At 44.1% G+C, this 57,671-nt stretch carries 50 protein-coding genes and 1 tRNA gene (2 of these 51 cut by a window edge); 23 read left to right on the top strand and 28 right to left on the bottom strand.

The annotated features are described in order from the left end of the window. The 3 genes in view from EAI83_RS05015 to EAI83_RS05005 are tightly spaced (each overlapping or abutting the next) and all read left to right on the top strand, a layout consistent with a single transcriptional unit that may run on beyond the window. On the top strand, nt 1–759 hold the end of the coding sequence (locus EAI83_RS05015; RefSeq protein WP_129899830.1) for a recombinase family protein. Its footprint begins 870 nt before the window's first position; the window shows 759 of its 1,629 coding nt (coding positions 871–1,629); its start codon lies off the left edge, out of view; its stop codon occupies nt 757–759. After that, nucleotides 760–2,409 (top strand): recombinase family protein, encoded by a 1,650-nt coding sequence (locus EAI83_RS05010; protein ID WP_129899831.1) that lies wholly within the window; start codon nt 760–762, stop codon nt 2,407–2,409. Beyond that, nucleotides 2,394–3,935, top strand: a complete 1,542-nt coding sequence (locus tag EAI83_RS05005) for a recombinase family protein (RefSeq protein ID WP_129899832.1) — start codon at nt 2,394–2,396, stop codon at nt 3,933–3,935. Before EAI83_RS05010 ends, EAI83_RS05005 begins: the two co-directional genes overlap by 16 nt. A 33-nt stretch (nt 3,936–3,968) precedes the next feature. On the opposite strand, the gene EAI83_RS05000 is transcribed toward EAI83_RS05005, so the two are convergent. Both EAI83_RS05000 and EAI83_RS04995 read right to left on the bottom strand, forming a co-directional pair. After that, nucleotides 3,969–4,925, bottom strand: coding sequence for a site-specific integrase (locus EAI83_RS05000; RefSeq protein ID WP_129974712.1), 957 nt, complete (start codon nt 4,923–4,925; stop codon nt 3,969–3,971). Nucleotides 4,926–4,943: 18 nt separating this feature from the next. Further along, on the bottom strand, nt 4,944–5,138 hold the full coding sequence (locus tag EAI83_RS04995) for an ICEBs1 excisionase (protein WP_100053403.1): 195 nt from the start codon (nt 5,136–5,138) through the stop codon (nt 4,944–4,946). Nucleotides 5,139–5,304: 166 nt separating this feature from the next. On the opposite strand from EAI83_RS04995, the gene EAI83_RS04990 reads away from it, so the two are divergent. Both EAI83_RS04990 and EAI83_RS04985 read left to right on the top strand, forming a co-directional pair. After that, on the top strand, nt 5,305–5,847 hold the full coding sequence (locus EAI83_RS04990; RefSeq protein ID WP_129974711.1) for a helix-turn-helix domain-containing protein: 543 nt from the start codon (nt 5,305–5,307) through the stop codon (nt 5,845–5,847). 117 nt (nt 5,848–5,964) lie between these two features. After that, nucleotides 5,965–6,843: a MerR family transcriptional regulator gene (locus EAI83_RS04985; RefSeq protein WP_129974710.1), complete on the top strand. Its 879-nt coding sequence runs from the start codon at nt 5,965–5,967 to the stop codon at nt 6,841–6,843. A gap of 75 nt (nt 6,844–6,918) precedes the next feature. Here the strand turns inward: EAI83_RS04985 and guaA are convergent, their stop codons facing one another. From guaA to trmB, 6 genes are all read right to left on the bottom strand, one after another. Then, nucleotides 6,919–8,496, bottom strand: coding sequence for a glutamine-hydrolyzing GMP synthase (guaA, locus tag EAI83_RS04980; RefSeq protein ID WP_129974709.1), 1,578 nt, complete (start codon nt 8,494–8,496; stop codon nt 6,919–6,921). A 120-nt stretch (nt 8,497–8,616) separates the two neighbouring features. After that, nucleotides 8,617–10,158, bottom strand: coding sequence for an alanine/glycine:cation symporter family protein (locus EAI83_RS04975; protein WP_129974708.1), 1,542 nt, complete (start codon nt 10,156–10,158; stop codon nt 8,617–8,619). A 738-nt stretch (nt 10,159–10,896) separates the two neighbouring features. Further along, nucleotides 10,897–10,969 (bottom strand) — tRNA-Lys (locus EAI83_RS04970). An 87-nt stretch (nt 10,970–11,056) separates the two neighbouring features. After that, on the bottom strand, nt 11,057–11,230 hold the full coding sequence (locus tag EAI83_RS17190) for a hypothetical protein (RefSeq protein ID WP_161206342.1): 174 nt from the start codon (nt 11,228–11,230) through the stop codon (nt 11,057–11,059). 208 nt (nt 11,231–11,438) lie between these two features. After that, complete coding sequence (locus EAI83_RS04965) at nt 11,439–12,767, bottom strand: MATE family efflux transporter (RefSeq protein WP_129974707.1); 1,329 nt, start codon at nt 12,765–12,767, stop codon at nt 11,439–11,441. 10 nt (nt 12,768–12,777) lie between these two features. Next, nucleotides 12,778–13,434, bottom strand: a complete 657-nt coding sequence (trmB, locus tag EAI83_RS04960) for a tRNA (guanosine(46)-N7)-methyltransferase TrmB (protein WP_021976327.1) — start codon at nt 13,432–13,434, stop codon at nt 12,778–12,780. A 616-nt stretch (nt 13,435–14,050) separates the two neighbouring features. Here trmB and EAI83_RS04955 point away from each other — a divergent pair. The 15 genes from EAI83_RS04955 (at nt 14,051) to EAI83_RS04885 (ending at nt 30,426) form a co-directional block, all read left to right on the top strand. Further along, nucleotides 14,051–14,371 (top strand): hypothetical protein, encoded by a 321-nt coding sequence (locus EAI83_RS04955; protein ID WP_129974706.1) that lies wholly within the window; start codon nt 14,051–14,053, stop codon nt 14,369–14,371. A 19-nt stretch (nt 14,372–14,390) separates the two neighbouring features. Further along, a complete protein-coding gene (locus EAI83_RS04950) occupies nt 14,391–15,434 on the top strand; it encodes a V0D/AC39 family V-type ATPase subunit (protein ID WP_021653135.1) in 1,044 nt (347 codons plus the stop codon). 18 nt (nt 15,435–15,452) lie between these two features. Further along, nucleotides 15,453–17,393, top strand: a complete 1,941-nt coding sequence (locus tag EAI83_RS04945) for a V-type ATP synthase subunit I (protein WP_021976331.1) — start codon at nt 15,453–15,455, stop codon at nt 17,391–17,393. A gap of 67 nt (nt 17,394–17,460) precedes the next feature. Next, nucleotides 17,461–17,892, top strand: a complete 432-nt coding sequence (locus EAI83_RS04940; protein ID WP_015525392.1) for an ATP synthase subunit C — start codon at nt 17,461–17,463, stop codon at nt 17,890–17,892. 1 nt (nt 17,893) lies between these two features. Further along, complete coding sequence (locus EAI83_RS04935) at nt 17,894–18,202, top strand: V-type ATP synthase subunit F (protein WP_021653137.1); 309 nt, start codon at nt 17,894–17,896, stop codon at nt 18,200–18,202. A gap of 12 nt (nt 18,203–18,214) precedes the next feature. After that, nucleotides 18,215–18,802, top strand: coding sequence for a V-type ATP synthase subunit E (locus EAI83_RS04930; protein WP_021976333.1), 588 nt, complete (start codon nt 18,215–18,217; stop codon nt 18,800–18,802). Continuing rightward, nucleotides 18,795–20,564 (top strand): V-type ATP synthase subunit A, encoded by a 1,770-nt coding sequence (locus tag EAI83_RS04925; protein WP_129974705.1) that lies wholly within the window; start codon nt 18,795–18,797, stop codon nt 20,562–20,564. Before EAI83_RS04930 ends, EAI83_RS04925 begins: the two co-directional genes overlap by 8 nt. A gap of 15 nt (nt 20,565–20,579) precedes the next feature. Beyond that, nucleotides 20,580–21,962: a V-type ATP synthase subunit B gene (locus tag EAI83_RS04920; protein WP_015525388.1), complete on the top strand. Its 1,383-nt coding sequence runs from the start codon at nt 20,580–20,582 to the stop codon at nt 21,960–21,962. 12 nt (nt 21,963–21,974) lie between these two features. Continuing rightward, entirely contained in the window at nt 21,975–22,598 is a 624-nt protein-coding gene (locus EAI83_RS04915; protein WP_118062566.1) for a V-type ATP synthase subunit D, read from the top strand. 306 nt (nt 22,599–22,904) lie between these two features. Next, on the top strand, nt 22,905–24,926 hold the full coding sequence (locus EAI83_RS04910; RefSeq protein ID WP_161206341.1) for a response regulator transcription factor: 2,022 nt from the start codon (nt 22,905–22,907) through the stop codon (nt 24,924–24,926). 284 nt (nt 24,927–25,210) lie between these two features. Continuing rightward, nucleotides 25,211–26,512 carry an ABC transporter substrate-binding protein gene (locus tag EAI83_RS04905; protein ID WP_161206340.1) on the top strand — a complete coding sequence of 434 codons (1,302 nt, stop codon included), beginning with the start codon at nt 25,211–25,213 and terminating at the stop codon, nt 26,510–26,512. Nucleotides 26,513–26,564: 52 nt separating this feature from the next. Next, complete coding sequence (locus EAI83_RS04900; protein ID WP_161206339.1) at nt 26,565–27,470, top strand: carbohydrate ABC transporter permease; 906 nt, start codon at nt 26,565–26,567, stop codon at nt 27,468–27,470. Beyond that, nucleotides 27,470–28,324, top strand: coding sequence for a carbohydrate ABC transporter permease (locus tag EAI83_RS04895; protein ID WP_118062562.1), 855 nt, complete (start codon nt 27,470–27,472; stop codon nt 28,322–28,324). Before EAI83_RS04900 ends, EAI83_RS04895 begins: the two co-directional genes overlap by 1 nt. 44 nt (nt 28,325–28,368) lie before the next feature. After that, complete coding sequence (locus EAI83_RS04890; RefSeq protein ID WP_118062561.1) at nt 28,369–29,460, top strand: Gfo/Idh/MocA family protein; 1,092 nt, start codon at nt 28,369–28,371, stop codon at nt 29,458–29,460. A 24-nt stretch (nt 29,461–29,484) separates the two neighbouring features. Beyond that, nucleotides 29,485–30,426, top strand: coding sequence for a sugar phosphate isomerase/epimerase family protein (locus EAI83_RS04885; protein WP_129974703.1), 942 nt, complete (start codon nt 29,485–29,487; stop codon nt 30,424–30,426). A gap of 1,050 nt (nt 30,427–31,476) precedes the next feature. Here the strand turns inward: EAI83_RS04885 and nagB are convergent. The 6 genes from nagB to EAI83_RS04855 form a co-directional block, all read right to left on the bottom strand. After that, complete coding sequence (gene nagB, locus EAI83_RS04880) at nt 31,477–32,220, bottom strand: glucosamine-6-phosphate deaminase (protein ID WP_015525385.1); 744 nt, start codon at nt 32,218–32,220, stop codon at nt 31,477–31,479. Nucleotides 32,221–32,322: 102 nt separating this feature from the next. After that, on the bottom strand, nt 32,323–33,633 hold the full coding sequence (locus tag EAI83_RS04875; RefSeq protein ID WP_021653144.1) for an alpha-L-fucosidase: 1,311 nt from the start codon (nt 33,631–33,633) through the stop codon (nt 32,323–32,325). Nucleotides 33,634–33,663: 30 nt separating this feature from the next. After that, nucleotides 33,664–34,509, bottom strand: coding sequence for a carbohydrate ABC transporter permease (locus tag EAI83_RS04870; protein ID WP_021653145.1), 846 nt, complete (start codon nt 34,507–34,509; stop codon nt 33,664–33,666). Between the two features lie 20 nt (nt 34,510–34,529). Further along, nucleotides 34,530–35,450 (bottom strand): carbohydrate ABC transporter permease, encoded by a 921-nt coding sequence (locus tag EAI83_RS04865; RefSeq protein ID WP_044962507.1) that lies wholly within the window; start codon nt 35,448–35,450, stop codon nt 34,530–34,532. 90 nt (nt 35,451–35,540) lie between these two features. After that, complete coding sequence (locus EAI83_RS04860; protein ID WP_059086268.1) at nt 35,541–36,896, bottom strand: ABC transporter substrate-binding protein; 1,356 nt, start codon at nt 36,894–36,896, stop codon at nt 35,541–35,543. Nucleotides 36,897–36,960: 64 nt separating this feature from the next. Beyond that, a complete protein-coding gene (locus EAI83_RS04855; protein ID WP_276505119.1) occupies nt 36,961–38,325 on the bottom strand; it encodes an alpha-L-fucosidase in 1,365 nt (454 codons plus the stop codon). Nucleotides 38,326–38,568: 243 nt separating this feature from the next. On the opposite strand from EAI83_RS04855, the gene EAI83_RS04850 reads away from it, so the two are divergent. Beyond that, the gene (locus EAI83_RS04850) at nt 38,569–39,633 is read left to right on the top strand and encodes a LacI family DNA-binding transcriptional regulator (protein ID WP_015525384.1); all 1,065 of its coding nucleotides are present in this window, start codon (nt 38,569–38,571) and stop codon (nt 39,631–39,633) included. A 3-nt stretch (nt 39,634–39,636) separates the two neighbouring features. Next, the gene (locus EAI83_RS04845) at nt 39,637–40,653 is read left to right on the top strand and encodes a LacI family DNA-binding transcriptional regulator (protein WP_015525383.1); all 1,017 of its coding nucleotides are present in this window, start codon (nt 39,637–39,639) and stop codon (nt 40,651–40,653) included. Nucleotides 40,654–40,838: 185 nt separating this feature from the next. Here EAI83_RS04845 and EAI83_RS04840 read toward each other — a convergent pair whose 3' ends face one another. The 14 genes from EAI83_RS04840 to trxB form a co-directional block, all read right to left on the bottom strand. Continuing rightward, nucleotides 40,839–43,322 (bottom strand): transglutaminase domain-containing protein, encoded by a 2,484-nt coding sequence (locus EAI83_RS04840; RefSeq protein WP_129974702.1) that lies wholly within the window; start codon nt 43,320–43,322, stop codon nt 40,839–40,841. Continuing rightward, nucleotides 43,322–44,068 carry a copper homeostasis protein CutC gene (locus EAI83_RS04835; RefSeq protein ID WP_015525380.1) on the bottom strand — a complete coding sequence of 249 codons (747 nt, stop codon included), beginning with the start codon at nt 44,066–44,068 and terminating at the stop codon, nt 43,322–43,324. The genes EAI83_RS04840 and EAI83_RS04835 overlap by 1 nt, the downstream gene beginning before the upstream one ends. Nucleotides 44,069–44,096: 28 nt before the next feature. Next, nucleotides 44,097–44,858 (bottom strand): DeoR/GlpR family DNA-binding transcription regulator, encoded by a 762-nt coding sequence (locus EAI83_RS04830; protein WP_129974701.1) that lies wholly within the window; start codon nt 44,856–44,858, stop codon nt 44,097–44,099. Nucleotides 44,859–45,278: 420 nt separating this feature from the next. Beyond that, entirely contained in the window at nt 45,279–46,592 is a 1,314-nt protein-coding gene (locus EAI83_RS04825) for a M28 family metallopeptidase (protein WP_129974700.1), read from the bottom strand. Nucleotides 46,593–46,798: 206 nt separating this feature from the next. Then, nucleotides 46,799–47,488 (bottom strand): C40 family peptidase, encoded by a 690-nt coding sequence (locus EAI83_RS04820; RefSeq protein WP_129974699.1) that lies wholly within the window; start codon nt 47,486–47,488, stop codon nt 46,799–46,801. A 732-nt stretch (nt 47,489–48,220) separates the two neighbouring features. Further along, nucleotides 48,221–49,078: a YitT family protein gene (locus tag EAI83_RS04815; protein ID WP_129974698.1), complete on the bottom strand. Its 858-nt coding sequence runs from the start codon at nt 49,076–49,078 to the stop codon at nt 48,221–48,223. A gap of 178 nt (nt 49,079–49,256) precedes the next feature. After that, nucleotides 49,257–50,099, bottom strand: a complete 843-nt coding sequence (locus EAI83_RS04810; RefSeq protein WP_021651179.1) for a Cof-type HAD-IIB family hydrolase — start codon at nt 50,097–50,099, stop codon at nt 49,257–49,259. Between the two features lie 160 nt (nt 50,100–50,259). Beyond that, nucleotides 50,260–51,939 (bottom strand): glycoside hydrolase family 13 protein, encoded by a 1,680-nt coding sequence (locus EAI83_RS04805; protein ID WP_129974697.1) that lies wholly within the window; start codon nt 51,937–51,939, stop codon nt 50,260–50,262. 191 nt (nt 51,940–52,130) lie between these two features. Next, nucleotides 52,131–52,961, bottom strand: coding sequence for a PTS system mannose/fructose/sorbose family transporter subunit IID (locus EAI83_RS04800; protein ID WP_021651182.1), 831 nt, complete (start codon nt 52,959–52,961; stop codon nt 52,131–52,133). Continuing rightward, nucleotides 52,958–53,773, bottom strand: a complete 816-nt coding sequence (locus EAI83_RS04795) for a PTS mannose/fructose/sorbose/N-acetylgalactosamine transporter subunit IIC (protein WP_129974696.1) — start codon at nt 53,771–53,773, stop codon at nt 52,958–52,960. Before EAI83_RS04795 ends, EAI83_RS04800 begins: the two co-directional genes overlap by 4 nt. A 50-nt stretch (nt 53,774–53,823) precedes the next feature. Continuing rightward, on the bottom strand, nt 53,824–54,855 hold the full coding sequence (locus tag EAI83_RS04790) for a PTS mannose/fructose/sorbose transporter subunit IIAB (RefSeq protein ID WP_114001922.1): 1,032 nt from the start codon (nt 54,853–54,855) through the stop codon (nt 53,824–53,826). Between the two features lie 434 nt (nt 54,856–55,289). Continuing rightward, nucleotides 55,290–56,024, bottom strand: a complete 735-nt coding sequence (locus EAI83_RS04785; RefSeq protein WP_243113445.1) for a substrate-binding domain-containing protein — start codon at nt 56,022–56,024, stop codon at nt 55,290–55,292. 18 nt (nt 56,025–56,042) lie between these two features. Further along, entirely contained in the window at nt 56,043–56,327 is a 285-nt protein-coding gene (locus EAI83_RS17480; protein ID WP_243113444.1) for a LacI family DNA-binding transcriptional regulator, read from the bottom strand. Further along, nucleotides 56,314–57,252 carry a thioredoxin-disulfide reductase gene (gene trxB, locus EAI83_RS04780; RefSeq protein ID WP_129974695.1) on the bottom strand — a complete coding sequence of 313 codons (939 nt, stop codon included), beginning with the start codon at nt 57,250–57,252 and terminating at the stop codon, nt 56,314–56,316. The genes EAI83_RS17480 and trxB overlap by 14 nt, the downstream gene beginning before the upstream one ends. Before the next feature lie 168 nt (nt 57,253–57,420). On the opposite strand from trxB, the gene EAI83_RS04775 reads away from it, so the two are divergent. After that, nucleotides 57,421–57,671, top strand: partial view of a DUF885 domain-containing protein gene (locus EAI83_RS04775; RefSeq protein ID WP_242981938.1) — the 5' end (the start) only. Its footprint extends 1,522 nt past the window's final position; the window shows 251 of its 1,773 coding nt (coding positions 1–251); it begins with the start codon at nt 57,421–57,423; its stop codon lies beyond the right edge, outside the window.

Raw genomic sequence — 57,671 nt, 5'->3', positions numbered from 1 at the left:
ATACAAAAGCACGATTTTGATCTGGTGCAACGACTCCGCAGGATTGACACAAGGACTTCTCCCAAATCGGATAAGGTTTACCTGTTTTCCGGTATTTTGATCTGCGGCTGCTGTGGCTGCCGTATGACCCGCAAGACGAACCGCTATAAAGATAAAGAGTATCACTATTATTACTGCCCGACCGGCAAAAAGAATGGCTGCACATCGTCGGTCATGCTGAAAGAGTCGGATCTGATTGAATGTGTGCAGGACAGTTTGAAAGGACATATTGAAAATGTTGCTTCTCTGGATGCCCTGCTGTCCAGTATCAGTCAGGAACGGATCAACCGGGAATTGGCGCAGGAATATGCCGCACAGATCAGAGTAAATGAAAAGCGTGTGGCACAGACCGAGGGCTTTAAGGCAAAACTCTATGAAAATCTGGTGAGTGGAATTCTGACAAAGGAAGAATTTCTCTCTTATAAGCGAAAATACAATGCAGATATTGAACTGTTCCAAAAGGCAATCGTTGAATGGAACGATAAACTTACAGATGTATTGGAAAACCGAAGCGAACGAAACCGTTGGATCAACCATTTTATGAAATTTTCTACTATGGAGGATATTGACCGCCGGGCAGTCATGCAGCTTATCCGAAGCATACGGGTAATGGGTAAAGATGAACTGCATATTGAATTTAATTACCAGGATGAATATCAGAAAGCAATCTCTTTGGCGGAACAGATTGCTACAAAAAAAGAAGAAAGGATGGTGGGCTAAATGGCAAGAAAAAGCAGAAAACAGACGGCGGCACCTATGCCGGCACCATCTTTGTATGTACATGTGGCTCTGTATATCCGTCTTTCTGTGGAGGATAACAAAAAGCGAGGCTGCTCAGTAGAAAACCAAAAGCTGGTACTGAATGACTTTCTTTCAGATAAACCGGACTTCGTTGTGTATGATACCTATATCGACAACGGAGCGACAGGGACAAATTTTCACCGCCCTGGATTTCAGCAAATGCTATCTGATATTGAAGCAGGCCACATTAACTGTGTGATTGTTAAGGATCTTTCCCGATTAGGGCGAAATTCTATTGACACAGGTTATTATATCGAACAGTATTTCCATGCACATAATGTTCGCTTCATTGCTGTTACGGATCAGTTTGACACAGCGGATTCCGGAAATCTTCATGGCGGTATCATGCTGCCTTTGAAAAATATGATCAATGAAGCCTATGCTCTGGACATTGGACGAAAAATCAAAGCACAAGCGCGGCAGGCTATGAAAGATGGCGACTATATTGGTGCACGGGCACCTTACGGTTACAGGAAAGACCCTGATAATTGTCATAAACTTCTGATTGATGAAAATACTGCCCCTGTGGTAAAACAGATTTTTGAATGGGCACACGAGCATGTGTCGCTAAACCGGATTGTCCGTAATCTAAATGAGATGGGGATTCCGGCACCGAGCCATTATAAAAAGACCACTGGCGAGATTACCAGTCCGGGCCTGATCGGAAGCGGCAAATGGCAGACCCGTACAGTGATGAAAATTTTAGAAAGCGAAGTCTATACAGGTGATCTGGTGCAAGGAAAAACAAAGATTGTAGATCATCAGCAGGTCAAGGCTGGAGAAGATAATCTGATTATTGCCAAATGCACCCATGAACCGATCATTAGCTATGAATTGTTTAATGCAGTTCAGGAATACAGAAAACAGATCTGTGAAGAAAGCAAAGCAACTCCAAAACGCCCCTACACGCCAAACATTTTCAAAGGCAAAGTGTTCTGTGCTGATTGTGGCAGAAGCCTTCACCGGCAACGTGCCGAGCGCCGGAAAGGCCCCGATACTTATTGGTTCCACTGCCTTACAAACAGCCGGGTAGAAAAAGATAGCTGCAAAGGCGCAACGATGCAGGAAAAGGAACTGATTTCTACTGTTACGGCTATTCTTGAAAAAGAGCTGACAGTTGCGCTGGGAATGTCGCTGCCACTCTTTCAGTTAGAGGCAAGACAAAAACAGGAAAAAGATAAGCTGAAAATTCAGATGTCGGCCAAACGGCAGGAAATTGAAAAAACACGCCGGCTGATCCGTGGTCTATATGAAAATTTTGTGCAGGGTATTTTGACAAATGATGAATACTTTGAATTGAAGGCGGATTATGAATATGCTATCAATGCTCTGTCTGGTGAGATTGAAGTATTTGAAAAATCTATGGACTCCCTGGACAACCAGCTTGCCCGATACCGTGCAATGGAAAAGGATGCAAAAACACTGGCACAGGATCATGTGCTGACTGCAGAACTGATTGAACGGCTCATTGAACGAATTGAGATCGACCACGAGCGGAATATTCATGTAACCTTCCGTTTCAAAAATGAATTTCAGGGAAAGGCGGTGGAACCGTGCGCAACTATGTGATTGCCCTTTATATCCGTCTTTCTGTGGAAGATTTCAAAACCGAAAGTTTGAGCATACCAAATCAAAAATTGATTCTTCGTGAAAAAGCTATGTCTCTGCCGGAATGGGATAACAGTGAGATTTTGGAATTTATTGACAACGGTCATACAGGGACAAACTTTGAGCGTCCGGCGGTGCAGGAACTTTTAACAATGGTTCGGGCTGGAAAGATCAACTGTATTATTGTAAAAGACCTTTCCCGATTTGGACGTAACAGCATTGAAACCGGCTATTTTATTGAGCGGGTCTTTCCTCTTTACCACACCCGTTTTATTTCCGTCAGTGATGATTTTGACACAGCTAATTTCAAAGGTGATACCGGAGGGATTGATATTGCTTTCAAGTATCTTATTAGCGAGTGTTATAGCCGGGATATGTCCATGAAAACCAAAAGTGCAAAATACGCAAAGATGCGTCGTGGGGAATATCAGAGTGTCATCTGTCCTTACGGCTATCGCAAGAGTGCAGACGGACGTATGGAACCGGACGAGGATGTTGCCCCGAATGTGCAGATGATATTTCAATGGGCGTCTGAAGGCAACACCGCAGCCGAGATCACAAGAAAACTGTATGCCATGAATATCCCCACCCCTGGGGAATATCGCAAACTTAAGGGCAAGGACTATTACAATGTTTCCCGAACAAACGGCGTTTGGAGTACATCAACGGTCCTGCGTATTTTAGAAGATCAAAGATATATCGGTACCTATGTAATTGGCAAGAGAAAGGTAAAAGAGATTGGCAGCCGACATACACAGTTAAAGGATGAAAGTGAGTGGTTCAAAATACCGAACCATCATCCGGCTATTGTAAGTGTGGATCTATTTGAGAAAGCCAATGCTTCAATTAAGCGTTTCTCTCTGTCAAATAAAAAGCCGCGTGATTATCTGCTCCGTGGTAAGGTGTTCTGTGGATGCTGCGATCATGCAATGTCTCTACGAAATGGTGCGTGGTTTTATTGCCGTCATTCCGAGGTGGCTGAAACGCTTCCTTGTCATGGTGTGCGCATAAAGATGGCAGATCTGGAGCAGGTTGTATTTGAAACAATTCGGGCTCAAATGTGTCCGGCATTGGGAATTGATAGCAATAAGGATAAATTGGATTTGCAGACAGTCCAGCAGGCCGAACATGAAGAAAAACTCCGTTCTATTCAAGACAGCAAGCGGCATCTTTATGAGCAGTATGCACTCGGAGAGATTGATTTGGAAACCTATCGAACACGAAAAGCGGTTTATGACACGGAGCTGGTACAAGCCAAAAATGTTCATGCTGTCATTACTGCACAGACAAAGCAGATAAAAAGTGATTATGAGATTAAGCTGAAACAACAGGAAATTGTTCAGGAAGTCGGAAACGCCAACATGCTGACAAAAGCTCTGATTGACCGGCTTATCAACAAAGTTTACGTCTTTCCAGGAGATCGGATTGAGATTGAATATGCAACACAGGATTTCTTAGAAACTAAGGAATCCGAAAAGGAGGTATAACCGTGAACACCCATTTGAAACAGCTATGGGCAGCTATGAAGCTGCCCGAAAAACTTCAAAAAAAGTTATAAATTTTTTTGTCGTGGGCTTGACATACGGGTGCCTCAAATCATGCAGGCGAATACGCCTAACACCTGTTTCTTTTATCCCCCGAACCATTTCATGTTCCATAAATGATTTTGTAAATCGAAACATTCTTTCATTTGCCGTTATTCCATACAACATACTACAATATTCTTTTAATTCCTCTACTAAAAATGGTGGAATAGATATTTTCCGATTGCTTTTCGGTGTCTTAGGTGGCGTGATCATATCTTTACCATTCAAACGCTGGTATGACTTGTTAATCGTGATACACCGCTTCTCTAAGTCTATATCTTCATAAGTTAAAGCGAGTAATTCTCCGATTCTCATACCAGTCCAATATAAAAGCAAAAACGCCATTCTTGCTTCCGGCTTACTGTCCATAGAGGGTAAAAACTCTTTGAACTCCTGTTTTGTCCAAAAATCCATTTCATCAGCTTTACTCTTTCCGATACTTCCCGCTTTTCTGCAAGGATTATCTCGCAAATCATAATAGCGTACAGCATAATTAAAAAGCGCTGCCAACTGATTGTTAATGCTTTTCAAATAAGTTGGAGCATATCCTTTTTTAATCAACTCATTTTGCCATGCTCTGATATCTGAAGTTTGAATTTCACACATTTTCTTGTGTTTGAAATACGGAGTTACTTTCAAATCAAACACATATCGCTTATTAATAATCGTGCTTTCTCGCAATCGGTTCTCCATATCTGCAAAATAAATTTCTACGAAGTTTTCAAAACTGATATCCAGATTCTTCTGCTGTTGCTGGAGAAAATTTCTTTCCCATTCATCCGCTTCTCCTTTTGTTTTAAAACCTCGTTTGTTCTTTTTTCGGCGTACTCCCTGCCAATCCTTATAATAAAACTGACTGCGCCATAATTTCCCGTCTCTTGTTGCCGGCATATCATCATCCCCTTTCTTCTAAACTACCATTCCATAAAATTTTTCCTGAAAATACTTTCTTGGCACTTTTCCCGAAATCACTCGAAATCCCTTTGCTTTCAACTCATCATTCAGTCCTCGAATAACTTTATAGGCATACCCTCTGGATACTCCGAGTAATTCAGCAACTTCATCTGCGGTAATATACATTTTCATCGTATTCTCCATATTCATTTCTCCTTTCCTTTTTAATTTTGGTACACTTTTGTGTTCCTTGTAATTCGCATTATATAGTACACATTTGTGTTCGTCAAGTATTTTTCATAAATTTTTATACACAAATGTGTCCCAATGTGCTAAACTATCACTATACACACAAAACACAAAAAGGAGAAACGCTATGACTGTCGGAGAAAAAATCAAATATTATCGGAATATCCGTGGAATATCACAGGAAATGTTGGGAAATCTTTCCGGCATAAATCCGGCTACTATCAAGAAGTATGAATATGGTATTCGTAATCCAAAGCCAAATCAATTACTGAAAATCACAAACGCCCTTGGTATTAGCATTAACCTGTTCATGGACTTTAATATAGAAACTGTATCGGATGTGCTTTCTTTACTGTTTAAACTGGATGAGCAAGTAGATATGAAATTTGAAGTGGAAAAAGATGATAATGGAGAATTTATCCCTTCTACTGTAAAATTATCTTTTCAGAATGCTGCAATCAATCAGAAACTTTGTACCTATCTGAAAGCAAAGCAAATAAAAGAAAATCTGGAAACCTCTAAAGAGAAGTTGAGCACCAAAGATGATTATATAGAAACTATAAATGAGATTGAGCAGAACATAGAAGATATTAAAAATCATCTTGTAGACGATAATATGGTAGTTAAAAAAGGCACTGACGGAATTACTGTAAAATTATTTCCGCAATAATCCCTAAAACCTATTGACTCCAACGTAACGTGATACTGTATGCTATCCTTGTGAAGCAAAGTAGATATATGCCGGCATTTTCCATCTTGCTTCTCTATCATTAAAGGAGCTGATAAAATGAAAACCATAAGTCAAGTTGCAAAATTAACAGGAGTAAGCATACGCACTCTGCAATATTATGATGAGATTGGGTTATTAAAGCCCAGCGAACTTACTCCTGCAGGCTATCGTCTATACGATGAACACGCATTGCAAACCCTACAGCAAATCCTCTTTTTTCGGGAACTAGATTTTCCGTTAAAAGACATTATCAAAATTATGCAAAACCCTGACTTTGACAGGATTTCCGCTTTCAAAAAGCAAAAGGAACTGCTTTTTCTAAAGCGTAATCGAACAGACAGACTTATACAGCTTCTTGAACGACTTGAGAAAGGAGAAGAATGTATGAGTTTCAAAGAATTTGATTTATCAGAGTATATCCACGCATTAGAAGATTTTAAGGTTAATCAAACAGACACAATTATTAAACATTGGGGAAGTATCGACAATTTTGATATGTTCATTCAAAAAATTAAAGACGATGAGGAAAACGTAGCCAAACTCGCCATTCAACATTTTGGAAGTATTGAAAAATATACAGAAGAAATGAAATATAATCTGGAACACTTTTCAGAAATTATGGATAAAGAATGGAATGAAGATGCAGAGAAAATCGCCGCTCAATCAGATCTGCTGTACGGAAAACTAACAGCCAATTTGGCCTGCGATGTATCCTCTCCCAAAATACAGGAAATCGTTTATGAGATACTGGAATTTATCAAAAAGCAGAGTTCTTCTGTGACTCTTGATAAACCTCTCATAGATATACTGATCGACTCCTATTCCAATGATTATGTCAAAAACATAACCGATAAAAAATATGGTGACGGCGCTTCTGACTATATTGTAAAAGCCTTTCGATATTACTCCGAAAATAATACTCCATCAAAGAAATAGAGCCAAAGTAGAGCCAACAGACATAAAGAAACCTCGGAAACCCTTGTAAAATGGGCATCCGAGGTTTTCTGTCCGTTATTCAAACTCAATCGTACCAGGCGGCTTACTAGTAAGATCATAGAATACGCGGTTTACGCCCTTAACCTCATTAATAATACGGTTCATCACCTTATTAAGTACTGCATAAGGAATCTCTGCGGACTCGGCAGTCATGAAGTCAATAGTCTTGACAGCACGGAGTGCTACTGCGTAATCGTAGGTTCTGAAGTCTCCCATTACGCCTACGCTTCGCATATTTGTCAGGGCTGCGAAGTACTGGTTTGGCATCCAGGATGGGTCTTCTCCGTGTTCTTTTTTGTAGTCGGCGGCTGCTTTGTCGACTTCTTCACGGTAGATGTAGTCTGCATCCTGTACGATGCGTACTTTTTCTTCGGTGACTTCTCCGATGATACGGATTCCAAGTCCCGGACCTGGGAATGGCTGACGGAATACCAGTCTTTCCGGAATTCCAAGTTCAAGACCAGCTTTACGTACCTCGTCTTTGAACAGGTCACGGAGTGGCTCGATGATTTCTTTGAAATCAACGAAATCCGGAAGTCCTCCTACGTTGTGGTGAGATTTGATCACTGCGGATTCTCCACCGAGACCGCTCTCTACAACGTCCGGATAAATAGTTCCCTGTGCAAGGAAATCTACAGCACCGATCTTCTTGGCTTCTTCCTCAAAGATACGGATAAATTCTTCACCGATGATCTTACGTTTTGCCTCAGGCTCTGTAACGCCTGCAAGCTTGTCGTAATATCTCTGCTGTGCGTTTACACGGATAAAGTTCAGGTCAAACTGACCGTTCGGTCCGAATACGCCTTCAACCTCATCACCCTCATCTTTACGGAGAAGGCCATGATCTACGAATACACAGGTAAGCTGCTTGCCGATCGCTCTGGAAAGAAGACCTGCTGCTACGGAGGAATCTACACCACCGGACAGAGCAAGAAGAACTTTTCCATCGCCGACTTTCTCACGGATCTCTTTGATCGTGTGTTCAACAAAGGCATCCATCTTCCAGTCTCCGGCACATTCACAGACACCAAGTACGAAGTTGGAAAGCATTGTCTTTCCTTCTACTGTGTGCAGTACCTCCGGATGGAACTGGATTGCATACAGTTTCTTCTCTTCATTCTGTGCAGTTGCTACCGGACAGTCTGCAGTATGTGCAGCGATCTCAAATCCCGGTGCAGTCTGGGAAATATAGTCTGTATGGCTCATCCAGCAGATTGTTTTGTCGGATACGTTTTTGAAGATCTTGGAATCTTTTTTATCGATGAGAAGCTCTGTCTTGCCGTACTCGCTGACATCTGCTTTCTCAACTTTTCCGCCAAGGACATGCATCATGAGCTGTGCTCCGTAGCAAAGTCCAAGTACCGGAATACCAAGCTCGAATAATTCTTTCTGGTAAGTCGGTGAATCTGCCTCATAGCAGCTGTTTGGTCCGCCGGTAAGGATGATTCCCTTCGGATTCATCGCTTTAATCTTCTCAAGATCTGTCTTGTAAGAATAGATTTCGCAATATACATTGCATTCTCTGACACGTCTTGCAACCAGCTGATTGTACTGACCGCCAAAATCAATGACAATAACTAATTCTCTTTTCAAGGCTTTCCTCCTGTTGTTTATAACATCTTTAGAATCTGTTACTCATTATAAATGAGTGTATGCACTTTTACAATGCTAATTTTATCTCACGCCGGAATTTTTATTTTCTGCAAAAAAATTTCACTGTTTTTTCGCCCGCTCATCCCAGTAGACACAGTCATTTCTTCCAATTACTTCTGATGTAAACGGAGTGCCGTCATTCTTTTTGTAATGTTTTGTGGCACGGAAAACATATTTTGCGCCGACATAAACGATCGGTACGTTAAAGAACACGATCAGAATATTTCCAAGGTCAGAAAACGCCCAGAGATTTCCAAGTTCCAGTCCTGCAATATTGCAGAGGATTCCAAATGCGGCAACAAAAAGGCCGATACAACGTACAATATTGATGCAGATCTTATCCTTGCGGATACGATTTGCCGCGATTTCCGAAAAACTGATCATTCCCAGAAGGCAGGTAAACGCAAAGAGACAGAAACACAATGTCACAAGAAATGTAACGATTCCGTTCATTGCAGTTCCCGGAGTCAGCACAGCGATAGATTCCGTATATTTCGGAAGTTTATCAAGAGCCTGCCAGTTTTCCGAATCCGCACCGGTCCAGCAATGAGCCATAACTACCACAAATCCGGTAAGTGTGCAGATCACAATGGTATCCAGAAAAACTCCCAGGGAGGCGATCACACCCTGCTCACATGGGTGTTTTGCATCTGCTGCCGCCGCTGACATTGTAATAGTTCCCTGACCTGCCTCATTGGACATCAGGCCTCGTTTTACCCCCTGTGCAAGAACCGTTCCAAAAACACCGCCAAAGAATGCGTCCGGCTTAAATGCTCCTGCAAAAACGCTTCCGAAGAAATATGGAATGCGGGTAAAGTTTAATATTATAAGAAGTAATACTACTACCATATAGAGCACCGCCATCACCGGCACCATCATATCTGTCCATTTGGAAACTTTTTTGATTCCGCCAAATGCGATGGCTGCTGTGAGAACTACGATCAGTGCTCCTACTATATAATAGAAGGCAGATCCGCTTGCGATGGTTGTTCCGGTTACAATCTCTGCCATACGTCCCACTGAGGAAACAACATTAAATCCCTGTGCAGGCAGACAGCAAAGGGCGTACAGAATATACAATACGGAAAGAAAAACTCCGATCCAAACTTTGTTTCCCAGAAGTTTTCTTCCATAGAAAGGAAGACCTCCTACAAATTCGTCGTCTTTTTTTTCTTTAAAAATCTGGGCAAGGACACCTTCCATATATGCCACTGCCATTCCGAAAAATGCGGAAATCCACATCCAGAACAAAGCTCCCGGGCCGCCCACTGCAATAGCACCTGTTACACCCAGAATATTTCCCGGTCCTACACGCATGGCCGAACTTAAGAAAAACGATGCCAGCGGTGAAATTCCTGTTTCAACGACACGTTTCTCGGTCATAGTCCGGATTCCTTTTTTAAAATAGGTCACCTGCATGAACCCAATCCTGAAACTGAAAAAAATTCCGGATCCAAGAAGCAGTATGATCGCAAAGGATATGTTTCCCAGAATGGGAATGCTGCTGTACCAGTCAAAATTTGTAGGAAAATCCCACAGAAAATCAGACAGTGGACCGATAAAGCTGAACACTCCGTTGATCGCCTCAAACACTCTCTCCATAGCTATTTCCTCCCTTTTTATCTGAAGGTCTCAGAATTGAATACAGACAGGCATTCCCATCCGTCACCTTTCATTTCCGCTTCAGATTTTTATGCTATGGTTTATTATACCGTATCGCCTTGCAAAAGTCCTCTTAATTTTTAGTATTTTTGAGTAAATTCCAGAATTTTCCATCCTTATGGCCTTTTTCACATCCGCTTGCAGATTAGTCTGAACAAACAGTCGAGAAGTTTCGCAGGATTTTATAAGACTTTATGAGATATTTAGATTTTAATCACAGATTTTTAAAATGCTTCTCACAGTTCCATCACATTTTGACGGTATATTATTAAGCAAATAAAGCACAAAGCTTTTTCATCTTATAGATCATTACTTATTTTTCTTTTCATACTCTGCCGGGTCCGTTCCAAGACCCGGCCCTCCTTTTTTTCTGAGATATTCTCCCATACATTCCGCTCCTGATCATCCTTCCTTTTTATCTTCTTACAAACTCCCATCGTATACCATCCTTTCTTTATTCAAAAGGATCTATACCTATAATCATGGTGTCTAAATCGGACACTCTGATCACATCTGATGATCGGCATTTTACTGTTTCCCGATTTTACCCCGATTTCGTTTCATTTCACTCCGTCCAGACAAAACCTCAAAAATTCCGTAACACGCATAAACACTGATTTTAAGCACAAAAAAACACCGTCCCCGCAGCTCCCATGTCTGCAAAAACAGTGCTTTTAGTGCGTCTTCAGGGGTTCGAACCCTGGACACCCTGATTAAGAGTCAGGTGCTCTACCAACTGAGCTAAAAACGCATATTTAATTGTTTGTCTTTCGTTTGTTTCGTTCCTCAAGACATGTTGTATTATACGTTATGGTTCGGTGAAAGTCAACACCTTTTTTTAATTTTTTTTATTTTTATCTTTTTTATTTTTTGTATCTTCATTTGATGCAATTTTGTTCAGTGTTTTTTCTATTTCTGACAGCGAATTTCTGATCTGGGCTGCCTGATTGTTGATGCTGCGGTTTACACTGTTGAGATTTCGTCGGAATGAACCGGATTTTCTTTTTTTCAAGTTTTCTTTCTCCCCTTTCCCATATTCGGCAGATTCCTGGTAAGATCATGAGCCTGCGCCTGAACAAACCAAACATTTACATACCACTTTACGTTCCTCTTTTCCTTATTTATTATATGAAAACAGGCCGATCAGTTTCCCGATCAGCCTGAAAAAAATCTTATTCACAATAAATGTCGCAACCCCGCAGGGGACTTACTTGATTTGGTTAAAACTCCACAGACTTCCACCATCGGACAACCAACACCACTGCAAGCAGTGCAGTCAACAGATCGGAAACCGCCTGAGACGCAAGCACCCCCTGATATCCGGCAACCCGAAGCGCCACATTCAGCACAATGGCAAAGATCACACCCTGTCTGCTGACGGACAGGAGAAACGCTCCCACTGCCTGTCCTGCTGACTGGAAAGTACAGGTACTGATCAGCACAATTCCCATAAACACCATACCCGCCAGCTGCAGGCGAAGCATCAGTGCGCCGTTTTCCACAACCGAAGGATCACTCATAAAGATCCGCACCAGCTGCGGGGCAAAAAATCCAAGTACAGCCATCAGGACAAGAGCCAGCCCGCCCTCAAACAGATAGGCAAATTTCAGCGTTCCCTTCAGTCTCTCGCGGTTTTTCGCACCATAATTGTACCCGATCAGCGGCTGCCCGCCAAAAGCAAAGCCAACAAGCACCAGCGCCGCGATCATATTGATCTTCATGACGATACCCATAGCCGCAACTTTATCATCACCGAATCCCAACAACGCACGGTTGGTAAGAGCAATCCCGATACTCTGCATCAGATTTGTCACCGACGCCGGAATCCCAATTGCAAAAACCGCTCCGATTTCCGCCCCTGAAATATGAAATCCCTTAGGGTTCACAGAGAGATTTCTGCTCTTCTTAATAAGAAACCACACGAAAAAAATATCCGTACATACATTTCCGATCACCGTAGCTGTGGCAGCACCTGCCGCACCCCAGCCAAGCCCGAAGATCATCACCGGGTCCAGAATGATATTCACAACCGCACCAAGCACAGAACCGATCATAGATGCTGTGGCAAAACCCTCTGTACGCAGCTGATTGGACGGCGCCAACGCCACAATGATAAACGGAGCGCCCAGTGCGATACAGGTATAATACTGAGAAGCATACTCCCAGGTTGCCTCACTTGCACCCAGCAACCCCAGAATAGGGCTTCGCAAAAGCATCAGAACAACGGTAACCACCACACCGCAGACAATGGCCCCATAAAAACTGAACACACTGATCCTCTTCGCATCCTCGAATTTCTTTTCCCCGAAAAGCCTGGAAATAAAAGAACTTCCGCCCAGGCCAAAAATATCTCCAAGGGCGATCATCAGCGTAAAGATCGGTGTACCCAGAGCAACACCCGCCACCAGATCCGTATTCCCGGTTCCCGCAATAAAATAAGTATCTACCATATTATAGATCAGCGAAATCACCATACTGAACACAACCGGAAGCGCCAGCTTAAAATACGCCTTCGGAATCGGATACTTTTCAAAAATCTCTTCCTGCATTTTATCGCCTCTATTTCTGTCTGATCACCATCTTGCAGATCGGATTACCCATGGAAGAAAACTTCTCCTCATACTCTGTCATCACATTTCCCTTAACCAGTTCCTCATCATGATGCAGATCAAATGTACAAACCTCCAGATTCCAGTCGGACTCCTTCACCTCTTCCAGAGAAAACTCAAATAACCCACGGTTATCCGTCTTAAATTCCACAGCCCCCTCTTTCTTCAGGACCTGCTCATATCTCTTCAGAAACTCCCTGGAAGTCAGCCTTCTCTTGGCATGACGGGCCTTAGGCCACGGGTCGGAAAAATTCAGATAAATCCCGTCAACCTCATCCTTCTCAAAAATCTCCGGTAAGAGCCTTGCATCCACACGGATAAACACAAGATTGGAAAACTTTTCCCCGGCTTCCTCAAGCTCCTCCCTCTTCTGCAGTGCCCGGAGCAGCACGCTGTCATACATCTCAATTCCAACAAAATTCCTCTCAGGATGCAGGCGCGCCATATCCATCAGAAAACGCCCTTTTCCCATGCCAACCTCAAGAAAAAGCGGTCTCTTCTCCCCAAAAACACTCTCCCACTTCCCCTTAAACCTCTCCGGCTCATCAATCACCCAGTCACACTCCAAAATAGCATCCTTCGCCCCGGGAATATTACGCAATCTCATAAACAACCTCCAATTAATCTTCTTATAATATACAACTCAAATCATAACTTTCCGCAGCCAGCAATCCCAGTCAGACACATCTATCCACCCTCTCACCAACCGCATAAACCAGAACGCCCTCATAAATATGATAAACTTTCTCATTTACCATCATTCCCAAAAATACTCATTCACAAGACGTCCCAATACTCAACTATACATGCAATTTGCCTGCTATCGCAAGCAAAAAATAAAAAAATTTATCAACCCTCAATCCAGGCAACAGCAAAACGCCTCGCCGTCCCCTTACCACCCTATCGGCACAACCTCCCACATCCCAACACCGCAGAATACAGCCACAAGTCAACAACCTCCCGTCACCACAACCAAGAACTCCTTTAAAAAAAAGCCCGAGGGGTGTGCAGAGGGGCCGTGGCTTTACGGCCCCTTTGCGGTTTTCATTTTTCCCCAAAAAAGAATATATCGTCTAATAAACAAATATTCTTTTCCCGTCTTTTTTTGAACACATTTATTCAAACTTTGCAAAAAATTTAACAACTTTTTAGTTGTTTTTACCATAAAAAAGGTGTATCATATAAAAATCAATTATAAACAATAACCAAACAAGGAGGGCACTATGGAACAAATCCTAAATAAGCTTTCGGAAATCGAAGCCACAGCCAATGCCATCATGCAGGACGCTGCGCGACAAAAAAAGGCTCTCTCGGAAGAAGCAGAAAAACAGACCAGGGAATTCGATGCCGCACTTGAAAAAGAAACCGGCACTGAGATCCAGAAGATCCGTGAAGATCTGGCACGCGAGAAAAACGCCCGGATCAATGAGCTTCGCACAGAAACCGAAGACCAGCTGTCCAGGCTGGACGCCTATTACGAAGCCAATCACGAAAGTCTTTGCAGTGAGCTGTTTCAGAAAATAACAGGCATCACCGAAACCTGAAGGGAAAGGAAGTGATTCAATGGGCTCTGTCCTCTCATACAGCGGACTCTCCACCAAGATCCGCGCCATGCAGAGCAGGCTTGTGACAGATGAGCAGCTGGAAGAAATCGTTCAGCTTCCCAATGTCCCCCAGGTAACAGCCTACCTGAAACGGACTCCCGAATATCAGAATATCTGGTCCGGTCTCGATGAAAATGATCTTCACCGCGGACAGATAGAAAAACTCCTGAAGAAATCCATCTTCCTGAATTTTTCAAGGCTTTACCACTTTGCAAATCAGGAACAGCGAACGTTCCTGTCGCTTTACTCGAAGCGTTATGAGATCCGCGTCCTGAAAGAAATCATGACGAATCTCTTTGACCACCGGGACACCGATCCCGTAGATATTTCTCCCTACCGCGATTTTTTCAGACATCATTCCAAGCTGGACATTGACAGGCTTACCGCCTGCACCAATATGGATGAATTCATTGCGGCACTGAAGGGAAATGATTTTTTTATTCCGCTGTCTCAGGTCAACGAACGTGGAAATGCCACGCTTTTTGACTTCGGCATGGCACTTGACCTTTCGTATTTTTCACAGATCTGGAATGTGCGGAAGAAGCTTTTCAAAGGTAACGATCTGAAACAGATCACCAAGGCTTACGGTGAAAAATTCGATATGCTGAACCTGCAGTTCATCCAGCGCTCCAAACGCTGCTTTCAGATGGAACCGGCTGCTATTTACGCATTGCTGGTCCCCATGAACTACAAGCTCCGCAAAGAGGAGATCACCACCCTTGTGGAGGCCCCTACACCAGAAGAGTTCCGTCGTATCTTCAATGGAACTTATTATGGTAAGAAATACGAACAGCTGACCGTTGCCAGTCTGGAAGAATTTTATAACTATATTCTTCGTAGCATACTGGAACAGGAAGCACGCAAGGATCCCTATTCCGTAGCAGTCATCTATTCCTATTTATATCACAAAGAACATGAAGTCAACCGTCTGACCATTGCCCTTGAATGCGTGCGCTATGGCGTGGACCCAGAACAATCCCTGCGTTATATACGCAACGGTTAATAACCAGGAGGTAGCAACGTGATTGAAAAAATGAATTTTCTAAGCATCACCGGTCCGAAGGCAGATATCGACCGGGTTGTAAACACCTACCTGTGCAAGTACGAAATTCATCTGGAGAACGCACTCTCTGAACTGACCACAGTAGAAAACCTGACACCTTTTCTTGAGGTCAACCCTTACAGAGATGCGCTGAATTCCATCAATGCCATTTATGAAGAGCTGAAAAGCCCTCCTGCCGCTTCCGGCGAAAGTCCTGGTATTGAAAAAGCACTTTCCACAGTAAAGGAGATCCGCTCTCAGGCGGATCAGCTCCAGCAAGAACAGGCAGAATTGGAAGAGAAATGTTCTTCACTGGAAGAATCTCTGCGTATCATACGTCCATTCCGAAATATCAATTATGATATTTCCTCTATCCTGCATCTGAAATATATTCATTTTCATTTCGGACGTATCGAAAAACAGTATTATGAGAAATTCAAGAAATATATTTACGACAATCTGAACACCATCTTCCTCAAATGCGATGAAGACGATCAGTATGTCTGGGGCGTCTACTTTGTGCCGAAGCATGAGGCTCGTAAGATCGATGCAGCTTACGCTTCCATGCATTTTGAGAAGATTTTTGTGCCGGATAATTACACCGGAACAGCGCATCAGGCTTTTTCCACCGTGAGCAGCCAATACGAAGAAGCCATGAAACACCTGGAAACACAGAAGCAAAAATACCAGCGATTTCTCTCAGATAAAGCTGAAACCATTGTTTCTGTCAGAAATACACTTCGACAGTTTTCCAGAAACTTCGATGTACGAAAAGCTGCTGCATGTACCGGAAAACATGAGAATTTTTACATTCTCTGCGGTTGGATGACAGAAGCCGACACGAGGGCTTTTCAGGCGGACATCGCTTCTGATGAGAGGATCTTCTGTCTGGTTGACGGAGAAGATACCTCCACACTGGAACATGACCCAAGCCATCAGCCGCCAACCAAACTGAAAAATCCAAAACTTTTCAAACCATTTGAAATGTACGTAAAAATGTACGGACTTCCTGCTTACGGCGAGATGGACCCCACCTGGTTTGTTGCCATCACCTACTCCTTTATTTTCGGAGCCATGTTCGGTGATGCAGGACAGGGGCTCCTGCTCTTTATCGGAGGATTGTTCCTGTATAAACGGAAACATATCGATCTTGCCGGAATCATCAGCTGCGCCGGAGTCTTTTCCACATTCTTCGGCCTGATGTTCGGAAGTGTCTTTGGATTTGAGGATCTCATACCTGCTTTGTGGCTGCGGCCCGTAGACAGTATGACGACCATACCTTTTATCGGAAAACTGAATACCGTATTTATCGTTGCCATCGGCTTCGGCATGGGAATCATCCTCCTGTGCATGGTTTTCAACATCATCAATTCCTTTAAGATGCACGATGTTGAAAAAACCTGGTTCGACACCAACGCAGTGGCAGGACTTGTATTTTATGGTTCCGCAGTTCTCTGCATCGGACTTTTTGTATCCGGGCATGCAGTTCCTGGCGGTGCAGTTCTTGCCATTATGTTCGGTTTACCGCTGCTTCTTATTTTCTTCAAGGAGCCACTCACAAACCTGGTAGAGAAAAAAGCCGAGGTTATGCCAAAAGAAAAAGGCATGTTTATCGTACAGGGTATCTTTGAACTGTTTGAGGTTATCCTGAGCTACTTTTCCAATACACTCTCCTTCGTGCGTATCGGCGCTTTTGCAGTCAGCCACGCAGCCATGATGGAAGTTGTACTTATGCTTGCGGGTGCGGAGAACGGCAGTCCAAACTGGATCGTCATCATTCTCGGAAACCTGTTTGTATGCGCCATGGAGGGCCTGATCGTAGGTATCCAGGTACTCCGTCTGGAATATTACGAAATGTTCAGCCGTTTTTACAAAGGCAGCGGCCGGAAATTCGAGCCGTTCTGCTCCAAAAACAAATAAAATACCAGAGTCAGAACTCCTTCTGATCCAGGCAGCCAATTAAACGAATATTAAGGAGGTCATCATCATGACAGTCATTACACAGATCACAATCGCAGTTGCACTTGTACTCAGCATCATTCTTCCATTTGGTTATTATCTTCTCGGCGAAAAAAGCCGTGGCCGCTACAAAACAGCACTTGGTGTCAATGCCTTTTTCTTCTTCGGTATCATGCTTGTCGCCATTGCCGTAACATTTGCAGGCGGAGCTTCCGTACAGGCTGCTACAGGCGCTGACGCAGGCCTTGCAACAGGTATGGGTTACATCGCAGCAGCACTCGTTACCGGACTTTCCTGTATCGGTGGTGGTATTGCCGTTGCCAGTGCGGCAAGCGCAGCCCTTGGAGCAATCAGTGAGGATCAGAGCATCCTTGGTAAATCTCTTATCTTCGTAGGTCTTGCCGAAGGTGTTGCTCTTTATGGACTGATCATCTCCTTCATGATCCTGGGTAAACTTTGATATGAAAATGTATCTGATCAGTGACAATATTGATACTCTGACAGGAATGAGACTGGCCGGTGTAGAAGGTGTGATCGTCCATGAACACGACGAGCTGAAAGAAGCCCTGGAACGCACCATCGCAGACAAAGAGATTGGAATCATACTCCTGACCGAAAAATTCGGCCGGGAGTTTCCTGAGATCATCGATGATGTCAAACTTCATCATAAAACACCTCTCATCATTGAAATTCCTGACAGACATGGTACCGGCCGCAGGCCCGATTTCATTACTTCTTATGTAAACGAGGCCATCGGATTAAAATTATAGGCAGGTGATATTATGACAATTGAAGAGAAGCTTACGCACTTCTATGACACCTCCGTGGAAGAAGCCCGCCGTCAGGCGGAAAAAGATGTACAGGAGCACAAAGACTCCCTGGATGCCGCACTGGAGGAACATAAAAAAATGTCTCTGGAAAACGCCGCCAGCTCCCGCAAAGCCGAGATTGCAAACGCAAAGCGCGAGATCAACAAGGCACTTTCCGCAGAGCAGCTTCACATCCGGCGTGACTGGACTGCCAGACAGAGCCGCTTAAAAGAAAAACTTTTTGCTGAAGTCCGGGAACAGATCCTGAAATTCATGGAATCTTCCCGTTATGAAGAATATCTTTGTACAAAAATTGAAGAAGCTGTCTGCTTCGCGGAACACGATGAGATCCAGATCTATCTTTCAAAAGAAGATGAACCTCGTCTGAAATCTCTCACTGTAAAAACCGGCTTTCCGCTGAAGCTTTCCGACGAGTCCTTTATCGGCGGAATCAAGGCGATCATCCCTGAAAAAAACATCCTCATAGACAATTCCTTTGAGGAAGGTTACCAGGCAGCTTACAGAGAATTCAAATTTGACGGAGGTCCAGCACATGAGTAAAACAGGTATTATCTACGGTGTTAACGGTCCTGTTATCTACTTAAAGGGCGACACCGGATTCAAGATCTCCGAGATGGTCTATGTAGGCCCTGAAAAACTGGTAGGCGAAGTCATCGGTCTTAAGAAACATATGACCACCGTACAGGTTTTTGAGGAAACTACCGGACTGAAACCCGGAGAAACCGTGATCGGAACAGGAGACGCCATTTCCGTTCTCCTTGGTCCGGGAATCATCCACAATATTTTTGATGGTATCCAGAGACCTCTGGCAGAGATTGCACAGGCCTCTGGAAAATATATTTCCCGTGGTGTCAGCGTTGACTCTCTTGACACCGAAAAAAAATGGGAAACACACATTACAGTAAAAGAAGGCGATGTCATCGGCGCAGGTACGGTTATCGCCGAGACACAGGAAACCGCTTCTATCCTTCACAAGTCCATGGTTCCGCCGACGATCACACACGGAACTGTTATCCATGCCGTTCCTGACGGAGCTTATACGGTTCTGGAACCCATCGTTGCCGTTCGTCTTGATGACGGAACTGAAAAAGAACTGGCACTTGCACAGAAATGGCCGATCCGTGTGCCGAGACCGACCTACAAACGTTTCCCGGCAAGCGTTCCGCTTCTTACCGGCCAGCGTATCCTGGATACTCTTTTCCCGATTGCCAAGGGCGGCACTGCTGCTGTTCCGGGAGGATTCGGAACCGGAAAAACCATGACCCAGCACCAGATCGCCAAGTGGTCTGACGCAGATATCATCATCTACATCGGCTGTGGTGAGCGTGGAAACGAGATGACACAGGTTCTTGAGGATTTCAGCAAACTGATCGACCCGAAATCCGGAAACCTGATGATGGACAGAACCACCCTGATCGCCAACACTTCCAACATGCCGGTTGCAGCCCGTGAGGCTTCCATCTACACCGGCGTTACCCTTGCAGAATATTACCGTGATATGGGTTACGACGTAGCGATCATGGCAGACTCCACATCCCGATGGGCTGAGGCTCTCCGTGAGCTTTCTGGACGTCTGGAGGAAATGCCTGCAGAGGAAGGTTTCCCTGCATATCTGGCAAGCAAACTTTCCGCCTTCTATGAGCGTGCGGGAATGATGCAGAACCTGAACGGAACAGAAGGTTCCGTCTCCATTATCGGTGCGGTTTCCCCTCAGGGCGGTGACTTCTCCGAACCTGTCACTCAGAATACCAAGCGTTTTGTCCGCTGCTTCTGGGGACTGGACAAGGCCCTCGCCTATGCCCGTCACTTCCCTGCGATCCAGTGGCTGACCAGTTACAGCGAATATCTGGAGGATCTGACTCCCTGGTACAGAGAGCATGTTTCCCCGAAATTTGTCTACGACAGAAACCAGATCATGGCGATCCTCAATCAGGAAAGTTCTCTTATGGAAATCGTAAAACTGATCGGAAGCGACGTTCTTCCGGATGACCAGAAACTGACACTGGAGATTGCCAGAGTCATCCGTCTGGGCTTCCTGCAGCAGAACGCTTTTCACCAGGAGGACACCAGTGTCCCAATGGAAAAACAGTTCCTGATGATGGAAACCATCCTTTATCTCTACGAGAAATGCCGTGCCCTTGTAAACCGTGGCATGCCGGTTTCCGTACTGAAAGAGGATAATATCTTCGAACGTATCATCGCCATCAAATACGAAGTTCCAAACAAAGAACTGGAACGTTTTGATGAGTATCATAAAGATATCGACCGCTTCTACGACAACGTACTGGAAAGAAACGGTTAAAGGAGGGATCAGTTTATGGCAATCGAATATCTTGGCCTGAGTGAAATAAACGGCCCTCTTGTTGTCCTTGAGGGTGTCAAAAACGCATCTTACGAGGAGATTGTGGAATTCCACATGGAAGACGGCACACAGAAGATCGGCCGTATCGTGGAAATCTATGAAGACAAGGCTGTTATCCAGGTTTTTGAGGGAACTGATAATATGTCCCTCGGCAATACACACACACGTCTTACCGGACATCCTATGGAGATCGGGCTTTCCCCGGAGATCCTGGGACGTACCTTTAACGGTATCGGCCAGCCCATTGACGGACTTGGCGAGATCACACCGGAAGTCAGCCTGAATATCAACGGACTTCCGCTGAACCCGGTAACCCGTGAATATCCGCGAAACTATATCAACACCGGCATCTCCGCCATCGACGGACTGACCACCCTGATCCGCGGCCAGAAGCTGCCGATCTTTTCCGGAAACGGTCTTCCTCATGACAAGCTGGCTGCACAGATCGTTCAGCAGGCTTCCCTTGGCGCAGACTCCGATGAGAAATTCGCTATTGTTTTTGCAGCAATGGGCGTTAAATACGACGTAGCCGAATTCTTCCGCAGGACCTTCGAGGAAAGCGGTGCTTCCGACCACGTTGTAATGTTTCTGAACCTTGCCAACGACCCGGTTGTAGAGCGTCTTCTGACACCGAAGATTGCCCTCACTGCTGCTGAATATCTTGCTTTTGAAAAAGGCATGCACATCCTGGTTATCCTGACTGACATCACCTCCTTCTGCGAGGCTATGCGAGAGGTTTCCTCCTCCAAAGGTGAGATTCCTTCCCGAAAAGGTTATCCGGGATATCTGTACAGTGAACTGGCAACTCTTTACGAGCGTGCTGGAATCGTCCGTGGAGGCACCGGTTCTGTAACCCAGATCCCGATCCTGACCATGCCAAACGACGACATCACCCACCCGATTCCTGACCTTACCGGATATATCACCGAGGGCCAGATCGTACTGGACCGTCAGCTTCATGGACAGGCGATCTACCCGCCGATCAACGTTCTGCCGTCCCTGTCCCGTCTGATGAAGGACGGTATCGGTGAAGGCTTCACACGTGCCGACCATCAGGATGTTGCCAACCAGCTCTTCTCCTGCTACGCAAAAGTAGGCGATGCAAGAGCCCTGGCATCGGTTATCGGCGAAGACGAGCTTTCTCCGCTGGATAAGCAGTACCTTGTATTTGGAAAAGCTTTTGAGGCAGAGTTTGTGGGACAGTCTGAGACAGAAAACCGAAGCATCATTGAAACTCTGGATAAAGGCTGGGAACTTCTGGGACTTCTCCCAAGAGAAGAACTCGACCGTATCGATACCAAAGTTCTGGATCAGTATTACAGAGAAACCGTCCGTTAGTGAGGTGATTTTATGGATCCGAATACCTTTCCCACCAAGGGAAATCTCATACTTGCAAAAAATTCTCTAGCCCTTTCTAGACAGGGCTATGAGCTTATGGACAAAAAGCGTAATATCCTGATCCGTGAAATGATGGAGCTGATCGACCAGGCAAAGGATATCCAGACCCAGATCGATGAGACTTTCCGCACTGCCTACGCTGCTTTGCAGAAAGCAAACATGGAGATCGGAATCGCTTTTGTAGATCAGATCTCCCATACCGTTCCTGTAGAAAATTCCATCCGGATCAAGACCAGGAGTGTCATGGGAACTGAGATCCCGCTTGTGGAATACGATAAAAAAGCCGGCAATACTCCTACCTACGCCTACTACAGCACCAAGCTGTCCCTGGACGAGGCCAAAGCCGCCTTCGAGCGTGTAAAGGAGCTGTCTATCCAGCTCTCCATGATCGAAAATGCCGCCATCCGTCTTGCCACCAACATCAAGAAAACTCAGAAGCGTGCCAATGCGCTGAAGAACATCACCATCCCCAGATATGAAACCCTCACCAGAGATATCACTAATGCTCTGGAGGAAAAAGAGCGCGAAGAGTTTACACGTCTGAAGGTGATCAAACGTATGAAACAAAACAGTTAATTACAATTATCTCCTGTAATAAAGTGAATACTACACATTACAGGAGGTTTTTTATCAGGCATCAGTTTTATTTTTCTATTTTTTCAGGAAGGATACCATTTTATGATTCTAAAGAAAAAACTTTTTAAAACTTTTCTTTTTGAGTTATTGGTAATGGCATTTATTCCTATCATTCTGTTTACTGCTTATGTACATCACAGTATATTCAAAAAGTTTAATAATAACTTGAATGAATTACAAAAAAGTTATTTTTTCACAGCCAGTTCAAATTTCAAAAAAACTCTGGATAATGCCGTGGAAACCGCAATGTTCATAAGCGAAGATAACCGGGTACGAAATTACATTACCTGGCAAAGTCAGAATGCCATTACCTCTACAGAATTCATGCAAACAGAATATGATATAAAAAAACAGCTAAACACTTTTATGGGGACAAACAGTGCCATTGATTCCATTTATATTTATAACGAAAATGCCGGCAAAATTCTTAATTCTGGAATTGGCACCATTGATGTCAAACATTTTCATGACACATCGTGGCTGGAAGATTATAAAAGTATCCATGATTCATTAGGAGTTCATATTCTCCCGGAACGAACTCCCTGTGAGCCAGAGTATTCTTATATCCCGGACGATTTTCCTACTATTATTTCCGTTGCTGTCCCGATCACAATCAACAGCCACCCAAAATGTAATGCTTTGGTTCTCATTAATATAAAAAAAGAAAATCTTCTGGACACAAGCAATACCCAAGACTATTCCTATATTATTTATACAGCTGAAAAGAACATTATCGCTTCCTACTACACCTCTCCTGAAGATGCCAAACTTTACAAAAAAATTATGGATGAAAAACAATCTGAAAGCTCTTTTCAGCTCTTTCAGAGTTCACCTGTTTATTATGCCAGCTATAAAACCCTTGCAAATCTCCATATTACATACAGCCTTTTTACCACCGACGACCAATTGTCCCGGTCTTTACGTTCTATGGAGTACTTTATTCTGATATTACTGAGTATTTCCATTTTGCTCTGTATATTTATGGCTTATCGGCTCGCACTGAAATATTGCGTTCCGATTATAACCATTTCCAATGATATACAGGAATTTATTCCTATGGAAAAAAGCAACGGTAACATAAAAGATATCTCCACTGCAGTAACTACTCTCACTCATAAATATCATGAATTAAAAGAGAAAAACATTTCTTCTCTTGACACACTTTTTCAGCCGTTCCTTTCAGGTGACCCGCAAGAAAATAACCGTTTCTTCTGTGTTGTTGCTTCCATCGATGACTACATAAAAGTATCCTCGAAAAAAACACCTTCCGAGATCAATGCTTTCAAAAAAGGACTCATCCAGGCAACCTCTACAGAATTCTCCGAAAAAGTGCTTCAATGTAAAGGACTTATTTTTGATAATGACCGATTTGTTCTGGCATATCTCTGTCAGCAGAAAATTACCTCTTCCGAGATTATTACACTGGTTAATACTATGAATCGCCAAACCGATTCCGGAATTACCATCTCTGCAGGCGTTGGAAATATTTATGATATGCCTAAAGATCTTCTTCAATCTTATATTGAAGCGAATGAGGCAGTCAATTATCGTTTTTCTCTTGGAAAAAAATGCGTAGCATTTTATGATGAGGTTGTATCCAAAAGAGAACGATGCAAGATAAAAATCCCCAAAATTTCAAAAATGTATCCCGAGCTCACTATGGAAGAAATTACAGAACAGTTTCAAAATTATTTTGAGCAGCTCAGTTCCAAACTCCTGATTGATGAAAACACAGAGCTGGAATATATTTTTCCTGTGATCAGTGACCTGTCACTGTTTTTATCCAACAACGGACTCTCCATTAATGACATTACACACAGTGAAGAACCTGTTTATATTTCGGTATCAAAATTCGACACATTTGACGAGATCTGTCAATACTTATGTAATATCTGTTCAGAATTTTCTAATGCTTTAAAAAATCTGAATAACGATACCAATAGATATATCTCTCAGATCAACGAACTTATCCAAACCGATTATGCCAATCCTCAGCTCGACATCGCCATGGCCGCTGAAAAAATAGGAATCAGCTATTCCTATATATGTAAGATTGTAAAAGAAAGCAAGCAATCTTCCTTCACGATCCTTTTGAATCATTACCGCATCGAAACTTCAAAAAAACTGCTTCTCACTACCAACCACTCTATCAAGCAGATTGCCGAAGAAGTAGGTTATATAAATGACCAGAGTTATTCCCGATATTTCAAAAAATTTGAAAATATGACTCCCGGGAAATACCGAACACTAAATCTTCTAAATAAATAACGTCATACAAAAAAGGGCCTAAACGCCCTTTTTTGTTGCATTAATCACATTTCCACTATTTGACGCTTTATTATAGAAATTAATTGTTTTATATATATTGCACATTTTTTCTATATTTTCATTGTATCTTTTGTATGCATTGCTCGTTATGATTGTTTTTTCTCCAAAACAATTGTATCTTTTTGCTCAATGCAATGCTATTCTTGTTTCATAAACAAACGAAAACGCCAAAGATCGATCAGGTGTAAGAAACAAGACAACTATTTATAATGGAGGGTTATTACATGAGAAGAAAAAACACATTCTACAAAGCAACTGCATTAGCTATGACATCTGTTCTTACATTAGGAGCTCCCGTAATTGCACATGCCGAAAACACAGAAGGAACTGATCTTTCCGATGAAGGATACCCGGAAATTAATCCCGAAATCGCAACTCTGGAAAACCAGGAACTTGAAATATGGCTTCCTGCCGATCAGGGACAGGATCCTAATTTTCAGACTGTAAAAGAAAAATTCGAGGAAAGTTATCCAAACATTACTATCAATTATAATACTTCCATTCCATGGGAAGAAATGCCATCCAAAGTAAAACTTGCAGTAAATAGCGGTGCTGCTCCAGATCTTGCATTGCATCATTCCTTCGTTGCAGGTGCACAGGGATTTGCAGAGCCACTTGATGATCTCTGGGAAAAATGGGGTGCGGAAGATGAATTCATGGAAAGTTCTCTTCAGGACTGTACCTGGAACAATGTAAAATATGGTGTTCCGTTCAATATTACTTCTGTTTGTCTCTTATATAACGAAGATATGTATAAAGAAGCCGGCATTACAGAAGCTCCGACAACACTGGAAGAGCTCCGTGAAGTGTCCAAAAAACTTACCGATTCTTCAAAAGGTCAGTATGGTTTTACATGCTACGCAAATCCATGGGGATTATTCGGAGTTGTTGCTGCAGAAGGCTACAATTTAATTGATGAAAATAACAATCCTACAGTAAATGATAAAGGTGTTGTAGACACTTTGCAGACTTATATCGACATCGCAACCGTTGACAGTTCTTCTATCATTCCTCCGGCACAGGAATCACAGGCTGAAACTGCAACTGCTATGTATGGCTCCGGACGTGCCGCACAGATTCTTACAGGTGCGTGGGACATTGCCGCTTTGAAAAATCAATATCCAGATGTTTTTGCTAAAACCAAAGTCGCTCCAATGCCAGGAAGCAACCATAGTGGTGTAGCCGGTGGTGGAAGTCTCTTTATCCCTCTCGGAGCCCAGCATAAAGAAGCTGCTTTTGAACTTATGAAATGGTTAACTTCTGACGCATTTATTATTCCTTTCAGTCACAGTTTTGGACAGTTTCCATGTAAAGAATCCCAGCTGTCTTCTTTCTCAGACGAAATGCTTGATCCGTTCCTTGAAGCCCTTCCAAACGCAAAACCATACGTATTCGAAGCATTCCCTGAATCCGCAGATGCTTTTGAACAGGCTATCCGTGCCGGTTTTGATGGCGGCGACTTCGCAGCTATGATGGACAGCGCACAGCAGATCGCTGAGGGCGAGTTTCAGGAAGTTTTAAATTAGTTTTTAATGCAGCAGGGTCTCATACCACCCTGCTGCTATAGGAGATATGACCATGAAAAAAACATCTTCAAAAAAGCCACTTTCCAGAAGTGTTCTCCGCGGATACTGTACATCTTATTTATTTATTCTTCCTGCAATGATTTATTTTGCTATTTTTTCATTTGCCCCCATTATTTATATGGTGTATCTCAGTTTTACAGAATATAAATTTCCGGGAACTCCACATTTTAACGGACTGGCAAACTTTATCAAAGCATCCAAAGATACTCTTTACTGGCAAAGTGTATGGAATACTCTTGTATTTACATTTTTTGCGACTATATTCACTGTAGTTTTTGCACTTATAATCGCTGTATTTATGAACAGAAAATTCAAGGGAAAACGTGTTTTCCGCGTTATCTATTACCTTCCGGCTGTTGTGTCTGAAGTTGTAAACGCAATTCTGTTCCTCTGGCTGTTCAACGCCCAGTTCGGAGTTATCAATACCACCTTGATGAAAATTGGTATAAAAAATCCGATAGCATGGCTCCAGACTTCTCCATATGCAATGATCGTAATCATTCTGGTGGCTGTATGGCGTGGCGGATGTTGGAATGCACCTATTTTCTTGTCTGCACTCGAAGGAATCTCCAAATCTATTTATGAGTCAGCAGAAATCGATGGTGCCAACGGATGGGTAAAATTCTGGAAAATCAGCCTTCCTTCTTTAAATGATACCATGGTGTACGTTGTAATCATGACTATCATCGCAGGCTTTCAGGTTATCGCATACTGCGATGTCCTCACAAACGGTGCTCCATTTAACACAACCCTTGTATCCATCAAATATATCTGGAAACAGGCATTTGAATTCAACAACATGGGATATGCATCTACCCTGTCTCTGATCTTATTCCCGGCACTAATGGTTGTTACTTATTTCCAGGTAAGAGGGTCCGATAAGCGAGGTGATAACTGATGAAAAATAAACGAACTCCTTTAAACTCCTTCATCATCGCTGTTATTGCGATTCTTCTGACGATTCTGATCGCCGGACCATTTGTTTTTATGATACTGACAACCTTCAAACAGATTGGAGAAGTCATGCGCTTTCCGCCTAAACTGCTCCCTGATTCCTTTTATCTGCAAAATTATGTAAAAGCTCTGCATTCCTATATTCCAAGAGCTTTCCTGAACAGTCTTTTTGTAAGTGCAATGTCTGTTATCGTTACCTTACTGTTATCTCTGCCGGCAGCGTACGCCTTTTCCAGACTTAACTTTCCGGGACGTAACTTTTTCTTTATGCTTACACTTTCAACCATGATGATTCCTCAGGGACTTCTGGTTGTACCAATGTTTAACATTATGAAAAATATGCCACTGGTCTCTTCTGAATACGGCTGGATCGATACTTTTCCAGGATTGATTTTCCCATTTTTGTCCATCGGCTTTATTACATTTTATGTACGTCAATATTTCCTTGGCATTCCCAGAAGTCTGGATGAAGCAGCTCGTATCGATGGAGCCAATAAACTGCAGGTATTTTTTATGGTCATACTTCCATTGGCAAAACCAGCTTTATCTCTGGCTGTTATTTTCTCTTTTATGAATAAATGGAACGACTACTTATGGCCTATGGCAATCATACGATCGGAAAACCATTATACCATTCAGATTGCAATCAAAATGTTCCAGGGACAGTTCAATACAGACTGGCCTATGATGCTCACCGGTGCAACCGTATCCGTTATTCCAATCCTTATCCTTTACGTTGCTTTTCAAAAAGGCTTTGAGCAGGGTCTGTCCGGCGCCAGTGCAGGTATGAAAGAATAACATATACATATTAATTATTTTAAATCAAAAAAAGAGGTGCTCCTATGAAAAAAATAAAAGCAGGCGTTATTGGCGGCGGAAATATTGCAGAATTTCATCTTAACGATATGGTAAAAAACGAAAACATTATTCCTTATGCATTATGCGATGTAAATCAGGAAAGCCTGGATAAAACAGGTGACCGTTACAATATTCCGAAAGAAAATCGTTATACAGACTATAAAGAACTTCTCGCACGTTCGGATATTGATATGGTTTCCATATGCACGCCTAATGTAACTCACTTTTCCATTGCAATGGATACTGTAAAAAGCGGAAAAGCCTATGTATTGGAAAAACCAGTAGCAATGACATTAGCCGAAGCAAAAGAGCTTTATCTGGCAACAAAAAACACCGGTCTTACAAACGCCGTCGGTTTTTCCTACCGTTATCTCCCGGCGGTTCAGAAAGCCAAAGAAATTATTTCTTCCGGCGCTCTTGGCAAAATCCATCATGTCTACGCACAGTATATTGAAGGAAAAGATGATAATGAAAATATTCCTCTGCTGTGGCGTTATCAGAAAGAACTGGCCGGAAGCGGCAGCCTTGGCGATCTGGGTTCACATATGCTGGATATGATGCGTTACCTTGTAGGCGATTTCAATGAAGTCATCGGAACTTCCGGAATCATCATACCAAAACGACAGAAACTTGACGGAAGCGGACTTGGCGATGTCACAACCGAAGATTATTTCCATGCCATGGCTACTATGGAAAATGATATCAGTGCTACCATGTGCTTTACCAAATTTGCATGGGGAAGAAAAAATTCACAGCGTCTGGAAATCTACGGAAGCCGTGGTGGTCTGATCTACACTCTGGAAAATGGTCTCAGAGGTTCTGATCATCTCAAAGTCTGCCTTGGAAACGAACTTGCTTTAACCGGTGATTGGGTTGATATGAATCTCAAAGGTTTTGATGGTGTTTATAATACCAAGAGTCAGATGGATTGTTTTGCAGAAAAAATGCTTGGAATTAAAAATACAATACCGGCAGATATTGAAGATGGTTACTATGTTCAGGGAATCATTGAAGCTATGATGAATTCCACTCAAAGCCGCACCTGGCATAAAGTCAGTGATTATATTATCAAATAATTTTCTCTCAAACGGAGGTCTGCTATGAAACTTGGATTATATACAGAATGTTTTGGAAATCGTTCTTTTGAAGAAATGCTCTCTTTATCCCAATCTATGGGAATCAAATATCTGGAGATCGGAACCGGAAACTGGTCTAAACCAGCTCATATGGATCTGAACCTTCTTTTATCCAGTTCAGATGCCCGGGATGAATATCTGGGAAAAATAAATGAAAAAGGACTTTATCTGGAAGCTTTAAACTGTTCCGGAAATCAGCTGGAACCATCTGATACTGGTCGTGAGCACGAAGCTGTTGTATACAAAACTTTTCAGCTTGCTGAGCTTTTAGGCGTAAAAAAAATAGTCATGATGAGCGGTCTTCCCGGCGGCGGCCCCGATTCTCCTTACCCTGTATGGGTAACAAATACCTGGCCACACAATTTTACAGACATGCTTAACTATCAGTGGGATTCCATAGCTATCCCGTGGTGGAAAGAAGCTGCCAAAAAAGCCTCTTCTCATGGAATAGAACAAATTGCTATTGAAAACCATCCTAACAATCTTGTTTACAATGTAAGCACAATCCGCCGTCTCCATGAAGAAGCTGGAGAAATCATCGGTCTTAATCTTGATCCCAGCCATTCTTTTTATATGGGCGGTGATCCAATAATCATGGCAAAAAAACTTGCGACAGACGGCCTTATATATCATGTACACGGAAAAGATACCAGAATCGAAAAAGATATCGCTGACACAGAAATGCTGTTTGAAACCTGCGACCATATGGCTCCTCAGAATATCCGCCCCTGGAATTATGTAGCCGTAGGTTATGGACACGACCAGCTCTGGTGGAAAACCTTTATTGCAGCGCTGAAAATGAATGGCTATGATGGTGTTGTAAGTATTGAAGTTGGTGACACCTTGATGGATGATATCACTGCAATATCAAAATCCGCCGAATTCCTGAAAAAGGTTCTGATTTAAAAAAGTTATTCACAGATCCTCCTTCACCTGCTTTACTTATCCACACCTTAAAATGACTTTTCAACACCTTACAGTGCCCGTTTTGTCCGGGCACTGTTCTTTTTTTGCAGACGTTTCCATACATCAGATTCTTCTGATTGTGAATAGCTTAGTCTTATGAAAATTCATCTATTATTTTCTGACTTCTTAACTATATTCTTTTAAATTATGTCTTTTGCGCAAAACATTTAATGATATTTAGAATTTAAAAATGTCAATGGTTTTACAGTTTTTTTTTATTCGTTTTGCAAATTTATCATTTTACACAAAACATATGTTTAAATTTATTTATGTAAATCAGCTCATCCACATGGTTATCCTTGTGGATAATGTGGATAAATTTGTGCATAACTTGATTATTGGCGGATTTTCGGATTTTTGTCATGTGGAAAACTTTTTGCAAAGTTTTTCACTTATCCACCATAGTTCGACAGGTTTTGTGCATATTGCCAGAACGACCTTTTCAGGGCTGATATTGCCCGTATCCGCACGCACCTGTCTAACGTTGCCAATCCTCTCCGATGTTTATATCAAGCCTTTCTTTTTGCAGCTTTTTATGATGTTTCTCCTGCGTGCAGTCTTGACATCATTTCTGTTTTTTTGTTAAGGTGAATACACTAAAACAACGTGTGGATTTTTCAGTTCCGGATTTTTTCCGAAGCTGGGTATCCGGGGCGCAGCTCTGGCTACTGGCATCGGCGTTCCAGCGATCCTGAACCTGGCGCTGCCATCGTTCCTGTCATGGTTTATCACAACACGTTGAAAAAAGCCTGAGAATGCAAATGTCCGGCCCACCGACCTGTTTGCAGCCACCTGCAGTTTTACGTCCCGAAAACACAAAAAGCTTCGATCCACTCTCTGAGCACATCGCTCATCGATGAGAGTTGAATCAAAGCTTTCTTTTTTAACCAAATCAGGAAAATCCCATGAGTGATCGCTGATATCCGCCTGGCTCAAACGGATATCCATGATCTGCGTTCATTTAATTCGCGGAAATTTCCTCTGTATCTCTTACAGCAGTCCCTTCTCACGGATCAGCTTTAAAGCGCCTTCATCGGCCACTACCGTCACATCCGGGTGAAGCTGCAGGATAGATGCCGGCACGTTGGGCGTAATCGGTCCGTAGAGAGATTTGTAAAGAGCATCTGCCTTTGCCTCTCCGGTAGCGACCAGAAGGATTTTCTTTGCAGTCATGATGTTTTTGATACCCATGGTATATGCCTGCTTCGGCACATCATCCATAGTCTCAAAGAATCGTGCATTTGCCTTGATGGTGCTCTCCGTAAGGTCTACGCAGTGAGTCTCCTTCTCAAATGCTGCACCCGGCTCGTTGAAGCCGATGTGGCCATTTCCGCCGATTCCAAGCAGCTGCATATCGATACCACCCACGCTGCGGATGATCTCATTGTAATCCGCGCAGGCTTTCTCACTGTCCTCTTCCAGTCCGTTTGGCACATAGGTTCTTGCCTTATCGATATTTACATGGTCAAACAGATTTGTGTTCATAAAATAACGATAGCTCTGATCGTTATCTCCGGAAAGTCCTTTGTATTCATCAAGATTTACGGATGTGATCTGCGAAAAGTCCAGATCTCCTTTTTTGTACCACTCGATCAGCTGCTTGTACATTCCCACCGGTGTGGAGCCTGTAGCAAGTCCGAGAACAGCATTTGGCTTCATGATGATCTGTGCAGACATGATGTTTGCCGCTTTTCTGCTTACGTCATAGTAATCTTTTCCTGTATAAATAATCATAATCTTTTCCTTCTCCTTATGGTAAAAAAGAACAACCGGATAACTGAGATTCACATATCTCCTGCTTTTCCTGTTGTTCTTTTTTATTATTGATTCGTTTTTTTACTCAGCCATCTCTACTTCAAGAACATAGTCTACCGGGTCAGGAAGTACCGGGTCAGGTCCCAGATCAACGAATGCGATATCCGGGTAATCGCTGTGCATCCATGCGTTGGAGATCGGCACCTCATGTCCGTCATCCAGCGCACGCACCTTCACAATCTTATCCTTATCGAATCCCAGAAGCGGAAGTGGTCCCAGTGTATTCTCATAAATATGCACATAGTATTTGTTTCCGTTTCTGGTGATACGTCCGTAATCCGGCTTCGGAATGTTTTCAGCCGGTACACAGCCGTAGATACTGTCATGATTCTTATCCATCCAGCGACCGATCTCAGCCAGGATCGCAGAAGATTCCTTCGGGAATTTACCTTTGGCATCCGGTCCTACGTTCAGGATCATATTTCCACCCTTGGAAACGCACTCTACCAGCTTCTTGATCAGCATGGAAGCCGGTTTGTAATAATGGTCATTTGCACAGTATCCCCAGTTGTTGTTCATGGTGAAGCATGCTTCCCAGACCATCGGATTGCCTTCCTTATCGCAGATTCCTTCCGGCGGGATGATCTGCTCAGGGCTTACAAAATCGCCATGGTACGGTGTCGGATCACACTCATACAGGGATCCTCTTCCCTCTCCGCTGGCTTCCAGACGGTTATCGATGATAACCTGCGGCTGTAAGCTGCGCACCATGTTGATCAGCTTGGTTGCGCCCCATTTTTCCCCTCTCATATCGTCGTAGGAGAAATCAAACCAGATGATATCGATCTGTCCGTAGTTTGTACAGATCTCTTCTACCTGATTATACAGATATTCTGTATAACGTGAGAAATCACGGTTCTCATTTCCGCACTCTTTGTGGTTTCTCATCGGATGGATACGGTCTCCGTAATGCGGATAATCCGGATGATGCCAGTCAAGTAGTGTGAAATAGATTCCAACCTTAAGGCCTTCCTCACGAAGTGCCTCTACATACTCCTTGATCAGGTCTCTTCCTGCCGGTGTGTTTGTTACCTTGTAGTCTGTGTATTTGCTGTCAAAGAGGCAGAATCCGTCGTGATGTTTTGCTGTCAGGACTACATATTTCATACCTGCAGCCTTGGCCTCTTTTGCCCACTGCTTCGGGTTGTAGTCTCTTGCATCAAATTCTTTCATAAACGGAAGATATTCTTCCTCAGGTATTTCCTCTACGCTTCGTACCCACTCGCCTCTTGCAGGGATAGAATATAATCCCCAGTGGATAAACATTCCAAAACGGGCATCCTGGTACCACTCCATACGTTTTTCATATTCTTTTCTGTCAAACTGATACATGATTTTTTCCTCCTGTTTAGATTAAAAGCATCAGCCTTTGATAGCTCCGGAAAGCATACCTTTTTCAATCTGTTTATGGAACACGATGTAAATGATAAGCATCGGAATTACGGACATTACTACATATGCAAACTGACTTCCGATCTCCTGTGTATGTGCAGAAGAGAAGTTCAGCATCGCACGTGAAACTGTGAAATATTTGGTATCTGTCATCAGGATCATGGAGAATACAAGTTCACTGTATCCATAGATGAATACGAAGATCGCCTCTGTTGCGATGATCGGCTTGCAGACAGGGAAAAGGATCTTCCACAGCAGCTGCCAGTTGTTACATCCATCAATGATCGCCGCCTCATCCAGGTTCCTGGAGATTCCATCCATGAATCCTGTATAAAGGAATATCGCCTGGGACATACCAAACGCAACATAGATCAGGATCAGGAAGAACAGGTTGTTCTTTGCATTTAATGCTGTTGCAATGTTGTTGATCGGGATCAGTGTACAGTGAACCGGAACCATTACTCCGATCATGAAGAATACATATACCCATTTCAGGAATTTGTAATCTTTTCTTGATAAGATGTATGCTGCCATCATTCCGACTACAGTATTAAATACAGTTGTCAGAGTCGCTACAACCAGGGAGTTCTTGATGGTATTCAATGCATCCGCTGTTTTGTTTGCGCTGATATAGTTCTGGAACATAATCTTCTTAGGGAAGCTTAACAGGTTCAGGTAAATCTCTGAGTTTGTTTTGAAGGAAGCCATTACGGTCACTACTACCGGAAACAGTGTAACAACTGTCCACAGGATCGCGATAATGTACAGCGCTATCTTTCCTCCATGCATTTTCTGTTTATTAGCTGTTTTTTCCATATCGTCTCTTCTCCTTCCGCCTACATTGCAAGATCTTTATCTTCACGGAACAAATGATTGGTCACAAGACTCAGCACAACACCCAGCACTAACAGAATAACGCCGTATGCACTGCTTCGTCCGAACAGCTTATAGGAGAATCCCTGTGTATAAAGCATGATTGAAGGTGTGGAGCTGATATCGTTCGGGCCTCCTCTTGTCATTGCCCAGATGATATCGAATACTTTCAGACATCCTGTAATACACAAAATAGAGAATACCTTGAAGGAGTTTTTCATCAGAGGAAGGATGATATAGCGGATCCTCTGCCATCCTGTAGCACCATCCAGCGCTGCAGCCTCATTTAACTCATCAGGGATCGCCACCAGACCAGCTGCAAAGATCAGCATGTTATATCCGGCATACATCCATTCGTTTACCAGAACAACGATCCAGACGTTTACAGTCTTTATCGTCAGCACATCAGGGATCGTACCATGAAGGCCGAAAATATTTTCAATGGTATTAAAGATACCAAAGTTCGGATTTAACATAAATGTCCACATCAGGGCTACTGCTGTTGTTCCTAACATATTCGGAAGGAAGTAGCAGGTTCTGAAGAATCCGGTTCCCTTGATCTTTGCAGTTACCAGCATTGCGAGACCAAATGAAAGCGGCATCAGGATAACGAAACCACCGATCATAAAGTACACACTGTTGAGCATTGCATTCCAGAACAGCTTATCTGAAAAAATCTTCTGATAGTTCTCAAGTCCTACCCATTGCTTTGCCGCACCAAACATACCGTTCCATTTACGGAATGATAAGCCTACGGTATCAAAAACAGGGTAGATGACAAAAATAACAGTTATTAAAATTGCCGGAAGAAGGAACGCTAAAGAAAGCGTAAGATCTTTTTTATCCAGCTTCTGTTTTACCTTTGGTACAGATTTACCTGCCATATGTATACCTCCGTAATAAACAAGGGGAAGCAGATGATGCTTCCCCCTGTTTCTCTTATCCACACATCATGCGTTCAGTCAAAATTCTCTTTATTCGTAAGCAGACATTTTGTCAACGATATCGTCTCCAACTTCCTGTGCACTTGCGCCTGTCGCTAATGCCTGAAGAGAATTACGGATTGTATCCATAGCTGCTGTGTTGCTGTCATATGTAGGAATCTCAAGTTTAGACTCTGTATTCTCAGCCATGATCGCATTTACATCGTCAAGCAGATAGTTACCTGTATCAATCGTAACCTTCTCAGCATATGTTGTCGGGCTGGATTTGCACATTTCGTTGATGGAATCTACACTTGTAAGGTATTTGATGAATTTAACAGTTGCTGCGATTTCCTCATCGCTCTTGTTTAATGTAGTGATGTAGTATGTATCAGAACCGCCGCCCATCTCTACAGTCTTGTTTGCTTCGTCGATATAAGGAATTCTTGTAACACCGATCTTCTGAGCATCGAAGAGAGTTGTATCGGAGTCATTCTGGAAGTTACCGCAGTTCCATGTTCCGTCAACTGTGAATGCAGCTTTTCCTGCCTCGAACATATTTCTCTCTGTGTTGAAGTCTGTGCTGAGGATTCCGTCTCCCCAGTATCCTGCATCAATCATATCTTTCATCTTCTGATAGATTGCAACCATCTTCTCGCCGTTGTAAGCCTCTTTGTCGCTTGCAAGATCATCTGCGATGCTTGTTCCGTAAGCTTTCAGAGCAAGAGCACTCATCAGATGCTCGAAGTGATAGTTATCTTTGTCAGAGTAGTTGAATGGCTGGATTCCTGCATCTTTTAATTTTGCGCAGGCATCAACAAGATCATCCCAGGACTCCGGAACATCTACGCCAACCTGATCAAGGTAATCTTTGTTGTAGTAGAGACAGAGCTGATAAGCGGACCACGGAATACCATAGGTTCCTTCAATGCCGTCAAACTGTGTTGTCTCCCATGCAAAATCCTGAACTCCCTCTTTCCATTCCGGATACTGTTCAAAGTATGGTGTCAGATCCAGTATATATCCTGCATCTACATACTCTCTTGTACGGCTTCCGCCATACTGAAGGAATGCGTTCGGTACATTACCGGAAGCGAAATCTGTTGTAAGCTTCTCTTCGTAATCAGACTCTGTAGAAATACTCTCATCTGTTACATGGATCTTTCCTTCGTTCTCTTTATTGAACTCTTCAAGTGCTTTGTAATACCATTTAGCCTGTCCGTCTGTATCAGATCCGTTGTTAAATCTGAATGCTACACGAAGCTCAACGTTTTCAAAATCCATATTGTCTACATCGTAGTTTGTGTCACCCTTTGCAAATACGGCGCTTCCTGTTACGCCTACTGTTGACATTGCTGTTACACCGGCGAGACACAGTGTTGCAACTTTTTTCATTCGTTTCTTCATGAATAAATCCTCCCTTAATATGATTTTTTATTATATAGTTTTCCCCTTGATGTTCATAAATTGATCAATCGATGATCGCCTCAAAGATCGGCTCTTCTTCCTCAAGCTCCAGGCATACACAGTAGTTCTTTGCCCCCTGAAGCTTCTCCGGAAGCTCTACCTCTATCATCGAGTTTCCTTCGCAGCACTTTAATGCGCGGCACGGAAGCTTTTCTCCTGTGCTTACCACATATGCACCCTTTAACTGATTACCGATGTTCAGCAGTTCAACTCGATATCTCGGTGCAAGGACGTGTACGTAAAGCTTATGTGGTCTCTTTGTAAATTCAATGCTCGGGATCTCATACGGATAGATACCAACATTCTTGGTTCCGTAAATTGCTTCCGCATTCTCAGTCACGTATTTACCAACCTCATTCATAACCTCGACACAAGCTTCCGGAACAGTTCCGTCTGCCATTGGTCCTACGTTCAGCAGGTAATTTCCGCCTCTGCCGACGATCTTGAGAAGAAGGTTCAGGATATCATCCGGATTCTTCCAGTTTGTATCGTATTTATTATAACCCCATGTATCATTTACAGTTGCCGGTACTTCCCAGTCACCGTCGTATGGAAGACGTGGAATAAAGTTATCACCGGTGGTCATGTAATCGCCCTTCTGGTGTCCGATACGTCCGCTGATGATGCAGTCAGGCTTAATACCCTTAACCCAGTCTCTTAATTCCTGAGCTTCGTCTGCGGTCATTCCCATCGGAGTATCAAACCAGATCAGGGAAATATTATCGTAATTCTCAAGAAGCTCTTTTAACTGCGGTTTGCATTTCTCATCGAAGTATATACGGAATTCCGGCTTCCATTCGTTCTTGTCTTCGTAATCCTTCTTATAGGCATTGTCATCATCCCAGTCCTGAGCCTGTGAATAATAGATACCCATTGTCATGTCATATTTCTTACAAGCATCGGAAAGCTCTCTTAAGATATCTCTTCCTGCAGCCTTCACTACATTAAAATCACTGACCTTGGAATCGTACATTGCGAATCCCTCGTGATGCTTGGAAGTAAGAACGATATATTTAACACCCCACTGCTCTTTCGCTCTTTTCACAAACATGTCCGCGTCAAATTTGTCCGGATGGAACTCATCTTTCAGCTTTCTGTAATCTTCCTTGTCAATGTTGAGATTGTTCTCGATCCACTCTGCGATACGGTCTGTCTTGGTGACCTCGCCGGTCTTCGGATCTTTCCATTCTCCTGCAAGGATGGAATAAAGTCCCCAATGGATGAATAATCCGTATTTGGCATCTTTATACCACTGCTGCTTTGTGTCTGCCATAACCTTCTCCTTGTTTCGTATAGCTGATTTTCTTGTTGCATAAAACGTTTCGTTTTTTGTTAAGATTATCTTACCGCATCCGAAGCAGCTTTTCAAGTAAAATCATAGGGCAAAAATCATTTTTCCTATTTTTTACAATTATTTCGTCTTGTTTTTGTGTACTTTTTCGTATCAGGTTTTGTTAAACGTTTCATTTTTATCAATTTTCTGTACAATACGCTCGTTTTTTCTGATACTTTATGTGTAAAAAATGCCATGTGTATTGAGGCATTTTCTTTTTCATGATATAATATGAAAATACTCTATTATCTGTAAATGTATCAGAACCGGAGGTTTTACATGAACGTTACGATCAATGATATCGCCCGTGCGACAGGCCTGTCCACCGCAACGATCTCCAAATATATAAACCACAAAAAAATACGGGAAGAAAATCGTATCCTTATAGAAAAGGCAATTCAGGAGCTTGGATATACCCCAAACCGGAATGCCCAGCTTCTCCGTGCCAAAAACACACATACCATCGGTATCCTGATCTCAGATCTTGGTAATTATTTCTGGGGCGAGCTTGTCAACTCCATTATCAAGCATTTCACGGATCATGGCTATACAGTTATTGTCTGTTCTTTCTTTTTTGAACATCAGAAGGAGATCGATACGATACAGGATATTATCTCCCAGCACTTTGACGGAGTCATCATGCTCCCATCCTGCTGGCATGATGACCTGTACCAGCTCTTACAGAATGCCGGCATACCGGTTGTAATGCTCGATCAGATTCCTGCTTCCATGAGACATTTTCCTGTAGACTGTGTTATTTCTGATAATTACAGAGGCGGTGCACTGCTGGCAGAGCACCTTTTGGAAAAAGGCCACACAAAGGTCTGGATCATGGAACAGTATCTGGACTCCTACACCATCGAGCAGCGGATCCAGGGCTTTGTGGATGTATATCAGAAAAATGGCATTGACCTTCTGAAACAGCAGGATTCTTTTCCCCCTGTTTCTTTTGGTTCCACTGCAGAAACGATCACCCAGAGCAACCTGCATTTCCAGAAGCTTATGGATTCTTCCGATCCCCCTACTGCTGTTTTTTTTGACTGCTATCTCTCCGCAATGGGCGGTTTAAGCGCTGCCAGCCAGGCACGAATTTCCGTTCCTCAGGATATTTCCTTTGTGTGCTTTGATGATGATCCGCTTTTCAAGACCATGAGCGCGACTATGACCTGCGTCTCACAGGATCTGACAAGCATGGGGAAACATGCTGTGGAATTACTTTTAAAAAGGATCCATGGAGACTATACGGATTTTCCCAAAATAGACATGCTGGATGTTGTATTCCACCCGCGGCGCTCCGTAAAAGACCTGTCCGAACACAACAGTACAGCATCCGGAAAGGATTGATTTATGAGTGCAACCATCAAGGACATTGCCAGAGAAACCGGTCTGGCATTGGCCACCATTTCAAAATATATCAACGGCGGAACTGTACGGCCGCAAAACAAAAAGCAGATCGACGAAGCGATCCGGAAACTGAATTACGTTCCACGAAACACGGCCCGGGGACTTCGTTCCTCCAAGACTTACCGTATCGGTCTGGTATCCGGTCCTCCCAATACTCCGCATAATGCTTTTCTTCTGAGCAAAATAGAAAACACCATGCGCGCTCACGGTTATTCTCTCACATTTATGAGCGGCGACAAGTATAAGGATCATGTCAATAAATTCGTCCCTCACATGCTCCGCTCTGGGATCGACGGCCTTATCATTACCTCTTTCAGTCTGAACCAGGACATCTGTTCTGCTGTGGAACACGCCAAAATCCCTGTTGTGGAGCTGGAAGAACACAGCCATTTCCACCGTACAGACTGTGTACAGACCAGCTGTACCTCCGGAGCCTACGAGATCGTGGAGCATCTGATAAAAATGGGGCATCAGAAGATCGCCCTTGTCACCGGTTCTCCTGCATCCTATACTGCATGTGAACGAAAAAAAGGCTATCTCCGGGCACTGGAAGACTACGATATTCCGGTTAATCCCGATTATATCATCGCTGAAAATTACACAAACGACTTTGGATATCAGGCAATGCAGAAATTATGGAATCTTCCGGAACGTCCGACTGCCGTATTTTCTGCGAACTATACACTATGCCTCGGTATTTATGAAGCGATCTACAGCCTTGGCATCCGGATCCCGGAAGACCTGTCTGTTGTCTCCTTTGATGATTTTGAACTGTCCATGCTGCTTTCTCCTCAGCTGACCGCTGTCCGTCAGCCGCTGACCGGTCTGGCAGAGCAGGCCTGTGATCTGCTGCTTCGCAGAATGAACGGAGACTACAGTGATTTTCCAAGGACGATACGCCTGAAGCCAGAATGTATCTACCGGGATTCCGTGCGTGATCTCTTTTCTGATGCTAAGTAATGCAAAGCAACTTTTATTACGGCAATTTCGGGAAGCACAACAGGCATTTTCATTCCGATCTGCCCGCATATTCTGAGCATCTGAACCACTGCAATAATTTCACAGCTTTTACAAAGGGCACAGACCGTCACCGACACAGTCGATGATACGGCCTGTGTTCCTTCTGTATATATCCGTTATATCTGTCACAGCAGTCTCAGCAGCATATCTCCGGTTCCCACATTGTATCCGCTGGTTGCATAGATCCCATTCAGGCTTTTGTTTGTCACAATGATCAGCGGAAGCTTATCCGGATCTACGTACATTCTTCTTCCCAGTGTATTGATGATCTCTGAAAAATCATCATATAAGATCTGAACATCTCCAAGCTTGCCCAGTGCTCTTGAAAGGGTAGGTGTCTCCAGCGCTTTTTTGCTTTTTACTACAAAAATGATCCTATTCGCATATCGGGAAAAAGCTTCTTCCTGCTCCATCATCTCATTTAAGATATGCTCCGTCGGTTCTTTCTCCTCTTCCAGAAACGCCAGGATATGCTTCCCATCTGCCGTCAGTTCTGACGCCTTCACGGTGCTTCCATCTTCTTTTCTGAGAGTAAATTCCGGTATGGAGATATTCTCCAGCATATCTTCCAGGTTTGCATTCCGAAATGCCAGCTCCACCCTCTTCATTTCTCCGATCTGAACCTCAAAATAATACTCCGCTGCAAATATATTTCCATTTGGCAGTCTGTTTGAGGTAAGGATCCTGTAATTTCCCGCTTCCAGCGGCAGCTTCATCACCTGATCTCTGAAATTTTCGGCTTCCAGCTTCCGTGTGATATATTTTCCGGCTTCCAGTTTTGCGATGCTCCAGTTCTGGAAATATTTCCACTGTGTATCCGCACTTGCCTTCAGAAGGATCGATGCCTTTTTCTCCGTTTCCGCAGATACTGAGATGAATTTTCCGTTTTTCATATACTCCATGGAACGGTCATGAGGGTTCAGGCGTGCCGGAATCCCCAGTGTTCTCGCCATTGCCACAAAAAGGATCTTCTTTGACAGAATGCTTCCTGTTCCCGTTTTCAGACATCCGGACGGCGTGGTGATCACACTGCTGCGTTCTTTCTCCGGACTGGAAACGATCTTATCCTCAATCCACTTCCAGATCTTCGCCGGTTCCTTTTGCAGCATATTTTTTTCTTCTTCCGACAGTTGCTCAAGAATCGTTTTTCTGTATTTCTGCAAAACTTCATCGTCAACTCTCGGGTTCAGTACATATGGTACAAAAATATCTGCATCCATGTTTTTTTCATACGGTAATGCAGATTTCAGGTGCTCCTCCAGAAGCTGGCTGATACAGTCTGTTCTGTCTTTCTCTGTGAGGACTTCAAGGAGTTTTTTTCTCATTGAAGAATCTCCGGTTTCTTTTTCCAGGAATTTCCGACACTCCGGATTGCTCAGGTTTCTTACCTTCTGTTCCCTGTAAGCGTTTGCCTCTGCCAGACGTCTGCTGCCTCTTTCCTTCTGCTCCGATGTTGGCATATCTTTATTTACAGGTGCATCATGAGGTGCGATCATATCGATCTCCGTCCACTCCTCATAAAAAATACCCTTTTCCTTTCCTACGGGCATCAGACAGATCTCACAACAATCCTCTGTTTTTGTATCCATGCTGTTTTCTGCATGCAGCCATTCTCCATCTGCATACATCCTTGCAGAAATATGGATACTTCCAAGCCCTGTTGTCAGGCTGACTTTTCCCAGACTGTCGGTTTTCAGTTCTGCGATCGGGGCATATTCCGAATAATTCAGCACCTCAAAAGAAACTTCTGCACCTTCTGCCGGTTTTCCATGTGAATCCTTTACGGACACAGTGATCTCTTTTGTCAGTGCATATCGTTTCAGCTCGTTGAGCATAGTCACCATACCATCTTTGCCGATCACTTCTCCCTCCGGGATCATGGTATCAAAAACTCTTGAATGGACCATCATGGCCCTTGAGGAAGCGTTGGTAAACCATCCCTTATTCAGGATCTCCTCCGGCTCACAGGCTCCCAGAAAATACCAGCTTCCATCGCACCAGATTTCCACCCACGCATGATTGTCATCACAATGAGACCACTTTGGTGCATATACCTGACGGGCAGGTACACCAACACTTCTCAGTGCATTAACGGTAAATACAGATTCCTCTCCGCATCTTCCGTTTCCTCTGCGGTATACGGCAAGTGCAGACAGGGTACGATCATCTGTACAATGATAGGTAGCCTCCTGTGCACACCAGTAGTTCACCTCCAGGGCAGCTTCCCGGAAGCTCATTCCCTCAGTTCTCTCTCCGATCTCCCTGCGGAAAAATGTACGGCAGGGTGCGATCTCCTCCTCATTTACTCTATGAAACAGCACATAATTCAAAAAGATTTCCTCCGGCAGCTCTGCCACCCCGGAGTTTTCCTTCCATAAATATACGCCATTCTCCGCATAATCTAGGAATACTTCAAACGCGTAATTTCCGATATCACTGTACGGCATGAACGCATATAAATATTTGCACGCCAGAGCCACTTCGTCTATGCATTCCGCAAGCTTTTTATCAATCTCCGCAAAAACCTGCGGTAACCCCATCATCTGCTCCCGATATTTTTTTTCGATCCGATCACGGTTTTCTTTCAGAAAAATCTTCCCCTCAGCCATTATAATTCCTCCAGAACTTTCTTTGCAGCACGAACATTTTCAATATCTGTACGCCATATCTCATATTCACTGAATGTCGGAAGTCCCATATTGACACCTTCCTTGCGAAACTGCATCGCACTGTCCGTTACAACCTTGCCGCTCATATGATAAGCCTTGATCCCGGTAAGAGGATAAAGCTGGCGGATCACTTCCGCACCGACGCCACTCCCCGCCTGGATGGTGATACGTCCCTGACTCCTGGTTTCCAGTTCCTTCAAAAGCTCCGCACCCTGAAGGCAGGTATTCTTCTGTCCGGAGGTAAGGATCGTATCGATTCCCAGAGAGATTGCCTGTTCCATAGCCTCGATCGGATCTGCGCACACATCAAAAGCCCTGTGCAGCGTAACAGACATATCTCCCGCCGCATCCATCAGCTCTTTCATCTGTTCCATATTCAAGGTGCCATCCGGTTTCAGGATACCTACCACGACACCCTCCGCTCCCATTTTGCGGAAATCCTTTACGGCATTTCTTATCATAGAAAATTCCGCATCTGTATAACAGAAATCTCCAAACCGCGGACGGATCAGCGCATGGATCCGGATATCTGAACGCTTCCTTATTTCCTCAAAAAGCCATGGGCCGGGAGTTGTCCCCCCGATGATCAGATTGCTGCAAAGCTCCAGTCTGTCCGCACCACCCTCGGCTGCTGCCATGGCGGATTCCACAGAATCCACACAGGTTTCCAGAATATAGTCTTTCATGTAAAAATCCCCCTTTGTTACTGTCTGCTCAGAGTAATTTCACTCCGGTATTCCTCAGTATGTTCACAATGGTATCATCCGGAAATTCATCGGTAATGATCCCGCTGATATCATCAAAATGTGTATATTTATAAGATTCGTTAAAATAAAACTTCTCTCTCTCCATAACCACATATTTATGTCTGCTGCTCTGCACTGCCGCCTTCTTGGTCAATCCATCCTCCACTCCGGATGTAGTAACTGCAAAATCTGTCATATCCACGCCACAGCTTCCCAAAAATGTCCGGTCAAAGCTGTACTGCTTGATCACCTCAATGGCCGCAGCTCCCATAAATCCATTCACCGAACGGTACATAGTTCCCCCTGTGCCTATGGCCGTGATGGACGGATTCGCAGCAAGGATCTGCAGGATATCGATCATATTGCTGACAACCACAACATGCATACCCGACGAAGCGATAAGCCTTGCCAGCTCTATATTTGTAGTGGAAACATCCAGAAAGATCGTTTCGTTATTTTTGATCAGCTTGAAGGCTTTCGCAGCAATCACTTTCTTCTTATCAAGATTGTACATACGCCTGTCTACTACGTTTCTCTCCAGAGGATACTCCTGTGACAGGATCGCTCCGCCGTAAGTCCTCTTTAATCTGCCTGCATTTTCAAGGATCTTGAGATCCTTGCGGATACAGTCCTCCGTAACCTGAAACATCTCGCTTAATTCTTTGACCCTGACTTTTCCTTTTTCGCGGAGACATTTCTCTATTGCATTCTGTCGTTCTTCTGTAAACATGGTCCTATCTCCTCATTCCTGATTTTTCTGTGATAAAAGTTCCAGAAATCAATACTCCGCAAAACAATATCCGGCGCATTGATCCCTGGAAAGCCTGTGATTTCAGTATAACAGTTCGATATCTTACTGTCAATTATTTTGTATTATTTTTTATTGTTTTATCGTATTTTAATCAAATCAAGTAATTCCACTGGTTCAATTGCGAACCTCCGCTTGCCCCCTGTTCCGGGAATCCCTTACAAAGCTGCAAATATCCCCCTGACTCAAAGCCACATGTTCCCTTGCGGAATTATAAAGGTCAATAAACATTGAAAATATTGAATAAATTATGAGGACTTGTCTGTACTCTTCCCGAAACAGACAAGTCCCCACAGTTCCATAACAAATATCCAGTTATGAGCAGATAAAATCAGATTTTTACTATCTGCACATATATTCATCCAGCTCTCCGATAAATTTCTCCGGCATCTTTCTCTCAAACGGGAAAACCTCCGCATTCCCCAGTTCATCTGCAATACATCCCAGAAGGATCGCACTTCTCTCCAGCGACCAGGCAGACAGCAGATCAATCGTATCATAACGAGTATGCATGCCAAAACCATCCCGGTTCAGAGTCATGGCCGGAATTCCCTTCCATGCAAAAGAATTGGAATCACTTCCCCAGATCTGATTCTTCGCAGACGCTCCGATCCCTGTTCCGTCAGCGATCTCAAGAAGCTTATCACAAACAGAAGCCTCTCCCGTCACTCCCAGAACATTTCCTCCGATCAGCTGCCCGGCCAGATCTACATTCATATTAAAACGATGCGCTCCAAGCTCACTCTCATGAACTCTGATATAATCCCGGCTGCCCAGCAACCCCTTCTCCTCAGCACCAAACCACACAAATTCCATAGTCCTGCGCGGTCTATACTGCTGAAAATATCTGCAAAGCTCCATGATGATCGCTGCCCCAGCCATATTATCATAGGCTCCCGGTCCCTCCGGCACCGAATCATAATGCGCCGTAATCGTCAAGATCTCATCTTTCTTATCCGTACCTTCGATCCTCGCCACTACATTACGGGATCTGCACGCCGTCACATCCTGTTCCACAACCAAGCACACCTCAGACGCACCCTCCGTCACCAGCTCCACTGCATCCTTATAATGAAGATTCGCCCCCGGAATCCTGCCACTATATTTTTCCTGCATCTTGTGAATATCCTCTGCAGACTCCGACAATCCTTCTGTCTCTTCTGCTGCATCCCCCGGAAAGATCATCGGCAGGCTGCGCTGACAGGGAACCCTGTCCACTCCTTCATCCAGCGGAGAACCCTCCACACTGATAAAACCAACAGCTCCGGCGCTCACCAGTCTCTGATACACATCACCACTCACCCGGCCATTCACCATAACGATCTTACCCTTCGCCCGGGAAAGACTGACAGCATCCCCATTCTCCACATACAAAAAATCCGCTTTCAGACCTTCTGCCCCAGTATTTCCACATCTTCCATACCCGGTCACCACATACTCCTTCTGATAAGGCTCCACAACCTTAAGCACCGCTCTGTTGATCCGAAAACCCCAAAAATCAAACTCCTCCATCCGATTCTTCACTCCGAAGCTGTCCAAAGTATCCCGGATCATCTTCGCCGCCTTCACTTCCCCCACAGTACCCGCTTCTCTGACAAAATCAAACCCGGCCAGAAACTCCATCTGCCGCCTGCCGCTGATTTCCTTCGTATTCATAACCCCACAACCTTTCTGAATTTTTTCCAAGTCCCCACCCACTGCTTATTGCTTTTCGCAACCCGCAGGAGACTTACTTGATTCGGTTAAATTATACACTATTTTTCTGCAAAAAAACTGCCTGCAGCTATTTTTCAGCCTACCCGGCCAAAAAATCTCCGCAGACAGTTTATATTTCATATCAGTAAATCATTTATATCCATATCCTAAGCCACAAACGAACCAACCGCAGCCGGAGCCCGGTAATCATAGTCAGAAACCTTGATCCCTGTAGCCGCTGTACTGGCGTGAACGATCTTGCCATCACCAATATAAAGAGCCACATGATCAATACAACCCTCACCATAAAAAACCAGATCACCAGCCTCAATATCCGCAACACTCTTCTTCTCAGAAGCCGAACACTGAGCTGCAGCAACACGAGGAAGCTCATACCCAAACTCCGCAAACACAGACATCACAAACCCCGAACAATCCGCCCCGTTAGTCAGACTCGTACCACCATAAACATAAGGATTCCCCACAAACTGCAGCGCAAAATCCACAATCCCCTGCCGCATCTCCAGACGCGCAGCCTCAGCAGCCTTCCGCTCCTCTTCCGCCTTACGCGCAACCTCAGCAGCCGCTTCAGCCTCAAGCCTCTCCTGTGCGATCACCTCAGCCTCAGCCTTCGCCTCCTGATACCCCTGAACCTCAGAAACCGTCTTATCCGCCAGAGCACTGGCAAAAGCAGAAATAGAATCCGCACCATCCGAAAAATCATCCTCAATAAAAAGCTCCTCCACATCTCCATCAGACACAGCACTGACACCATCCACATCCGCAAAAACAACAGAAGGAACCACACCCACAAGAACAGCACTCAGAACAACAGCAGCAAATTTCTTATAAAACATAAACAATAAAACTCCTCTCAGAAAACCACGCAGCAACACAATCTATCCATTCAGACAGACATTCACAATCCACTTCGCCACGCTCCTCATTCGCCATTTTGTTACATTTTTATTAAATTTGTTACGCAAGTGTGTATCCTACCATAAAAACCCCCACCTGTCAAACCCCTTTCACAAAACCTTCACACACCAATCAGCCATCCAACACAGCGACGATGGCTTCCACAAGAAACTCATCCCTTCCTCCCAGCCATCCAGCGCAGCGCTGATGGCTCATCCAACTCCCGGGAATCCACTCAATCCTCCAGCCCTCATCAATCCCCACTTCCGCCAGTCGCCCCACACCCCCACCACTACCTCCCGCCCGGAACCGAACAGCCGGGGAGACGGGTGCCGGTTGGCTACGACTCTGCAGGAGGGGAGCTGATTCTTGGCTGGCGGAAATCTGCGTTGTTTTTAAAAAGTCCGCTGTCTGAGCGGCAGCAAGCCGCGAGTTCGGACTTTTTAAAAACGGTTTTAGCAGAATTCCGGCAGCCTAGAAGCCAGCCCCCGACGAAGCCCGGAGCAAACCGGCACCCGTCTCCCAGGCGTCCGGCATCCGCCATCCACCATCCACCACAAAAAAGAGCGCCCCGCAGCCCATCCAGACCACAAAGAACGCTCTCCTAATTTCCATCAGCTTACAATCATACACAATCACCTACGATCAGCATACAACCCCATACGATCGCATCAAATATAACTCATAAACCCCTTCCCAACAACCTCACTACTCTTAGTAACCATCAAAAACGCCTGCGGATCCACCTCATCAATAAACCTCTGCAGAAGCACCGCCTGTCTCACATCAACAACCGTCAGAATAATCTTCTTATCCTTATGCGAATAAACCCCCTCCCCATGATAAACCGTAGCACTCCGCTCCAAACCATTCATAATAAACTCACAGATCTCATCCGGCTTACTGGAAATGATCGTAAAATACTTATTCAGCTTCATCCTCTCAATAGACTTATCGATCAGCAACGTCTTAGCCATAAGCCCCAGTACAGAACAAAGCCCCGTAGTAAGATCAAACACCATAAACGAAACAACAACGATCACACAATCCACCGCAAACAATGCACCCGAAATATTCATCGTAGAATACTTCTTAATGATCATCGCCACAATATCCGTGCCACCACCCGAAGCATTCTCAAAAAACAGCAGCGCCGCAGCCACCGCCGGTAAAATGATCGCAAAGCAAAGCTCCAGCATAATATTCCCCGTCAGCGCCCTGTCCATAGGAAAAATCTTCTCAAACACATTCAGAAGCAAAGAAGAAACAACCGTAACATAAGCCGTCTTCACTCCAAAATCCCGGCCAAGAACAATAAACCCGATCACCAGCAAAATCAGATTGATCACCAGGTTGATCTGCGCAGACGTCATCGGAATAAAATGCGAAAACACAACCGCCATACCCGAAACACCACCAAAGGAAAAATTATTCGGAAACTTAAATACATAAATCCCCACATCCATCAGAACAACAGCAAATGTGATAATGATATACTCCATCACACGCTTTGGTATCAGATTTTTCATTAAAAAATATCCTCCTGATCTCCTCAAATAATTTTCACCGGTAACTACCAGTCAAAACCAGCAATCCCCGTATCCTCTTCGTTTATCATACCTTATATCACCAAAAATGCAAATAAAAAAAGACAGAGAAAAAAACATTTCCCTGTCCCTTATATCAACGATCACGATCAGCCACAGCTTACAGCCCGAAAAACCTCTCCAGAAATTCCGCCACACCATCATGGTCGTTATCTCCGGTCACCTCATTCGCTGCATCCTTTACATACTGTTTGGAATTGCCCATAGCAACACCGATACCTGCACCCTCCAGCATTTCCAGATCATTCTCATTATCTCCGAAAGCGATCACATGCATCCGGTCAATACCAAGCTTTGTGCGAAGCATGGCAAGACCCACACCCTTGTCCACGCCTGCTGCATTAAACTCCGCATTGCCGCTGATGGAAGTAGTCACTGCCACATCATCCAGATCCTTCCATTTCTCACGAAGTGCCCTGCTGGTCTCCATATCATCAAAATAAATATTGATCTTCTCTGCCTGATCCAGAATATCTTTCTGATGATAAAAATCCTTAACATATACATGTCTGCTGAGAAAATAATCTACAAAAGTTTTTTCCAGCAGATCTTTATCCACTACAGATGCCACATAATCTCTGGCATCCGCATCAGAATAGGCAATTCCGTTTGCATAAGCCTCTGCGATCCAGCCTTTTGCGCCGCTGTTTTCCACATCCTTCAGAATTTTACTTACCATTCCTTTTGGCATGGTTTTTCGCCAGATCATCTCATTTTTATCGTAATCCCAGACAACACAGCCGTTTTCCACGATTCCCCATTTCACACCCCGGAGCACAGAAAACTCCCGGGGGATCAGCTCTCTGGTCCTTCCGGTTGCAGGCACCACATAATGTCCGTCATCGATCAGACGCTGCAGAACATTTCTGTTCCTTTCAGAAATCTTATTCTCACTGTTCAGAAGAGTTCCGTCCATATCCACTGCAATGATATATTTTTCCATAAATTCCTCCTGTTTGTCTTCTCCTCACAGGCAAAAAGCGCATCTGCACTGCACCCGGATATCCTTTGGCAGTACAGATACGCACAAATACTCATACCTGCTCTCTGTAAAGCGGAGACTTTTCTTCCACTTTACTACTACATATACAACAGCTCAGGAATTACCGGATCCTCATCATAAACGCCTCGTACGGTCTTAAGTCCGCTTTGATCCCTGTTCTGTCCTTATAGTTTGCAATCTTAATATCCTCTTTATCGGACACATATTTTGCAAGACCTTCTGTACTTACCGTATCCTCAGAAAGGTTTGCCACCACGATCCACTGCTCTTTGTCGGAAGTTCTTAAATATGCAAAGATCTTCTCGTCTTCCGGAAGAAGGAGCTGATAGTCACCTTCTGTAAGAAGTTCTTCCTCATGACGAAGACAGATCAGATCCTTATAATAATAAAACACGGAATCATTTTTTTCCAGAGCTTTTTTTACATTGATCTCCTGGTAACGATCAGAAAGGCGGAACCATGGCTTACCGGTTGTAAATCCTGCATTTTCGCTGTCATCCCACTGCATAGGAACCCTGGCATTGTCACGACTCTTGTTCCATACTGCCTTGCGGAAATCATCCTCAGAAATGGTTTTGTTCTTAACGACAAGATCCTGATATGCATTACGAACCTCGATATCCTCGTACTCCTCCAGCGGGAACTGCACGTTTGTCATACCGATCTCCTCTCCCTGATATACATAAGGAGTTCCCTGCATACCATGGAGAACGGTAGCATAAGCCTTTGCACATTCCTCGCGGTAAGTAGTGTCATTTCCCCATCTGGAGATCACACGTGGCTGGTCATGATTTTCAAAATACAGAGCATTCCAGCCCTTGTTATAAAGCTTGTTCTGCCACTCACTCATAACACGTTTCAGATCACGGAGATCAAAAGGCTTCAATTCCCACTTTCGGTTTACAGAGCCCGGAATACGGTCGATGTTCATATGCTCAAATGTGAAGATCATATTCAGTTCCTCACGCTCCGGATCTGTAAACAGTCTTGCAACCTCCGGTGTGGAGCCCGGCGCCTCACCTACCGTCATACAGTCATATTTTGAAAGCACCTCCCGGTTCATCTCATGGATAAACTCATGAAGTCTTGGTCCGTTGCTGTGATATTTTCCTGTATAATACTTGCGACCATCCGTTTTCGGGTAATCCGGGAAGGACTGATCCTTGGAGATAGATGCGATCACATCCATGCGCCATCCGTCAGCACCTTTGTCCATCCAGAATTTCATCAGATCATAGATTTCCTTACGGACGGTTTCATTTTCCCAATTGAGATCCGGCTGTTTTCTGCTGTAAAAATGAAGGTAATACTGGCCGCGCTCTTCATCATATTCCCAGGCACTTCCACAGAAGCTGGAGCCCCAGTTGTTTGGCTCACTGCCGTCTGCTTTCGGATCCTTCCAGATATAATAATCACTGTATTTGCTGTCTTTTGATTTCCGGCTTTCCACAAACCATGCATGCTCATCGGAAGTATGGTTGACAACAAGATCCAGAATGATCTTGATACCATGCTCATGAGCTTTTCCGATCAGCTCATCCATGTCCTCGTTACTTCCGAAACCTGCATAGATCTTTCGGTAATCACTGATATCGTAACCGTTGTCGTCCTGTGGGGAATCAAAAACAGGGCTGAGCCAGATCACATCGATCCCAAGGTTCTGAAGGTAGGGGAGTTTTTCAATAATGCCCTGGAGATCGCCGAAGCCGTCTCCGTTGGAGTCCTTAAAGCTTCTTGGATAAATCTGATATACAACGGAATTCTTCCACCAATCTTTCATTTCTTATGTCTCCTTTATTTTGCATTGAGCAGATATTTATGATCCGTATTTGCCGCTTATTTATATCCCGTCAGATACTCTTCAACTGCCCTTTTGCAGTCAGTTATTTCAATATAACTTTTTTTCAGGTTTTTTATAGGCGGACCACCTGGGGTCCGCCTTTTCATAGTTCTGATCTTTATCCTTAAGGTTTATGCAATTCCAAGAAGAGAGAGAAGGATGCTCAGGATGATAACACCGATGATCAGAACTGTGATGCTGATATTTTTCTTTTTCAGCAGATAGTAGCACAGAAGAGTCAGTCCAAGAGGAACAATGCCGATAAAAATCTGGTCCAGCATGTTCTGTAGATTCAGAACAGATTCACCCTTCATGGTGAGTTCATAAGTGGAGTTAAAGGTTACCATGCTGGCAGTCATACCGCCGACCATGATCAGACCTACAATGCTGGCAGCCTTTGTCAGGATGTTCATAAGACCGCTTGCATAAACCTTCTGAATATATTCAGAACCAAGCTTGTAGCCCAGGAATGTTCCGTAATATTTCACAAGAATAGACGGAATGTTGAAAAGAAGCAGGAACACGATCGGTGCCAGAACGTTTCCGGATGCACCAAGTCCTACTGCGATTCCGGCTGCGATTACACGGAGAACGCCCCAGAAAATGGAATCACCGATACCGGCCAGAGGTCCCATCAGGGAAGATTTCACCGCATTGATGGAGCTTGCATCAAAATCCTTCTGCTCGCTGTTTTTCTTCTCCATGGATGCCACAAGACCCATGATGAATGTAGATAAGGTGATGGTTGTATTGAAGTAAGACATACTTCTTGTGAGGGCAGCTTTTTTGCCTTCCTCATCGTTTTTGTAAAATTTATTGATAAAAGGCATCAGGGAATAGCAGAAACCGGAAGCTCCCTGTTTTGCCGGGCTTACTGCCGCATACAGAGTGAAGGAACGCCAGAACGCTTTTCTCAGCATTTTTCTTTCATCTGCTGGAATGGATTTCGTTAAATTACTCATGAGAAAAATTCCTCCTCTTCTTCATCAAGATATTCGTCAGAACCACCGACCGGTGAAGCTGCCACTCTCTGCGCCGCAAGCTGGTTCAGCTTGTAATCATTCATACCAATGGAAATGGCAATGATCACACCGATCACGGCAAGAGCGATCAGCGGAAGCTTTAAGTATGCTGCAAGGACAAAGCCCAGGAAATAAAACATACAGATCTTGTTATCCCAGAGCATCTTCATCAACATTGCCATACCTACTGCCGGAAGAAGTCCGCCGCAAACTGTCAGACCATTCATAACAACATCCGGGATGGCATCCAGAAGTGCACTGACTGCATCAGATCCGAACAGGATCCCGAAAAATGCGAACAGGGAATATAAAAACCAGTTTACAGCCCAGAGCCCATAGTGAAGAGCAACGATCTGTTTTTCTTTTCCTTCTGCCGCCAGACGGTCGAAGGTTTTTGCAAACATACCTACAATAAAAATATAGAGAACGGTCTTGATCTGAAGACCAAGGATACCGATTGGAAGTGCAAGTGTCAGGGCTACCTCAGAACCTTTGCCCAGCATGATGGCAAAAGCAGTTCCTACGGCTGTGGCGATTCCGGGTTCTGCCGCGGAAGCACCTCCGATGTTTACAACTCCCATAAATACGGCTTCCAGTGAAGCTCCGATGATCACTCCTGTATGAAGATCTCCAAGAAACAGACCTACCAGTGGCCCGATGACGATCGGACGGTTCAGCATAGTAAATCCGACCAGCTCTGCACCGCCGACACAGATAAATACAGCAAGTGCTACAAGAAATGCGTTTAACATTTTTTTCTTTCCTCCCTTTTTTGTGCTACGTTTTATTTATTCAGTGGATGTCAGTCAAGCTTGTCCAGTACATCCTTCACAAGCTTCTGCTCATCATTGGGTACCTGCTGCATACAGGCCTTCGGATCAAGAGCCACCAGCTCTTTCAGTGCCTGCTGTTCTGCTTTTGTCAGCATGATAGTCGGGGTCAGGACAAGCTTCTCGGAAACATCGATTCCATCAAAACGTCCCGTATTTCCTACATTGAGGAATCCGATCTCACCAACACTTTGTCTTATCTTCAGAGCATCCTTTACCGTTCTTGTCAGAACCAGAATACGCATCCTGGATGCCTTCGGATTGTTTAAGATACGAATGGCTTCATCCACCGGTTTGATCAGCGATTTGATTCCGCCCGGTACGGCCATTTTCAATGCCATCTTCTGGGTGTTATCGTTAGCTGCCTCGTCGTTAGCTACCACGATTCCCTGTACAGCCAGCTGTTTGGTCCAGGTCATGGCAACCTGTCCGTGGATCAGACGGTCATCTACACGAAGTGCGGTGATCTTTGCTGTGGAATTGTCATAGGACTGGGGAGCCAGAGCTTTTTTCGGTGCGGATTTTTTTGCATACGATGCAGCACCTTCTGAAATCTGCGCAGTATTTTCGATACCCTGTGCATTATCTTCTTCAGCATTTTTTTCAGATGTGGATTTCTTTCCACCGCCAAGGTCTACCATCTGAAGCTCTTCTCTGGCATCATCGATAAACTCCTGGATCTCCTCCTCTGTCACATCGTCATCCGCCATCATGACCTGCATCAGGACCGGAAGGTTGGTTCCTGTGATCAGCGTAACATTTTCTTTCTGGCTGTATCCCAGAAGCTTCTGATTTACGCTTCCTCCCATCAGATCTGTGAAAACGAAAATCCTGTCGTTTTCATGCTGTGCGAAATATTCTTCAAACTTTTTCTCCACATTGTCTTCCGGTGTCACATAAGCGTCGATGGTTGTGATCTCATCCATTTTTCCAACGATCAGCTCTGCTGTATAACGAATGCCGGAGGCCATTTTTCCATGTGTGGCGATCAGAATCTGTTTCATCTGGTATTCATTCCTTCTGTACTCTTTCCCTTTGGTTATGTACCTAACCTTTGCGCTCACACTATATCATCAAAGTTAGGCTGTGTAAATAGGTTATGTACATAACCTATCATTGTAACAAGTTCAAAATCATAGTTTTGTGCAGGTTTCACATAGAACAGCAAATGCTTATTATCCACATCTTCAGCACGAACCTACACAGGATAACTCTTTTACGATTTCAGGTAAATTTACAAAAAGCCGAAAATACTCTGACTGTCAGACACTGACAGTTCCCGTATATTTCGGCTTTTGATATCTTTATATCTCAGATTTTCTGTACTCTTTCTCTGTACTCTTACTATATTGAAAGTCCCGATTTTCTATTTTTCACAGTTCTGCAGTGACTTCTCGTATCTACCCCCCTGATCAGATCAGGTACATTCTCTGCAGACTTACTTTTCCTCATGCTGCGGCTGTACAGATCTCCTGGGGATCAGCGTGACCGGAAGCATGATCTCATTTTCACGCTCTTTTTCCACTCCATTGATCCGTTCCATCAGAATTTCCACTGCAAGAGACGCCTTCTGCTCCACATTCTGACTGATAGTAGTCAGACGAGGCACGGAAAATTCCGCATAGCTGATGTTATCGTATCCTGCAATTCCGATCTCCTCCGGAATCTTTACTCCACGACTGCTGAAAAAGCTGATAGCCTCCAATGCATAGAGGTCCGACAGGAAAAACAGTGCGGCCTTTGGTTTTTTCCGCTGGAGCAGCCACGCATAGCTTTCTTTTCGTTTGGCGTAATTCATTCCAAGAGCGGTAAACTGCACCTTCTGCTTTTTCTTTGCAAAATCCTTCGCCGCCCGCTGAGCGCCCATGTAACGAAGATGATCCACACCATTATCACGGCCTGCGCAAACCTGGATATGCTCATAGCCGCATTCCAGAAGATATTTTGTCATAAGATAGCCGCCACTTTCGTCGTCCAGTCCAATATTCAGGACATGGTTTTCCTGGCCTGCATCAAGCTCACCATATGCATCAATAGAAACGATCGGTTTGTTGATCAGCTGATAGATTTTTTCGCAGTTGCTTTTGCTGAAGGAAATGGCAATAACACCATCTACATCCCAGCCCATGACCATATGGAATATCTTATCTGTATCCTTTGCAGAATACAGCATCAGATAATATCCCAGTTCCTACACGTATTTCTCGATAAAACCGATGATCTTTCCATAAAAAGGATCTCCGATGATAGAATCCTTGAAGTCTTTATGATAATTGATCACAACTGCGATCAGCTGGGATTTTTCTTTATTCAGAACTCTCAGTCCCATTTTCTGGACATACCCCATCTCTCGGATAAGATTCTCGATCTTCTGAATATTGGCAGGAGATACTTTTTTTGTTTTTCCATGTATGACGTTGGAAACAGTTGTTGTACTCACGCCTGCTCTTTGCGCGATTTCCTTAATCGTTGCCATTATCTTTCCTCCAGAGATATTTCTGTGCGGAAGCCACTGCATTGGCTCCGTCTGAAACAGCAGTTACTATCTGGCGAAGTGCCTTGGTACGAATATCCCCCGCTGCAAAAACCCCAGGTGCGCTGGTAACACCCTCTTCTCCTGCACAGATATATCCATTTTCATCCAGCTTGAGCTGGTCCTTTACAAGTGTCGTATTAGGAACGATCCCCACAGCAATGAAAACACCTTCTGCGATCAATTCCCTCTCTTCATTTGTTTTTATATTACGGATCTTAAGACCGGTCACTTCATCCTGTCCCAGGATCTCAAGGGGAACACTGTCCCACACCATTTCTATATTCTCACAGGCAAAGACTTTCTCCTGAAGTGCCTGATCTGCTCGAAGCGCATCACGGCGATGAACAAGATATACCCTTTCACAGAGGCCGGAAAGAAAAACTGCATCCTCTGCTGCCACGTTTCCTCCCCCCACTACCACTGCGGTCCGATCCTTATAAAAAGCTCCGTCACAGGTAGCGCAGTAGGAAACACCAAGGCCGCTCAGATCATCCTCTCCCGGGATATCCAGCTTCCGGTGCTCTGCCCCAAATGCAAGGATCAGGGCTTTCGCCTGATATTCATGCTTTTTTGTACGAATCGTCTTGATCTCTCCGGAAATATTTTCCAGGGAAAGAATCTTCTCTCGCTGCGGTTCCAATCCCAGCTTCCGGGCATGCGCCCCAAAGGCTTCTCCGAGATCCATGCCCGATATCCCCGGCATTCCCGGATAATTATCCACCGCATAGGTAGCTGTGACCTGACCGCCCGGTGCAAAGTTTTTATCGATCCATATGGTATTTAACCTGGCCCTGGACGCATAGATCGCTGCCGTGATCCCTGCCGGACCTCCGCCTAAAATTGCAAGATCATAAATATCACTCATGTTATTTCTCCATTTTTGTATATTTCCGCTCACATAATATCATAGATTCCGTAATTTTCCAATATGATAGAACAAAGCGCCACTCTGAAAGGACGTTACTGTTTGCTTCGAGACCATCAGCACTCTCCACATGGTATATGTCTGTAAACAGTAATGAAAGACTGTCTTATGTCTCTTAAAATCAGGAAAAATAAATTTTCTATTTTCATCACTCTGCTTCTTATCCTGGCACTTCTCACCGGCCTTACTGCCGGTTATTTTTCCACTCACGGGATCACAGAAAACGGAAAATTCGAAGCCTTTTCCGGAAAAGTTTTTCAAAATGAAGTTTCCGGCAGCACCCTTACCCTCCATTATACCCTGGCACATCCGGAAAAACAGGGTATCCGGCGAAAAAAAGCTTCTCTTGGCACTGTCCC

The sequence above is a fragment of the Blautia sp. aa_0143 genome, assembly GCF_004167315.1.
GTDB classification, from domain to species: domain Bacteria; phylum Bacillota; class Clostridia; order Lachnospirales; family Lachnospiraceae; genus Blautia_A; species Blautia_A fusiformis.
Note: the sequence above shows the minus strand (reverse complement) of the source record. Positions and strands in the feature narration are given on the sequence as shown.

Bases quoted from the DNA above. Each gene is read 5' to 3' on its own strand.
- EAI83_RS04795 (WP_129974696.1), bottom strand. From the start codon at position 53,773: ATGTTAAACGCATTTCTTGTAGCACTTGCTGTATTTATCTGTGTCGGC.
- EAI83_RS04825 (WP_129974700.1), bottom strand. From the start codon at position 46,592: ATGAATACGAAGGAAATCAGCGGCAGGCGGCAGATGGAGTTTCTGGCC.
- EAI83_RS17480 (WP_243113444.1), bottom strand. From the start codon at position 56,327: ATGGCAACGATTAAGGAAATCGCGCAAAGAGCAGGCGTGAGTACAACA.
- EAI83_RS04830 (WP_129974701.1), bottom strand. From the start codon at position 44,858: ATGTTTACAGAAGAACGACAGAATGCAATAGAGAAATGTCTCCGCGAA.
- EAI83_RS04890 (WP_118062561.1), top strand. From the start codon at position 28,369: ATGAAAAAAATAAAAGCAGGCGTTATTGGCGGCGGAAATATTGCAGAA.
- EAI83_RS04845 (WP_015525383.1), top strand. From the start codon at position 39,637: ATGAGTGCAACCATCAAGGACATTGCCAGAGAAACCGGTCTGGCATTG.
- EAI83_RS04915 (WP_118062566.1), top strand. From the start codon at position 21,975: ATGGATCCGAATACCTTTCCCACCAAGGGAAATCTCATACTTGCAAAA.
- EAI83_RS04935 (WP_021653137.1), top strand. From the start codon at position 17,894: ATGAAAATGTATCTGATCAGTGACAATATTGATACTCTGACAGGAATG.
- EAI83_RS04885 (WP_129974703.1), top strand. From the start codon at position 29,485: ATGAAACTTGGATTATATACAGAATGTTTTGGAAATCGTTCTTTTGAA.
- EAI83_RS04810 (WP_021651179.1), bottom strand. From the start codon at position 50,099: ATGGAAAAATATATCATTGCAGTGGATATGGACGGAACTCTTCTGAAC.
- EAI83_RS04800 (WP_021651182.1), bottom strand. From the start codon at position 52,961: ATGAGTAATTTAACGAAATCCATTCCAGCAGATGAAAGAAAAATGCTG.
- EAI83_RS04930 (WP_021976333.1), top strand. From the start codon at position 18,215: ATGACAATTGAAGAGAAGCTTACGCACTTCTATGACACCTCCGTGGAA.
- EAI83_RS04790 (WP_114001922.1), bottom strand. From the start codon at position 54,855: ATGAAACAGATTCTGATCGCCACACATGGAAAAATGGCCTCCGGCATT.
- EAI83_RS04990 (WP_129974711.1), top strand. From the start codon at position 5,305: ATGACTGTCGGAGAAAAAATCAAATATTATCGGAATATCCGTGGAATA.
- EAI83_RS04975 (WP_129974708.1), bottom strand. From the start codon at position 10,158: ATGGAGAGAGTGTTTGAGGCGATCAACGGAGTGTTCAGCTTTATCGGT.
- EAI83_RS04895 (WP_118062562.1), top strand. From the start codon at position 27,470: ATGAAAAATAAACGAACTCCTTTAAACTCCTTCATCATCGCTGTTATT.
- trmB (WP_021976327.1), bottom strand. From the start codon at position 13,434: ATGAGATTGCGTAATATTCCCGGGGCGAAGGATGCTATTTTGGAGTGT.
- EAI83_RS04805 (WP_129974697.1), bottom strand. From the start codon at position 51,939: ATGAAAGATTGGTGGAAGAATTCCGTTGTATATCAGATTTATCCAAGA.
- EAI83_RS04865 (WP_044962507.1), bottom strand. From the start codon at position 35,450: ATGGCAGGTAAATCTGTACCAAAGGTAAAACAGAAGCTGGATAAAAAA.
- trxB (WP_129974695.1), bottom strand. From the start codon at position 57,252: ATGAGTGATATTTATGATCTTGCAATTTTAGGCGGAGGTCCGGCAGGG.
- EAI83_RS04815 (WP_129974698.1), bottom strand. From the start codon at position 49,078: ATGAAAAATCTGATACCAAAGCGTGTGATGGAGTATATCATTATCACA.
- EAI83_RS04820 (WP_129974699.1), bottom strand. From the start codon at position 47,488: ATGTTTTATAAGAAATTTGCTGCTGTTGTTCTGAGTGCTGTTCTTGTG.
- EAI83_RS04875 (WP_021653144.1), bottom strand. From the start codon at position 33,633: ATGTATCAGTTTGACAGAAAAGAATATGAAAAACGTATGGAGTGGTAC.
- EAI83_RS04870 (WP_021653145.1), bottom strand. From the start codon at position 34,509: ATGGAAAAAACAGCTAATAAACAGAAAATGCATGGAGGAAAGATAGCG.
- EAI83_RS04835 (WP_015525380.1), bottom strand. From the start codon at position 44,068: ATGAAAGACTATATTCTGGAAACCTGTGTGGATTCTGTGGAATCCGCC.
- EAI83_RS04920 (WP_015525388.1), top strand. From the start codon at position 20,580: ATGGCAATCGAATATCTTGGCCTGAGTGAAATAAACGGCCCTCTTGTT.
- EAI83_RS04910 (WP_161206341.1), top strand. From the start codon at position 22,905: ATGTTCATAAGCGAAGATAACCGGGTACGAAATTACATTACCTGGCAA.
- EAI83_RS04965 (WP_129974707.1), bottom strand. From the start codon at position 12,767: ATGCAGGAAGAGATTTTTGAAAAGTATCCGATTCCGAAGGCGTATTTT.
- EAI83_RS04950 (WP_021653135.1), top strand. From the start codon at position 14,391: ATGGGCTCTGTCCTCTCATACAGCGGACTCTCCACCAAGATCCGCGCC.
- EAI83_RS05000 (WP_129974712.1), bottom strand. From the start codon at position 4,925: ATGCCGGCAACAAGAGACGGGAAATTATGGCGCAGTCAGTTTTATTAT.
- EAI83_RS04905 (WP_161206340.1), top strand. From the start codon at position 25,211: ATGAGAAGAAAAAACACATTCTACAAAGCAACTGCATTAGCTATGACA.
- EAI83_RS04940 (WP_015525392.1), top strand. From the start codon at position 17,461: ATGACAGTCATTACACAGATCACAATCGCAGTTGCACTTGTACTCAGC.
- EAI83_RS04860 (WP_059086268.1), bottom strand. From the start codon at position 36,896: ATGAAGAAACGAATGAAAAAAGTTGCAACACTGTGTCTCGCCGGTGTA.
- EAI83_RS04785 (WP_243113445.1), bottom strand. From the start codon at position 56,024: ATGCTGTATTCTGCAAAGGATACAGATAAGATATTCCATATGGTCATG.
- EAI83_RS04840 (WP_129974702.1), bottom strand. From the start codon at position 43,322: ATGGCTGAGGGGAAGATTTTTCTGAAAGAAAACCGTGATCGGATCGAA.
- EAI83_RS04850 (WP_015525384.1), top strand. From the start codon at position 38,569: ATGAACGTTACGATCAATGATATCGCCCGTGCGACAGGCCTGTCCACC.
- nagB (WP_015525385.1), bottom strand. From the start codon at position 32,220: ATGATTATTTATACAGGAAAAGATTACTATGACGTAAGCAGAAAAGCG.
- EAI83_RS05010 (WP_129899831.1), top strand. From the start codon at position 760: ATGGCAAGAAAAAGCAGAAAACAGACGGCGGCACCTATGCCGGCACCA.
- EAI83_RS04995 (WP_100053403.1), bottom strand. From the start codon at position 5,138: ATGAATATGGAGAATACGATGAAAATGTATATTACCGCAGATGAAGTT.
- EAI83_RS04985 (WP_129974710.1), top strand. From the start codon at position 5,965: ATGAAAACCATAAGTCAAGTTGCAAAATTAACAGGAGTAAGCATACGC.
- EAI83_RS04955 (WP_129974706.1), top strand. From the start codon at position 14,051: ATGGAACAAATCCTAAATAAGCTTTCGGAAATCGAAGCCACAGCCAAT.
- EAI83_RS04925 (WP_129974705.1), top strand. From the start codon at position 18,795: ATGAGTAAAACAGGTATTATCTACGGTGTTAACGGTCCTGTTATCTAC.
- EAI83_RS04900 (WP_161206339.1), top strand. From the start codon at position 26,565: ATGAAAAAAACATCTTCAAAAAAGCCACTTTCCAGAAGTGTTCTCCGC.